The 57,671-nt window shown below is 29.1% G+C and carries 54 protein-coding genes and 1 tRNA gene (2 of these 55 only partly in view); 45 read left to right on the plus strand and 10 right to left on the minus strand.

The window, feature by feature from the left end; all coding sequences use genetic code 11:
* The 3 genes in view from prfB to CLCT_RS01310 are tightly spaced (at most 19 nt apart) and all read left to right on the plus strand, a layout consistent with a single transcriptional unit that may run on beyond the window.
* Positions 1-765, plus strand: partial view of a peptide chain release factor 2 gene (prfB, locus tag CLCT_RS01300; RefSeq protein WP_149062010.1) — the 3' portion only. It extends 336 nt beyond the left edge of the window; 765 of the gene's 1,101 nt are visible here — the last part of the coding sequence; its start codon lies off the left edge, out of view; it ends in the stop codon at positions 763-765.
* 19 nt (positions 766-784) lie between these two features.
* Positions 785-1,621, plus strand: a complete 837-nt coding sequence (locus CLCT_RS01305) for a universal stress protein (protein ID WP_149062011.1) — start codon at positions 785-787, stop codon at positions 1,619-1,621.
* Positions 1,621-2,310 (plus strand): ion channel, encoded by a 690-nt coding sequence (locus CLCT_RS01310; protein WP_211352618.1) that lies wholly within the window; start codon positions 1,621-1,623, stop codon positions 2,308-2,310. Before CLCT_RS01305 ends, CLCT_RS01310 begins: the two co-directional genes overlap by 1 nt.
* A gap of 12 nt (positions 2,311-2,322) precedes the next feature.
* Here CLCT_RS01310 and CLCT_RS01315 read toward each other — a convergent pair whose 3' ends face one another.
* Together CLCT_RS01315 and CLCT_RS01320 are read right to left on the minus strand one after the other, a co-directional pair.
* Positions 2,323-2,925, minus strand: coding sequence for a BspA family leucine-rich repeat surface protein (locus CLCT_RS01315; RefSeq protein WP_149062012.1), 603 nt, complete (start codon positions 2,923-2,925; stop codon positions 2,323-2,325).
* Between the two features lie 129 nt (positions 2,926-3,054).
* Positions 3,055-4,092, minus strand: coding sequence for a YeiH family protein (locus tag CLCT_RS01320; protein ID WP_149062013.1), 1,038 nt, complete (start codon positions 4,090-4,092; stop codon positions 3,055-3,057).
* A gap of 105 nt (positions 4,093-4,197) precedes the next feature.
* On the opposite strand from CLCT_RS01320, the gene CLCT_RS01325 reads away from it, so the two are divergent.
* Entirely contained in the window at positions 4,198-5,061 is an 864-nt protein-coding gene (locus CLCT_RS01325) for a LysR family transcriptional regulator (RefSeq protein WP_149062014.1), read from the plus strand.
* Here the strand turns inward: CLCT_RS01325 and murD are convergent.
* Together murD and mraY are read right to left on the minus strand one after the other, a co-directional pair.
* Positions 5,053-6,252, minus strand: a complete 1,200-nt coding sequence (gene murD / locus CLCT_RS01330; protein ID WP_149062015.1) for a UDP-N-acetylmuramoyl-L-alanine--D-glutamate ligase — start codon at positions 6,250-6,252, stop codon at positions 5,053-5,055. The two genes, CLCT_RS01325 and murD, sit on opposite strands and share 9 nt — an antisense overlap.
* Positions 6,252-7,310, minus strand: coding sequence for a phospho-N-acetylmuramoyl-pentapeptide-transferase (gene mraY / locus CLCT_RS01335; RefSeq protein WP_149062016.1), 1,059 nt, complete (start codon positions 7,308-7,310; stop codon positions 6,252-6,254). The genes murD and mraY overlap by 1 nt, the downstream gene beginning before the upstream one ends.
* Positions 7,311-7,388: 78 nt before the next feature.
* On the opposite strand from mraY, the gene gpmI reads away from it, so the two are divergent.
* Complete coding sequence (gene gpmI / locus CLCT_RS01340) at positions 7,389-8,867, plus strand: 2,3-bisphosphoglycerate-independent phosphoglycerate mutase (protein WP_149062017.1); 1,479 nt, start codon at positions 7,389-7,391, stop codon at positions 8,865-8,867.
* Between the two features lie 14 nt (positions 8,868-8,881).
* Positions 8,882-9,625, plus strand: a complete 744-nt coding sequence (gene fabG, locus CLCT_RS01345; protein WP_149062018.1) for a 3-oxoacyl-ACP reductase FabG — start codon at positions 8,882-8,884, stop codon at positions 9,623-9,625.
* A 12-nt stretch (positions 9,626-9,637) separates the two neighbouring features.
* On the opposite strand, the gene acpS is transcribed toward fabG, so the two are convergent.
* From acpS to CLCT_RS01360, 3 genes are all read right to left on the minus strand, one after another.
* Positions 9,638-9,994: a holo-ACP synthase gene (gene acpS / locus CLCT_RS01350; protein ID WP_149062019.1), complete on the minus strand. Its 357-nt coding sequence runs from the start codon at positions 9,992-9,994 to the stop codon at positions 9,638-9,640.
* A complete protein-coding gene (gene fliL, locus CLCT_RS01355; protein WP_149062020.1) occupies positions 9,994-10,539 on the minus strand; it encodes a flagellar basal body-associated protein FliL in 546 nt (181 codons plus the stop codon). The genes acpS and fliL overlap by 1 nt, the downstream gene beginning before the upstream one ends.
* Before the next feature lie 64 nt (positions 10,540-10,603).
* Positions 10,604-11,242, minus strand: a complete 639-nt coding sequence (locus tag CLCT_RS01360) for a helix-turn-helix transcriptional regulator (protein ID WP_149062021.1) — start codon at positions 11,240-11,242, stop codon at positions 10,604-10,606.
* 243 nt (positions 11,243-11,485) lie between these two features.
* On the opposite strand from CLCT_RS01360, the gene CLCT_RS01365 reads away from it, so the two are divergent.
* Genes CLCT_RS01365 through CLCT_RS01380 form a run of 4 tightly spaced genes read left to right on the plus strand, consistent with a single transcriptional unit; the run spans position 11,486 to position 16,228 of the window.
* Entirely contained in the window at positions 11,486-12,910 is a 1,425-nt protein-coding gene (locus CLCT_RS01365) for a catalase (RefSeq protein WP_149062022.1), read from the plus strand.
* Between the two features lie 52 nt (positions 12,911-12,962).
* A complete protein-coding gene (locus CLCT_RS01370; RefSeq protein ID WP_039667995.1) occupies positions 12,963-13,433 on the plus strand; it encodes an ankyrin repeat domain-containing protein in 471 nt (156 codons plus the stop codon).
* A gap of 60 nt (positions 13,434-13,493) precedes the next feature.
* Positions 13,494-14,897, plus strand: a complete 1,404-nt coding sequence (gene argH, locus CLCT_RS01375; protein WP_149062023.1) for an argininosuccinate lyase — start codon at positions 13,494-13,496, stop codon at positions 14,895-14,897.
* Positions 14,897-16,228 (plus strand): anaerobic C4-dicarboxylate transporter family protein, encoded by a 1,332-nt coding sequence (locus tag CLCT_RS01380; RefSeq protein ID WP_039667997.1) that lies wholly within the window; start codon positions 14,897-14,899, stop codon positions 16,226-16,228. The genes argH and CLCT_RS01380 overlap by 1 nt, the downstream gene beginning before the upstream one ends.
* 8 nt (positions 16,229-16,236) lie before the next feature.
* On the opposite strand, the gene CLCT_RS01385 is transcribed toward CLCT_RS01380, so the two are convergent.
* Positions 16,237-16,905, minus strand: a complete 669-nt coding sequence (locus CLCT_RS01385) for a YheO-like PAS sensor domain-containing protein (RefSeq protein WP_012661023.1) — start codon at positions 16,903-16,905, stop codon at positions 16,237-16,239.
* Positions 16,906-17,072: 167 nt separating this feature from the next.
* Between CLCT_RS01385 and CLCT_RS01390 the strand changes: the two genes are divergently transcribed.
* From CLCT_RS01390 to feoB, 7 genes are all read left to right on the plus strand, one after another.
* Positions 17,073-17,435 carry a Rid family detoxifying hydrolase gene (locus CLCT_RS01390; RefSeq protein WP_012661024.1) on the plus strand — a complete coding sequence of 121 codons (363 nt, stop codon included), beginning with the start codon at positions 17,073-17,075 and terminating at the stop codon, positions 17,433-17,435.
* A 3-nt stretch (positions 17,436-17,438) separates the two neighbouring features.
* Positions 17,439-18,878, plus strand: a complete 1,440-nt coding sequence (gene dcuC, locus CLCT_RS01395; RefSeq protein ID WP_039667998.1) for a C4-dicarboxylate transporter DcuC — start codon at positions 17,439-17,441, stop codon at positions 18,876-18,878.
* 13 nt (positions 18,879-18,891) lie between these two features.
* A complete protein-coding gene (gene metC, locus CLCT_RS01400; protein ID WP_039667999.1) occupies positions 18,892-20,061 on the plus strand; it encodes a cystathionine beta-lyase in 1,170 nt (389 codons plus the stop codon).
* A 3-nt stretch (positions 20,062-20,064) separates the two neighbouring features.
* Positions 20,065-21,429: an adenylosuccinate lyase gene (gene purB, locus CLCT_RS01405; RefSeq protein ID WP_149062024.1), complete on the plus strand. Its 1,365-nt coding sequence runs from the start codon at positions 20,065-20,067 to the stop codon at positions 21,427-21,429.
* 6 nt (positions 21,430-21,435) lie between these two features.
* Positions 21,436-22,776, plus strand: a complete 1,341-nt coding sequence (locus tag CLCT_RS01410) for an MmgE/PrpD family protein (protein ID WP_149062025.1) — start codon at positions 21,436-21,438, stop codon at positions 22,774-22,776.
* A gap of 92 nt (positions 22,777-22,868) precedes the next feature.
* Positions 22,869-23,096, plus strand: a complete 228-nt coding sequence (locus CLCT_RS01415) for a FeoA family protein (protein ID WP_039668002.1) — start codon at positions 22,869-22,871, stop codon at positions 23,094-23,096.
* Positions 23,096-25,120: a ferrous iron transport protein B gene (gene feoB / locus CLCT_RS01420; RefSeq protein WP_149062026.1), complete on the plus strand. Its 2,025-nt coding sequence runs from the start codon at positions 23,096-23,098 to the stop codon at positions 25,118-25,120. The genes CLCT_RS01415 and feoB overlap by 1 nt, the downstream gene beginning before the upstream one ends.
* A gap of 15 nt (positions 25,121-25,135) precedes the next feature.
* Here feoB and tenA read toward each other — a convergent pair whose 3' ends face one another.
* Entirely contained in the window at positions 25,136-25,801 is a 666-nt protein-coding gene (tenA, locus tag CLCT_RS01425; protein ID WP_149062027.1) for a thiaminase II, read from the minus strand.
* Positions 25,802-25,946: 145 nt separating this feature from the next.
* Here tenA and acpP point away from each other — a divergent pair, with 145 nt between their 5' ends.
* From acpP to CLCT_RS01445, 4 genes are all read left to right on the plus strand, one after another.
* The gene (gene acpP, locus CLCT_RS01430) at positions 25,947-26,180 is read left to right on the plus strand and encodes an acyl carrier protein (RefSeq protein WP_039617517.1); all 234 of its coding nucleotides are present in this window, start codon (positions 25,947-25,949) and stop codon (positions 26,178-26,180) included.
* Positions 26,181-26,206: 26 nt separating this feature from the next.
* On the plus strand, positions 26,207-27,421 hold the full coding sequence (locus tag CLCT_RS01435) for a beta-ketoacyl-ACP synthase II (protein ID WP_149062028.1): 1,215 nt from the start codon (positions 26,207-26,209) through the stop codon (positions 27,419-27,421).
* A 1-nt stretch (position 27,422) separates the two neighbouring features.
* Positions 27,423-28,358, plus strand: coding sequence for an acetyl-CoA carboxylase carboxyltransferase subunit alpha (locus CLCT_RS01440; protein ID WP_149062029.1), 936 nt, complete (start codon positions 27,423-27,425; stop codon positions 28,356-28,358).
* A gap of 68 nt (positions 28,359-28,426) precedes the next feature.
* A tRNA-Phe gene (locus CLCT_RS01445) sits at positions 28,427-28,502 on the plus strand.
* A gap of 3 nt (positions 28,503-28,505) precedes the next feature.
* On the opposite strand, the gene CLCT_RS01450 is transcribed toward CLCT_RS01445, so the two are convergent.
* A complete protein-coding gene (locus CLCT_RS01450; protein ID WP_149062030.1) occupies positions 28,506-29,303 on the minus strand; it encodes a ferritin-like domain-containing protein in 798 nt (265 codons plus the stop codon).
* An 80-nt stretch (positions 29,304-29,383) separates the two neighbouring features.
* Between CLCT_RS01450 and kpsM the strand changes: the two genes are divergently transcribed.
* The 24 genes from kpsM to CLCT_RS01570 form a co-directional block, all read left to right on the plus strand.
* Positions 29,384-30,160 (plus strand): capsule polysaccharide transporter KpsM, encoded by a 777-nt coding sequence (kpsM, locus tag CLCT_RS01455; RefSeq protein ID WP_149062031.1) that lies wholly within the window; start codon positions 29,384-29,386, stop codon positions 30,158-30,160.
* On the plus strand, positions 30,157-30,828 hold the full coding sequence (locus CLCT_RS01460; protein WP_149062032.1) for an ABC transporter ATP-binding protein: 672 nt from the start codon (positions 30,157-30,159) through the stop codon (positions 30,826-30,828). The genes kpsM and CLCT_RS01460 overlap by 4 nt, the downstream gene beginning before the upstream one ends.
* A complete protein-coding gene (locus CLCT_RS01465) occupies positions 30,818-31,933 on the plus strand; it encodes a KpsE/RkpR family capsule polysaccharide export protein (protein WP_149062033.1) in 1,116 nt (371 codons plus the stop codon). The genes CLCT_RS01460 and CLCT_RS01465 overlap by 11 nt, the downstream gene beginning before the upstream one ends.
* Positions 31,933-33,576, plus strand: a complete 1,644-nt coding sequence (locus CLCT_RS01470; RefSeq protein ID WP_149062034.1) for a polysaccharide biosynthesis/export family protein — start codon at positions 31,933-31,935, stop codon at positions 33,574-33,576. The genes CLCT_RS01465 and CLCT_RS01470 overlap by 1 nt, the downstream gene beginning before the upstream one ends.
* Positions 33,577-33,584: 8 nt before the next feature.
* Entirely contained in the window at positions 33,585-34,541 is a 957-nt protein-coding gene (locus CLCT_RS01475) for a KpsF/GutQ family sugar-phosphate isomerase (RefSeq protein ID WP_394349068.1), read from the plus strand.
* A gap of 45 nt (positions 34,542-34,586) precedes the next feature.
* The gene (wecB, locus tag CLCT_RS01480; RefSeq protein WP_149062035.1) at positions 34,587-35,732 is read left to right on the plus strand and encodes a non-hydrolyzing UDP-N-acetylglucosamine 2-epimerase; all 1,146 of its coding nucleotides are present in this window, start codon (positions 34,587-34,589) and stop codon (positions 35,730-35,732) included.
* On the plus strand, positions 35,728-36,975 hold the full coding sequence (gene wecC, locus CLCT_RS01485; RefSeq protein ID WP_149062770.1) for a UDP-N-acetyl-D-mannosamine dehydrogenase: 1,248 nt from the start codon (positions 35,728-35,730) through the stop codon (positions 36,973-36,975). Before wecB ends, wecC begins: the two co-directional genes overlap by 5 nt.
* Entirely contained in the window at positions 36,975-37,616 is a 642-nt protein-coding gene (locus CLCT_RS01490) for a class I SAM-dependent methyltransferase (protein WP_170230429.1), read from the plus strand. Before wecC ends, CLCT_RS01490 begins: the two co-directional genes overlap by 1 nt.
* 5 nt (positions 37,617-37,621) lie before the next feature.
* Complete coding sequence (locus CLCT_RS01495; protein WP_149062037.1) at positions 37,622-40,732, plus strand: hypothetical protein; 3,111 nt, start codon at positions 37,622-37,624, stop codon at positions 40,730-40,732.
* An 8-nt stretch (positions 40,733-40,740) separates the two neighbouring features.
* Positions 40,741-42,741, plus strand: a complete 2,001-nt coding sequence (locus CLCT_RS01500) for a heparinase II/III domain-containing protein (protein WP_149062038.1) — start codon at positions 40,741-40,743, stop codon at positions 42,739-42,741.
* 4 nt (positions 42,742-42,745) lie between these two features.
* The gene (locus CLCT_RS01505; RefSeq protein ID WP_149062039.1) at positions 42,746-44,512 is read left to right on the plus strand and encodes a discoidin domain-containing protein; all 1,767 of its coding nucleotides are present in this window, start codon (positions 42,746-42,748) and stop codon (positions 44,510-44,512) included.
* 453 nt (positions 44,513-44,965) lie between these two features.
* On the plus strand, positions 44,966-45,850 hold the full coding sequence (locus tag CLCT_RS07905) for a DUF8374 domain-containing protein (RefSeq protein WP_500861384.1): 885 nt from the start codon (positions 44,966-44,968) through the stop codon (positions 45,848-45,850).
* Positions 45,847-46,440: a PI-PLC domain-containing protein gene (locus tag CLCT_RS01515; protein WP_149062040.1), complete on the plus strand. Its 594-nt coding sequence runs from the start codon at positions 45,847-45,849 to the stop codon at positions 46,438-46,440. The genes CLCT_RS07905 and CLCT_RS01515 overlap by 4 nt, the downstream gene beginning before the upstream one ends.
* Entirely contained in the window at positions 46,433-47,731 is a 1,299-nt protein-coding gene (locus tag CLCT_RS01520; RefSeq protein ID WP_149062041.1) for an HAD-IA family hydrolase, read from the plus strand. Before CLCT_RS01515 ends, CLCT_RS01520 begins: the two co-directional genes overlap by 8 nt.
* Positions 47,721-48,446: a class II aldolase/adducin family protein gene (locus tag CLCT_RS01525; protein WP_149062042.1), complete on the plus strand. Its 726-nt coding sequence runs from the start codon at positions 47,721-47,723 to the stop codon at positions 48,444-48,446. Before CLCT_RS01520 ends, CLCT_RS01525 begins: the two co-directional genes overlap by 11 nt.
* A gap of 1 nt (position 48,447) precedes the next feature.
* A complete protein-coding gene (locus tag CLCT_RS01530; RefSeq protein ID WP_149062043.1) occupies positions 48,448-49,956 on the plus strand; it encodes a sugar phosphate nucleotidyltransferase in 1,509 nt (502 codons plus the stop codon).
* Positions 49,940-50,482: a dTDP-4-dehydrorhamnose 3,5-epimerase family protein gene (locus tag CLCT_RS01535; RefSeq protein WP_149062044.1), complete on the plus strand. Its 543-nt coding sequence runs from the start codon at positions 49,940-49,942 to the stop codon at positions 50,480-50,482. Before CLCT_RS01530 ends, CLCT_RS01535 begins: the two co-directional genes overlap by 17 nt.
* Positions 50,483-51,517, plus strand: a complete 1,035-nt coding sequence (locus tag CLCT_RS01540) for an NAD-dependent epimerase/dehydratase family protein (protein WP_149062045.1) — start codon at positions 50,483-50,485, stop codon at positions 51,515-51,517.
* A 40-nt stretch (positions 51,518-51,557) separates the two neighbouring features.
* Complete coding sequence (locus CLCT_RS01545; protein ID WP_149062046.1) at positions 51,558-52,808, plus strand: protoporphyrinogen/coproporphyrinogen oxidase; 1,251 nt, start codon at positions 51,558-51,560, stop codon at positions 52,806-52,808.
* Positions 52,801-54,168 (plus strand): mannose-1-phosphate guanylyltransferase/mannose-6-phosphate isomerase, encoded by a 1,368-nt coding sequence (locus CLCT_RS01550; RefSeq protein WP_149062047.1) that lies wholly within the window; start codon positions 52,801-52,803, stop codon positions 54,166-54,168. Before CLCT_RS01545 ends, CLCT_RS01550 begins: the two co-directional genes overlap by 8 nt.
* A complete protein-coding gene (gmd, locus tag CLCT_RS01555; protein ID WP_149062048.1) occupies positions 54,169-55,308 on the plus strand; it encodes a GDP-mannose 4,6-dehydratase in 1,140 nt (379 codons plus the stop codon).
* Between the two features lie 79 nt (positions 55,309-55,387).
* Positions 55,388-56,713: a hypothetical protein gene (locus CLCT_RS01560; protein WP_149062049.1), complete on the plus strand. Its 1,326-nt coding sequence runs from the start codon at positions 55,388-55,390 to the stop codon at positions 56,711-56,713.
* 18 nt (positions 56,714-56,731) lie between these two features.
* Positions 56,732-57,472 (plus strand): DUF8374 domain-containing protein, encoded by a 741-nt coding sequence (locus tag CLCT_RS07735; RefSeq protein WP_249040755.1) that lies wholly within the window; start codon positions 56,732-56,734, stop codon positions 57,470-57,472.
* A protein-coding gene (locus CLCT_RS01570) for a 3-deoxy-manno-octulosonate cytidylyltransferase (RefSeq protein ID WP_149062050.1) crosses the window boundary here: on the plus strand, positions 57,469-57,671 show its start. 568 nt of this gene lie beyond the right edge of the window; the window shows 203 of its 771 coding nt (coding positions 1-203); its start codon is at positions 57,469-57,471; its stop codon lies beyond the right edge, outside the window. Before CLCT_RS07735 ends, CLCT_RS01570 begins: the two co-directional genes overlap by 4 nt.

The raw sequence follows: 57,671 nt of genomic DNA on the forward strand, positions 1-57,671 counted from the left end.
GAAATTTCTATGCTTTTAAGCGGAGAAAATGATAGTAAAAATGCTATAGTTTCCATTCACCCAGGAGCGGGTGGAACGGAGAGTAATGACTGGGCTAGTATGCTTTATAGGATGTATTTGAGATTTTGTGAAAGAGAAGGTTTTAAAGTAGAAACACTTGACTTTCAAGAAGGCGAAGAGGCAGGGCTTAAAGATGTTAGCTTTTTGGTAAAAGGCGAAAATGCTTATGGGTATTTAAAAGCTGAAAATGGCATTCATCGTTTAGTAAGAACTTCTCCATTTGATAGCGCAGGACGTCGTCATACGAGTTTTTCTAGTGTGATGGTTTCACCTGAACTTGATGATGATATAGAAATAGAAATTGAAGAAAAAGATATAAGGATTGATTATTATAGAGCAAGTGGAGCAGGTGGACAACATGTTAATAAAACTGAATCAGCAGTGCGCATAACTCATATGCCAAGTGGTATAGTAGTGCAATGTCAAAACGATAGAAGCCAACATAAAAACAAAGCTACAGCCTTTAAAATGTTAAAATCACGCCTTTATGAGCTTGAGCTTATGAAACAACAAGATGAAGCAAATTCAAGCGAAAAAAGTGAGATAGGTTGGGGTCATCAAATCCGCTCTTATGTACTTTTTCCTTATCAACAAGTTAAAGATACACGCTCAAATGAAGCTTTTTCACAGGTTGATAATATATTAGATGGAGATATTAAAAAAATCATAGAAGGTGTTTTAATAGCTCAAAAAGCACAAGATTAATGCTACAAAAGGATATTAAATGGAAAAAATTCTAGTTTGTGTGGATGTTTTAGAGCCTTGCAGGGAAAGTTTGTATTATGGGGTGTATTTAGCTAAAAAGTTAGATTTGCCTTTAATGTTTTTATATACTATAGAGCCAAATTTTACTAATGCTGAATTAGCTTGTAGTTTTGGCATAGGTGCTAGTGGGTGTGTGATTGAAGATTTAGTAGAAGAGCAAAACCAAAAAAATGAAAATCTTTGCAAAAAAGGGCAAAGAATTTTAGAAGAATTTTGCATTTATGCAAAAGAACAAGGCATAAAAGAATGCTTTAGTGTGCAAAGAGATGGAGATTTGGAAGAAGTTTTAAAAGAATACAATAATCAAATAAGATTAGCCATAGCAGGTTTAAAAGGCGGGGGTAAGAAAAACAAAATAGGCATTCATACAGAAGAATTAGTAAGAGCTTTAAATGTACCTATTTTGCTTGTAAATTCTGCTTTTAAAGAGATTAAAAGTGTGATGATGGCTTATGATGGGAGTAATTTAGCTAAAAAGGCCATAGAGCAAGCTATTAAAAGACCTATTTTTAAAGAAACAAAGCGTTATGTAGTAAATGTTTCTGAAGATGAAAAAGCTTCTTATGAGTTATTAGCTCAAGTAAGTCAAATTTTTAAAGAAGCAAATTTAAATGTGCAAACTCAGCATTTAAATGGAGAGATTACTCAGGCTTTATTTGATTTTGGTGAACAAAATGATATAGATTTATTGATTATGGGAGCTTATTCACATCACTGGTTAAAAAGTATTTTATTTGGTAGTTTGACAAATGATATTTTAACTAAGGCTAAAAAACCTTTATTGCTGATTCGCTAATGTTGCACCATAGACTTTTAAATCATTATATTAGCATTTATCACAAAAGCACCAAACAATTTCTCTTTATTTGGACTTTGCTTGCTATGGTGCCTTTGTTTTGTAGTTTTTTATTTGATGAACTTGCTATTTATGCAACAGGTAAAATTACTTCTGAAATTTTATTTTTAATTTTAAATATTATTCCTATTATGGTGGCTGTAGCATTGATGGTTTTTTTGCTTATTAGTATTTGGGCTGCTTTTAGTGGAAAGATTAATATTAAAGAAAAATTTTTTATTATTTTATATGCGTATGTTTTGATATGGTTTGCGTATGGGAATTTGTATTATTTTTCTTGTGATGTAGATAATTACAATAGAATGTTAATTGCTACTCAAAAAAATGAAAATCTAGACATTATAAATTTACAAGAAAAAGTTATAGAAGTGCAATTTCAAACCCCTATAAGAGGAATTCATAATTTTTGGTCTTTGGATGATGAGTTAAAACCTCAAATTCAAAATAGAATAAAAGGTTTGGTTGATTGTTATTATTTTAGCGGAGTTACTATGCTAACGATAGGTTTTGGAGATGTAACTCCTGTTAGTTCTTTGCTAAGATTATTTAGTATATTTCAAGGATTTTTAGGGCAGGTTATTGTTGTGATTGCTATGGGACTTTGGATTAATCAAGTAGGTAAGCAATAGCTTACCTTGCAATCAATGTTTTATAGCATATTTATTTTGTATTTCTTCATGTCCTAGTATTTTTTGAATATTACAATTTTTATCAATATCTAATTTTTTAACATCATAGTGAAAATTAGTACAATTGTGCAATAAAAATGCCATTGTTTTAGCATTGTGCACATCCCATCTTGATAAATCTTGATCAAATTGTTTACAGTTTTCAAACATATGTGCCATTGTAATGGCATTATGCACATCCCAATTTTCTACTTTATGGTTAAATTTAAGACAATTGCAAAACATATATTTAGTATCTTTTACATTTGACATATTCCAAGAAGACAAGTCTTGATTAAAAGATTCGCAATCAAAAAACATTCCTTCCATATTTTCAACATTTTTAACATTCCATTTGGAAATATCATGATTAAAGCTTTTGCAGCAATAAAACATATAAGACATATCTTTAACATTTGATACATCCCATTTTTCTATACCATTAAAGTTAGTTCTAGTAGAATAGTAGAATAAATAAGACATATCTGTAATTAAGCTTACATCAATTTTGTCTAAGGCAATAAGCTCTTCTCTAACAAGAGCAACTAATTCACATTTTGTTTTAGGCGTAAACATGTTAACTCCTTTTTTTGTTTATTTCTTTCAATGTAATTATAATATTATTTAAATATAAAGTAGTAAAAAATAAATATTAAATTAATAAAAAATTATAAAATACTATAATATGTTTCATTATGAAACATATTATAAATTTAATAGGAGAATTAAGCTAATTGATATAAAGATTAACCAAATAAAAAGCAACAATGCCATTAAAAATGGTTTAAAACCTGCATTTTTTAAAACATTTTTATGGATATTCACTCCCAAAGCTACCATGGCCATAGAAAGTAAAAGTGTGTCTATGGTTTGTATACTTGGTTTTATATAGTTAAGCGCAAAATCTGTATTTAATATTTCAAGTGAGCTAATACCACATGCAAATAAAAACCACAAAGCAAAATAAGGAATATTTGCTTTAATGGATATTTTTTCATTATTTTTACTTAGAAATTTCAATGAAAAAAGACTTAAGAAAATTAAAAAAGGCACTAGCATTAAAACACGCATCATTTTTTCTATGACAGCACCATCTCCTGCTTGCACAGCTTCACCTGCTGCAACAGCATGTGCAACTTCATGCAAGCTTGCTCCCATGAAATATCCCATTTGTTTTAAATTAAAAAAATCAAACCAGCCTAAATTCCAAGCCAAAGGATATAAAAACATCCCCAAAGTTCCAAATACAACCACAGTACAAACTGCCACGCCAACTTTGGCAGAGCCACCTTTAACAACGCTTTCACTAGCCATCACAGCAGCTGCTCCACAAATGCTTGAGCCACTACTTATAAGTATGCTTTCTTTAAGATCAAGTTTAAATAATTTTCCTAATAAAAGCCCTATAAAAAAGGTAGAAAACACCACTAAAAATGCTAATAAAATTCCATTTAATCCAACTTTTTCTAAATCATTAAAAGTAATTCTAAAGCCATAAAGTATAATCCCAAGTCTTAAAATTTCTTTTGTTGCTATGCTTAAAACTCCTGATTTTTTGAGCAAATTTGCATTTTGATGTGCTAAATTTCCTATTAAAGCTCCCAAAATCACGGCTATGATTAAAGCTGAAATTCCAAGATTTTTAAAAAAATTAAGCTCAGAGATAGCAAAAGCACAAAAAGCAAGGGTAAAAAGCAGTAAAAAAGCTTCAAATTTTCTATGTTTATATATATTTTTATGCATGAATTTTTCCTTTTTTGTTTTTTGTAATCTTAATGATTTTTTTGTGATAAGTAAAATTAATTTTATTTGATATAATGATTAAAAATATTTATCAAAAGAGTACTTATGACTTTTAAACAAATAAAATATTTTCAAGCCTTGTGTAGAAATTTAAATTTAAGAACTTGTGCTAAAGAATTAAATATAACTCAATCTGCTTTGTCTTTAGCTATATTTGAACTTGAAAAAAGTTTAAACACCAAGCTTTTTGATAGAAATACTAAATTTTTAAGCTTGAACGAAAAAGGAAAGGTTTTTTTAAAACAAATTGCTCCTTTGATTTTAGAATTTGAGCGTATTGAAAAAGCAATGCAGGATGATCAAAGCTATGAAATAAGTATGAAAGTTAGTCAAAATGTAGGTACTTATTTACTAGGATCTTTTTTGGATCAAAAGGCAGAAAATATCAAGTTAAATTTGTCTTTGGATAACAGTCAAAATATTATCAAAGATATTTTAGATAAAGAAATCGATATAGGTTTGATTGAAGGGATTTGCAAAGATAAGGATATAAAAAAGATTAAAATTTGCGATGATGAGTTGATTGTGGTGAGTAAAAATGATTTAAAAAAAGAATTTTTCATAGATGAGTTAAAGGATTTTAAATGGCTAAGTCGTGAGCAAGGTTCTGGTGCAAAAGAAGTGTTTTTAAATGCTTTACCTAAAGATGTAAAGCTTAATTTGGTTTATGAGCTAAACTCAACTGCTATGATAAAAGAGTTGGTTAAAAAAGGTAGATTTTTGGCAGTTTTACCTAAATTTAGTATTAAAGAAGAACTTGAAGCTAAAAGCTTATTTGAAGTAAGATTAAAAAATTTTAAAATCTCAAGAGAGCTTTGCTTGGTTTATCATAAAAATAAAGAGCCAAGCAAGAAATTTATAAATTTATGTGAGTTTTTAAAACTTTGTATTCAAAAAGACTTAGTTTAATTCTTGAATGCATTTTTTAAAAAGCTCCCCTCTTTCTTCGTAAGATTTAAACTGATCTAAGCTCGCACAAGCAGGGCTTAGCAGGGCTACTTCATCATTAGTTAAATTTTGATTGATTTTTTCTACCGCTTTAGGTAAAAATTCGCAAAAATGTGCTTTTAAATTAGCATTTTTAGCATATTTAAGCATTTTATTAGTGCTTTTTCCTATAGCATAAAGCTCTATATTAAGCTCTTTCATAAAAGTAAATAAAGCACTTAAATCCACTCCCTTATCATCCCCACCTATGATAAGATGAATTTTTTTATCCTTATAACGTTTAAGAGCAGCTAAACTAGCATCAAGGTTAGTCGCTTTAGTGTCATTTACCCAAAGTCTATTTTTATGATCAAATATTTCTTCAAGTTTATTTTTTTCTATCTTAAACTCATTTAAAAGTTCATAAGAGCAACGATCTAGTATGATTTTTTCTATACTTAAGGCAATAAGTGCATCAAGTAAAAATGGAGTTTTAAAATGAATTTTTTCTAAATCAATTTGCATTTTTTTAGCTAAATCTTGCTCATCTTCATAGCTTATAACATAAGCATGAGTTGGATAAACCTCATATTTTTTAGGTAAAATTACCACATCATTTTCATTCATTCTTTCAAGCACGCTAAGCTTTGCTCGCTCGTAATTTTCAAAGCTTTTATGCCAAGAAAGATGATCGGGTGTAATAGGTAAAAGTGCATAAATTTCAGGTTTAGCTACTTTGGTGTAAAAAAGTGAAAAAGATGAGCTTTCTAAAATCCATAATTTAGCATTAGCATTCATTTGTGCTAAAGGAGTTCCTATGTTTGCTCCCATTTGTGCGTTGATGTGTTTTAAAAGATGATGTGTCATTTGAGTAGTAGTGGTTTTGCCATTTGTTCCACTTATCCAAACACTTTTTGGCATGCCATCATAGAAAAAATCATACTCACTGCTTAAATTTCTTGCTTGCTGTATGAGAAGATGATCACTTGGAAAACCAGGGCTTGGAATTTCTAAGTCACTTTTTAAAGGATCAAATTCACAAGGTGGTAATAGTGTATTGTTAAATTCATCTTTACTTATACTTGTAAAATGATCATCATAAATATCACAATTTCCAAAACGCTGTGCAAAAGCTTTAGTTGTTTTTCCATATCCAAAAAGTGAAATTTTCATTATCTTAACTTTATACTAATTAATGCAATGATATTTGCAAGTAAGGCTATCATCCAAAAACGCACGATAATTTTATTTTCTACCCAGCCTATTTTTTCAAAATGATGATGAATAGGTGCCATTTTAAATACTCTTTTGTTAAAAATTTTAAAACTTCCGACTTGTAAAATCACTGAAATAGTTTCTAAAACAAATACAAAACCTATAAGCAAAAGTAAAATTTCATTTTTACTTACTATACCAAGATAACCCAAAAATGCCCCTATGCTTAAACTCCCGCTATCTCCCATAAAAACTTGCGCAGGATAGCAGTTATACCACAAAAATCCCATAAGCGCACCAACTAAAGCTGCGCTTAATACCACAAGTTCTCCTAGACCTTGAATTTTAGGTAAAAATAAATAAGAACTATAAATAGCATTTCCACTTAAATACAAAAAAGCACCAAGGCTTAAAAGAGAAAATATAGAAGGCACGGTTGCAAGTCCATCAAGTCCATCGGTTAAATTCACAGCATTAGAGCTTGATACAATGACTAAAATCCATAAAAACAACATAAACATACCACCATCAAATATAGCATGTTTGTAAAAAGGTAAATAAAATTCAGTATTTATGTTAAATAAATATAATAATCCAACACAGATAAAAGCAGCGCTAAATTGCCCTAGAAGCTTCATTTTTGGGCTTAGTCCTGCATGATTGTCTTTTTTTAAAATTTTACCCAAATCATCTACTAAGCCTATAGTGCAAAATAGTACTAAACATAATAATCCAACAATTACAAAACTATTATTTAAATCAGCGCTTAAAACACTTGCTATGATAGTAGCAAAGATAAAAACAAGTCCACCCATAGTAGGGGTGTGAGATTTAGCTTGGTGTGATTGTGGAGCGTATTCATAAATAGGTTGATTTGCTTTTTTATTTTGAGCCCATTTGATAAATTTTGGCATTAAATACAAACTCAAAAATAAAGCGATAAAAAATGCAAAACCAGCACGCACGCTAATATAAGAAAAAAACATATAATTTGTATATTCTGTAAGATAAAGCAAAATTTTAACCTTGTATTTGTTTTTTAAAAGCATAATTTTAGTAAAATCACATAAATAAATTATAAAAAAGAGTAAAAAATGAGTCAAAAATGTATTTTGATCATCACAGATGGTATAGGACATAATACAAATTCAAACTATAATGCTTTTTTTCATGCTAAAAAGCCAACTTATGATAAGCTTTTTGAAAATACCTCTAATGTTTTAATAAAAACAAGTGGTTTGGCAGTTGGTCTGCCTGAAGGTCAAATGGGTAATAGTGAAGTGGGGCATATGTGTATAGGTAGTGGACGCATAATATATCAAAATTTAGTCAAGATAAATAAAGCCATAGAAAATGATGCTTTAAAAGATAATAAGGCTTTAAAAGATTTATTGCAAAAATGCAAAAGAGTGCATATTGTAGGGCTTTATAGTGATGGTGGGGTGCATTCTATGCATACACATTTTGATGCGCTTTTAAAAATTTGTAAGCAAGAAAATAAAGAAGTTTTTGCGCATGCAATTAGCGATGGTAGAGATTGTCCCCCAAATTCAGGTTTAGAATTTATAAAATCTTTACAGGAATTTTGCGAAAAAGAAGGGGTTAATTTTGCTTCTTTATCGGGAAGATTTTATGCTATGGATAGAGATAAGCGCTATGATAGAGTTAAATCTTATTATGATGCTTTATTTGCTAAGGCACCAAAGTGTGATGATTTTGTGCAATTTATACAAAAAAATTATGATGAAAATATCGCAGATGAGTTTTTAACCCCAGTCATTAGTCAAAACTTTGATGGGATTAAGGCTGAAGATGGTGTGATTTTTATCAATTTTAGAAATGATAGAATGCGTCAATTGGTTGCTTCTTTAACGCAAGAAAGTTTTAATGAATTTCCAAAAGAAGTACTTGTAAAAAATGCTATTACTATGAGTTTGTATGATGAGAGTTTTAAACTACCTGTGATGTTTGAAAAAGAAGAATTAAATAATACCTTAGCTTCTGTGATAGCTAATGCAAATTTAAGCCAACTTCATACAGCTGAAACAGAAAAATATGCTCATGTAACCTTTTTCTTTAATGGGGGAAAAGAAGAGTTAGAGTGTAATGAAACAAGAGTTTTAATCCCAAGTCCTAAGGTAAAAACATATGATGAAAAACCTCAAATGAGCGCTAAAGAAGTTGCAGATGAGGTGATTAAGGGTATAGAAAATGGTATAGATTTTATCGTAGTTAATTTTGCAAATGGTGATATGGTAGGACATACGGGTGATTTTGAAGCTGCAATTAGTGCGGTTGAATGTGTGGATGAATGTTTGGGTAAGGTTATTGCTAAAGCAAGAGAGCATGGTTATGCTTTCATTATTACTTCAGATCATGGAAATTGTGAAGCAATGAGGGATGAAAATGAAAATATGCTCACTAATCACACAACCTTTGATGTTTTTGCCTTTGTGGAAGCTAAAGGAGTAGAAAAGCTTAAAGAAGGCATGGGACTTAGTAATATAGCACCAAGCGTGCTTAAAATTTTAAACTTACCTATTCCAAAAGAAATGGATGAGGCTTTATTTTAATTTAAAGGAGAACAATGAAATTTAGTGGAAAAAATGTTTTAATAACAGGTGCAAGTAAAGGTATAGGTGCAGCGATAGCTAAAGAATTAGCAAGCTATGGTTTGAAAGTTTGGATTAATTATAGAAGTAAACCTGAGCTTGCTGATACGTTAAAAGAAGAGATAGAAAAAAGTGGTGGCACTGCAGCTGTGATTAAATTTGATGCAAGTGTTGAAGAAGAATTTACAAGCGCTATTGCAACTATAGTAGAAAGTGATGGTGAACTTAGTTATTTAGTTAATAATGCGGGTATTACAAATGATAAATTAGCACTTAGAATGAGCATGGATGATTTTTCTTCAGTGATTAATGCTAATTTAAATTCAAGCTTTTTAGGTTGTAGAGAGGCATTAAAAACTATGAGTAAAAAGCGTTTTGGCGCGGTTGTTAATATTGCCTCTATAGTTGGAGAGATGGGAAATGCAGGCCAAACTAATTATAGTGCTAGTAAAGGTGGTATGATAGCACTAACAAAATCTTTTGCTAAAGAAGGCGCAGCAAGAAATATAAGATATAACTGCATTACCCCAGGTTTTATAAAAAGTGATATGACTGAAGTCTTAAGTGATGAAATAAAACAAAATTATATTAACAATATCCCTTTAAAGCGTTTTGCAGATGCAAGCGAGGTAGCTCAAGCTGTGGCGTTTTTATTAAGCGATCATTCTTCTTATATCACAGGGGAAATTTTAAAAGTTAACGGTGGGCTTTATATGTAAAAGCAAGGTTTTTTAACCTTGCTTGGTTTCTATAGCCACTACTGCTATAGCAAAACCCCCATCATGTGCTACGCTTACACTTGCTGATTTTATATTAAATTCTTGCATGACTTTTTGAGAAAAACTAATATGTGGAGCATTTTTATCATCTTTAGAGATGATGATGTCAAAAAAAGAACATTCTTTAGAAATTCCAACCCCCAAAGCCTTAGAAGCAGCTTCCTTAATAGCCCAAAATCCGGCTAGAGTGTTGGTATTTTTTATATAACTTTGCTCTTGCTTGGATAAAAATTTATCCAAGAAAAGCGTTTTGTGTCTTTTGTAAATTTTTTCTATGCGAGAGCATACGACTATGTCACAGCCTATCATTAAGATACTACAAAGTCAGTAAAATAAATATTTTTGATAAAACCGTCAGTTAAAACCTCATTGATTTTACCGGTTAATTCATCTTTCAATCTTTCTTTGCCCTTTGTGGTGCTTACTTCTTCAAAGGTTTTTGAGGTTAAAGTTCTAATGATAATATCCCTAATAATAGCAACCTTTTTATCAAGTTCAGGGGTTAGGGTTTCAACATTTTGTTCAAGTTGAATTGTGCATTTTACATATCTTGATCCACCATCGCTTAATAAATTTAGTGTAAAAGGTGCTAAAGGATACATCACTCCAATATTTGCATAATCACTCCCTCTGGCTGCTACTGCATTTGTTTTTTTAGGGGTTTGTGCAACTTGTGCGCTTTCTTCAGCTTGTGGAGTAGGATTTTCATCAGAACCACCGCTAAACATTAAATAAGCAATCGCTCCTACAATCACAAGTAAAAATACAAATAAAAATACAACGATAATAATTACTAAAGTATTGCCACCTTTTTTCTTTGATTCGCCTTGTTCATCCATCATATCATCAGCCATATTTTTCCTTTTATAAAATTTAAAGTGTTATTGTATCAAAAATTACAATTTTTTTAAATTATGATTATTTAATCTTTTGTAAATGTCGATAAACACTAGGCTCAGAAATACCTAAAAGTTCAGCAACCTTAGGAATAACACCTTTTACATTAAACACACCTTTTTCATATAAACTAGCTATCATTTTTTGTTTTTCTTTTGGTTTTAAGCTTTTATTTTTAAAACTTTCTATATCCATACCAGAAATATCTTCGACAATTTCTTCTAAATCAAGTTTAATATATTCTTTATTTTCTTGCTCAGGGTTTTCATAAGCATTATCATAAATATTTCCAAGATTTAAAATTTCATCAGAGATTTTTTTAAATGCTGAAGTATCATGATTAATACAAAGCAAACCTTCGAGTTTTTCATCTTTTTTAATAAAAAAAGTAGAGCCTAACATTGCTTGTGAGCTTTTAGCTGAAGTTTTATAATGTGTTATGTAATCACGCTCTAAATAGATTTTATTTTTAATCATTTCAATGGCAAAACCAGTTAGAGGTGAGTTTATAGTTCTTTTACTAATATGGTTATTAGCAATTTCTGCTATATTAGCTCCATCTTCGCTTACATCGTGCAAGACTATTTCATAATTTCTACCCAAGGCTTCTGCAAGAAATTTAACTAATTTAATATAATAAGTTCTTGTTTCCTTATCCATAAGCTCTCCTTTTTTATTAATTTTGTAGTAAAAATATTTAAAATAAGAATTCTTATTCTTATTTTTTAACAATTTTATTACAAAATAAAAATATTTATGCTTAAAAAAAGATTATTTTTTTAAAAATAAGAATTTTATAATCATTTTTTAAATAATGATAATTTTTATCGTTTAATTTTATTTTAATAAAATAGGAATATAATTTATCAAATAATAAAAATTATTATTTAAAAAGGAGACACAATGAAAAAACTAACAAATGATTTTGGAAATATCATAGCCGATAATCAAAATTCACTAAGTGCAGGCGCTAAAGGTCCGCTTTTAATGCAAGATTATATTTTGCTTGAAAAACTTGCTCATCAAAATAGAGAAAGAATTCCAGAAAGAACAGTACATGCAAAAGGAAGTGGTGCTTATGGAGAACTTAGAATTACTAAAGATATTTCTCAATACACTAAAGCAAAAGTTTTACAGCTTGGAGAAAATACACCTTTATTTATAAGATTTTCAACAGTTGCAGGTGAAGCAGGGGCAGCAGATGCAGAAAGAGATGTAAGAGGTTTTGCGATTAAATTTTATACTAAAGAAGGAAATTGGGATTTAGTAGGCAATAATACTCCAACATTTTTTATAAGAGATGCGTATAAATTTCCTGATTTTATCCATACTCAAAAAAGAGATCCAAGAACTCATTTAAGAAGTAATAATGCTGCATGGGATTTTTGGAGTCTTTGTCCTGAAAGCTTACATCAAGTTACTATTTTAATGAGCGATAGGGGAATTCCTGCAAGTTATCGTCATATGCATGGTTTTGGAAGTCATACTTATAGTTTGATTAATGATAAAAATGAAAGATTTTGGGTGAAATTTCATTTTAAAACCAAGCAAGGTATTAAAAATTTAACCAATGAAGAAGCGGCGAATTTAATAGCAAATGATAGAGAAAGCCATCAAAGAGATTTATATGAGGCTATTGAAAAAGGAGATTTTCCAAAATGGACTTTCCAAATTCAAGTTTTAAAAGAAGATGAAGTAGAAAAACTAGGTTTTAATCCTTTTGATTTAACTAAAGTTTGGCCACATAGTATTGTGCCTTTAATAGAAGTAGGTGAGTTGGTGCTTAATAAAAATGTGCAAAATTACTTTAATGAAGTAGAACAAGCTGCATTTAGTCCAAGCAATATCGTTCCTGGTATTGGTTTTAGTCCTGATAAAATGTTGCAAGCTAGAATCTTTTCTTATCCTGATGCACACAGATACCGCATAGGGACAAATTATCATTTATTGCCAGTTAATCGCGCAAAAAGCGAAGTAAATACTTATAATGTAGCAGGAGCTATGAATTTTGACACTTATAAAAATGGCGCAGCTTATTATGAGCCAAATAGTTATGATGATAGTCCAAAAGAAGATAAAAGCTATCTCGAGCCTGACTTAGCACTTGAAGGTAGTGCGCAAAGATATGCTCCACTTGATGATGATTTTTATACTCAACCAAAAGCCTTGTTTGATATAATGAACCAAGATCAAAAAGAGCAATTATTTAAAAATATAGCAGCTTCTATGAGCGGGGTTGATGAAAAAATTATTGTTAGAGCATTAAGTCATTTTGAAAAAATTTCAAGTGAATATGCAAATGGTGTTAAAAAAACTTTGAAAATGTAATTTTTACTTGCCACTTTAAAAGTGGCAAACTAAAGATTATAAAAGGAAAAATATGTTTAGTAATGAAGAAGAAAAAAGAATTCAAGAGCTTTGTACTATGGCTTTTGATTATGCAAGAAAAAATGATTTACAAAATTTAAAGATTATGATAGAAGCGGGTTTGAGTGTGAATTTAAAAAATCATAAAGGCGATAGTCTTTTAATGCTTGCAAGTTATCATAATGCTTATGAATGTGCTAAGTTTTTACTAGAAAATAATGCTAGGGTAGATGAGAAAAATGATAGAGGACAAACTCCATTAGCAGGGGTGTGTTTTAAAGGATATTTGCCTATGTGTAAGCTTTTAGTAGAACATGGAGCAAATATTGATGAAAACAACGGTCTTGGTATGACACCTTTTACTTTTGCACTAATGTTTGGGCATAGAGATATAGTAGAATTTTTAACAAAGCATTCTAAAAAAAGTTTTCTTAAAAAAATAGCTTTTGGTGTGTTAAAAATTTTTAAAAGAAAGAAAAGTTAAACTCTTTGAAAAAATAAAAATTATAAAATTATCCTTTTATTTGTAAACAGAAGGATAAATATGTCACAAAAAGTAGAAAAATTATGGGGTGGACGTTTTGATTTACCTACAAATAAATTAGTTGAAGAATACACCGCTTCATTATTAGTTGAGCCAAGACTTGCTCCTTTTGATATACAAGGAAGTATAATTCATTGCACTATGCTTGCAAAACAAAGCATTATAAAAGAAGATGAAGCAAAAATTATCATCAAGGGTTTAGAACAAGTTAGAGAAGAAATTCAAAATGGAACCTTTGTTTTTGATATAGCTGATGAGGATATTCATATGGCTGTGGAAAAAAGAATGACACAAATTGTAGGTCCAGTAGGCGGAAAGCTTCACACTGCAAGAAGTAGAAATGACCAAACTACGCTTGATTCAAAAATGCATATGAGAGCAGTTATTAAAGAAATTTTAAATCAAATTATTGCTTTACAAGAAGAAATTATCCATCAAGCTCAAAAAAATATCAAAGCTATTATGCCAGGCTATACACATTTACAAACCGGTCAACCGGTACTTTTTTCACATTGGATTATGGCGTATTTTTGGATGTTAAGTAGGGATTATTCTCGTTTTGAAGATTTATATAAAAGAATGGATGAGTGTCCTTTAGGAGCAGCTGCGCTTGGTGGAACCACATTTAATATAGACAGACATTTTTGCTCCAAAGAATTAGGTTTTGTAAAACCAACAGAAAATAGTATTGATAGTGTTAGTGATAGAGATCATATGGTTGAATTTACTTCTGTGGCCGCAATGTGCTTTATGCACCTTAGTCGTTTTTGTGAAGAGCTTATACTTTTTTCAAGTCAAGATTTTAAATTTATAGAATTAAGTGATGATTTTTGTACCGGTTCAAGCATAATGCCTCAAAAGAAAAATCCTGATGTAGCTGAAAAAATGCGTGGTAAAACAGGTAGAATGTATGGTAATGTTATGGCGATGCTAACTATTATGAAAGGTATTCCACTAGCTTATAATACTGACATGAGTGAAGATAAGGCTCAAGTTTATGATTCTATGGATACTTTAATGGCAAGTTTGAAAATCATAACTCCTATGATAGAAAAAATGCAAGTAAATGCTAATAATACAAAAGCAGCTGCTGCAAAAGGCTTTTCAAATGCCACAGATATGGCTGATTATTTAGTAAGAAAAAATATACCATTTAGAGAAGCTCATAGCATAGTTGGTGGTGCTGTGAATTATTGTATTAAACATGGAAAAATGCTTGAAGAACTTAGTATGGAGGAATTTCATCAATTTAATGAAAATATCCAAGAAGATATTTATGAAGCAATTGCTTTAGAAACTTGTATAGACGCAAGAGTATCTTATGGTGGCACAGGAACTAAAGTAGTATTAGAGCAAATTAAACACGCAAAAGAGCTTTTGGATCGATATAAGGCACAAGATTAATGGATGTTATTTTTATATTAGAATTTTTCATTATTTTTTCTATGATAGCCATAGGTGGTAGATATGGCGGTATAGGACTTGGGGTTGCAGGTGGGCTTGGTATGTGTATTTTAGTTTTGGTCTTTGGTATGCAACCAGCTTCACTTCCTGTGAGTGTTGTGTTTATTATACTTGCTGTGATTACTTGTGTGAGTGTTTTGCAAAGTGCAGGCGGACTTGATTTGCTAGTAAAAATAGCAGAAAAAATTCTAAAGAAAAAACCTCAAGCTATTGTTTTTATGGGACCTTTGATTAGCTCTGCTTTTACGATTTTTTGCGGTACTACTTATGTAGCTTTTTCTATTTATCCAGTGATTGCTGAAGTGGCAGCTGATGCTAAAATTCGTCCCGAAAGAGCGCTTTCAGTTTCAGTTGTAGCAGCAGGTATTGGTGTTATAGCTTCACCTATGAGTGCAGCTACTGCTGCTATGGTGGCTGTTTTAGCTTTTAGCGGTACAACGATAGTACAAATTTTAATAGTAAGTTTGCCAGCCTTTTTTATAGGTGTGTTTCTTGCTTGTTTGAGTGTTTTAAAAAGAGGAAAAGAGCTTGAGCAAGATGAGGAATTTCAAAAAAGAGTAAGAGCGGGAGAATATCATTTTTTAAGTGAAGATTTACAAAATAAAGATAGTGAGCATGATCCTATGGCTAAAAGATCTTTATATATTTTTGCTTTAGGGATTTTAACTATTATTTTCTTTGGTACTTTTACAAATTTATTACCTCATTATGAGTTTGCAAATGGTAAAATAGAAAGACTTTCCACTCCAAATTTAATCCAAATGATCATGCTTGCAACAGCTTGTTTGATTATGCTTTTTGCTAAAGTTCCTGCCAATAAGCTTGGTGAAGCTTCGGTATTTAGATCAGGACTTATAGGAGTTGTAGGGGTTTTTGGTATAGCTTGGATGACAGGAACATTTTTTGAAACTTATAAGCCTTTATTTAGTGATTCTTTATCGCATATTGTAGAGGATTATCCGTATTTATTTGGGGTGGCTTTATTTGCCTTTTCTATGGTGATTTTTTCTCCTTCAGCAACAGTAGCTGCTTTGATGCCTTTGGGTGTGAGTTTGGGAATTCCTCCTCAAATTCTTATTGTGCTTTATCCTTGTGTGAGCGGAGATTTTATAGTGCCAGGAGCTAATCAAATAGCATGTGTGGCTTTTGATAGAACAGGTACAACAAAAATAGGTAAATTTGTGATCAATCACTCTTATTTAAGACCAGGTTTTGTTTTGATTGTTAGTGCAACTATTGCAGGTTATTTTATCTCTAAGCTTGTATTTTAGCTTAAAGATTATTTTTTAAGTTTTTGTAAATATCTATAGACGCTAGGTTCTGATATATTAAGTGATTTAGCAACTATAGGTATGCTTCCTTTAATGTTAAAAATTCCTTTCGAATGAAGCTTTTTAATAATCTCATCTTTTTGCTCAGTGCTTAAACTATATCCCGAATTTAAATATTTTAAGTCTATGTTTTCAGCTAAAATATCTTCTATAGAATGGCTAAGTGTTTCTATATTACTCACATTGTGTAAATTTACATTGTTTTGATTATGAATATCTAATAAATCACTAAAATCATTGATTTTTTCAAGTTCTATGATTTTACTAATAGCATTTCTAAGCTCTGTGGTATCGTGATTTATACATAAAATTCCCACAATTTTATTTTGATTTTTAATGAAAAAAGTTGATCCAGTAACAATCTTAGACTTTCCAACCTTTGCTTTATAATCACATAAAAAATCTTTATTTAAATACTCTTTTTCTTGTACAAGTTCACTTGCAAAAGAAGTTAATGGAGAATTAATTGTTCTTCCACTAATGTGGTTATTTGCAATGGCTGCAATATATGAACCTTCAGGCGCAATCACATGAAAAACTATTTCATATTGATCGCCAAGTACCTGTCCTAAAAACTGAGTAAGTTTGATAAATAATTCTTTTTGTTGCTCATCCATGATCTAGACCTTTTTGTTGTTTTTTGTTATTTTACAAAATATTTTCATCAAAGTTGTTAATAATTATAACAATAAAAAAAATTATTATTATGATAAAAAAATATTGACAATTTATTATTATGATGATAATATTATATTATGATTTCATTTAAACACAAGGAGTATACATGGCAAATTATCCAAAAGCTATAGGACCATATTCAGCTTATAGAGAAGCTAATGGTTTGTTATTTATTTCAGGGCAACTTCCTATTAATCCAGAAAGTGGAAATATAGAAAGTGAAGATGTAAAAGAACAAACAAGACAATCATTGTTAAATATTAAGGCTATATTAGAAGAAAATAATCTTTATTTTAATAATGTAGTTAAAACGACTTGCTTTTTAGCAAATATTGATGATTTTGTGGCTTTCAACGAGGTTTATTCTGAATTTTTCGCAGCTCCATATCCTGCAAGAAGTGCTTTTGCGGTAAAAGATCTTCCTAAGGGTGCTAAAGTGGAGATAGAGGTTATTGCTCATAAAGGATAGAGCATGTTGGGTTTATTTTTTGCAGGATGTTCTGTATTTTTACTTGTATTTATGCTCTATAAAAAAATCAACGCCCATATGGCGTTGCTTTTAAGTGGTTTATTCTTGCTAGCTTTGGCAGGAATTTTTGGACTTTCTCCTATCATTAGTGAAAAGCAATCTTTACATTTAGGTCTTTTTGATATTTTCCAAGTAGTAAATACCAAAATGTCAAGTACTCTAGCAGGACTTGGACTTACTTTAATGTGTATAGCAGGGTTCTCTGCTTATATGGATCATGTGGGCGCAAGCTATGCTTTATTTAAAGTATTTGAAAGACCTTTAAAGGCGGTAAAATCACCTTATATTTTATTGCTAGTTTCATATTTTGTAATCCAGTTTTTAGTGCTTTTTATACCTTCACATGCAGGTTTAGCACTTTTACTTATGGTTACAATGTATCCTATTTTAGTACGCTCAGGTGTTTCTAAGCTTTCTGCGCTTTCGATTATTGCTATTTGTCAATACATTGACCATGGTCCAGGTAGTGGTAATGTGATTTTAGCTGCAAAAACAGCCGAAATTGATCCTGCGGTATATTTTGTGCATTATCAGCTTCCTACAACTGTACCTATTATCATAGCAGTAGGTATTGCTATTTATTTTTGCTCAAAATATTTTGATAAAAAAGAAAATTTCACATTTAATCGTGATGATGTTGAAAAAGAATTAGCAGAACATGATGGTAAAAGTGAAGAGCTTAAAAAGCCACCTAGAATTTATGCGATTTTACCTATTATACCTTTAGTGTTAATTTTGGGTTTTAGTAGTGTTTTAGATAGCATTATGGTGCTAATGGGATTTACTACTATGGAAGAAGTTAAAGCAGCTTCATCTACTGCTATTAAAATGAATGTACCAGTTGCTATGATGATTTCAACCTTTATTGCAATTATTTTTGAAATCATTCGTTATAGAAGTTTGATTGATACTTTAAATTCTATCATGGTATTTTTTAAAGGTATGGGGCATTTGTTTGTAATCACAGTTTCTTTGATTGTTTGTGGTCAAGTTTTTGCAAGCGGACTTTTATCAGTTGGCTTTGTGGATACTTTAATAGGCTTTGCAAAAGATGCAGGTTTTGGAGTACTTGCTATTATTATAGCAGTTTCTATTTTGCTTGCTGTATGTGCATTTTTAATGGGTTCAGGAAATGCAGCATTTTTCTCTTTTGCACCACTTATCCCAAATATAGCAAAATCTTTTGGTGTTGATACCATAGCTATGATAGCACCTATTCAAATCATGACAGGTTTTGGTAGATGTGTTTCGCCTATTGCGCCTGCTATTTTGGCAATTTCAGCTATGGCTAAAGTAAATCCATTACAAGTTGTAAAAAGAACAGCTATTCCTATGCTTGTAGCTGCTATTGTTAATGTGATTATGACTTATATTTATCTATAAAAAGGAGTACAAAATGAACAACAAAACTAAATTAATCCACCTAGGAAGAGGTGATCAAAATGCTGAAGTAAGATCAGTTAATCCAACTTTAATGCGTGCATCAACCATACTTTTTAAAGATCATGCAACTTGGCAAAAATACCGCGAGCTAAGAAAAACAGATCGTGTTTTAAGTTATGGTGCTAGAGGAACAGCAACTAATTTTGAACTTGAAAAACTAATTTGTGCGCTTGAAGGTGGCCATAGAGCGCAACTTTTCCCAACAGGACTTGCAGCACTAGCTATGGTGCTTTTAAATTATGCTAGCAAAGATGCTCATTTTTTAATTACTGATGCTATTTATGGACCTGTTAGAACGATTTGTGATTTGTTTTTAACTAAAATGGGTGTAGAAATTGACTTTTTAAAAGCTGATGCTTCTGATGTAGAAGAAAAAATCAAACCAAACACAAAATTAATCCTTTGTGAAAGCCCAGGTTCTATACTTTATGAAATCATAGATTTACCAAAACTTTGTGAAATTGCGCACAAACATAACATACCAGTAGCGATTGATAATACTTATTCAAGTGGGTATTTTTTAAATCCACTTGAGCTTGGTGTGGATATTTCAGTGATTGCAGCGACTAAGTACTTAAGTGGGCATTCAGATGTTACTATGGGTATAGTAGTGATTAATGAAAAAGAATGGAAAAATTTTGATAAATTGCCAGAAGCTTTAGGATTTACTACAAGCCCTGATGATGCTTATTTAGTGCTTCGTGGTATGAGAACTTTAGATGTAAGAATGAAAGCTCATGAAAAAAGTGCGGATGAGATAGTAGAGTTTTTACAAAGTAGAAAAGAAGTTAAAACAATCTTTTATCCAAAATTAAAAACTCATCCAAACCATGAAGTTTTTATGCGCGATCATAAAGGTGCTAACGGTATGGTAACGATTGAATTTGCAGATGGTATTTCTAAAGAACAAGCCATTAAATTTGTAGATAATTTAGAGTATTTTTCAATCGGTGCAAGCTGGGGTGGATATGAGAGTTTAGCTACTGTTACTACTCCTCCAAGAACCGCGACAGATTGGAGTGCTAGAGGCCCTTTTGTGAGATTTCATATAGGTCTTGAGGATAGTAAGGATTTGATTGCTGATTTAAAACAAGCATTTGAAAAAATAAATTTTAAAGGATAAAACATGGGTGTGAGTGTATTTGATATGAGGTTGCTTCAAGATTCTTGGAGTACCTCTGCAATGAGAGCTATTTTTAGCGAAGAAAATAGAATTCAAAAATGGCTTGATGTAGAAGCTGCCCTAGCAAAAGCTCAAGCAAAACTTGGCATTATCCCTAATGAAGCAGCTGTAGAAATAGCTAAAAAAGCGCATTATAAATTTATGGATATGGATTTTATTTTTGCTGAGTTTAAAAAGACCAAACACCCTTTAGTACCTACTGTACGTGGTTTGGAAAAAGCTTGCGAAAATGGTCTTGGTGAATATGTACATTTTGGTGTAACAACGCAAGATATCATTGATACAGGTATAGTTTTACAATTTAAAGAAGCTATGGCTTTAATCAAGCAAGATTTAAAAGATATAGCTAAAAATTTAGCAAAAATCGCAAAAGAACATAAAAACACTGCAATGATGGGAAGAACTTTAGCTTTACAAGCTTTACCTATAACTTTTGGACATAAAGTTGCAATTTGGCTTAGTGAGCTTAATCGCCACTATGAAAGAATTATTGAACTTGAAAAAAGATTATATGTAGGATTAATCGTAGGTGCAGTGGGAACTAAAGCAAGCTTAAGTGATAAGGCTAATGAAGTAGAAAAACTTACTTTAGAAAGTTTAGGTTTAGAAGTTCCTGATATCTCATGGCAACCAGCAAGAGATCGTTTTATTGAGCTTGGTTATGTTTTAGGCAATATCAATGCAACCTTTAACAAAATAGCACATCAACTTTTAATCTTAGCTCATAATGAAATCGATGAAATTGCTGAGCCTTTTGGAAAAGGTCAAGTGGGAAGCTCTACTATGCCTCATAAAAGAAATCCTGCAGTAAGTGAAAATGCAGTGACTGTAAGTAATGCTTTAAGAGCTAATATTGCAATTTTAAGCGATATAGAAAGACATGAGCATGAAAGAGATGGTCAAGTATGGAAAATGGAATGGAAGCTTTTACCAGAAGCATTTTTAATGCTTTCAGTAGTATTAGCAAATATGAAATTCGTCTTTGATGATTTAGAAGTTAAAAAAGACAAAATGTTAAAAAATCTTGATACGCTTAATGGTTTTGTATTAGCAGAACGCGTGATGTTTGCTTTGAGTGATCATTATGGTAAACAACATGCACATGAAATTGTTTATGAAAATGCTATGAGAGGTATAGAAAATCATAAAACTTTCAAAGAAGTTTTACTTGAAGATGAGCGCGTGAGTAAGGTTTTAAGTGAAAAGGATATTGATGTTTTAATGGATGCTACAACTTATGTAGGTTATGCACCAAAATTAGTTGACGAGTTCTTAGAAAAAATCGCTAATGCACAAATTCTAAAGTAGGAAAAAATGTATTTAAGTGAAAAACTAGCCGAATTTATCGCAAATTTAGACTATGAAACTATTCCTAGTGAAGTAAAACAAAGAGCAAAAGAGCTTATGCTTGATGCACTAGGAACAGCCCTAGCTGCTAAAAATGAAGCTTGTGTTTTAAATGCGACTAAGGCCTTTGAAGCTTTAAGTGTAAATCCTAGTGAAAAAAATTGGAGTGGGGATAAAAAGCTTGATATAATTTATGCTGCGATGGTAAATGCTATTGCAGCACATGCCCTTGATTTTGATGATACTCATACTGAAGCTATTTTGCACGCTAGTGCTATTTTAACTCCGCTTTGTTTAACTTATGGATTTAGTGTAAGTAAAGATGGAAAAAAAGTTTTAAAAGCCTTTATTGTTGGTTGGGAAATTGCTGCTAGAGTGGGTATAGCAAGCAAAGGAAGTTTCCATAAACGTGGCTTTCATACTACAGCTATAGCGGGAATTTTTGGTAGTGTAGCTGCAAATTGTGTTTTACTTGATTTAAACAGAGAGCAAATCATCAATGCGTTAGGTTTAGCAGGAAGTTTTGCAAGTGGGGTAAATGAGTTTTTATCTAATGGATCTAATTCCAAAGTTTTACATATAGCTAATGCTTTGAAAAATGGAATTTTAGTAGCAAATTTCGCAAAAGCTAATATGAGTGGTCCTTTGAGTATATTTGAAGGAAGGGATAATATTTTTAGAACTTTTGGCTTAGAAGATGAGTGTGATAAAAATGAACTTTGTAAGGGTTTGAATGAAATTTGGCAAGTAATGCAAGTTTCGTTAAAACCTTATCCAAGTTGTCATTTTGCACATGGACTTATTGATTGTGCTATGAGTTTAAGGAGCGATGGCTTAAAAGCACAAGATATTAAAAGTATACATTGTTTTGTAGATGAGGTGCCAATTTCATTTATCTGTGATCCAATAGAAGCAAAATACACTCCACAAAGTGCTTATGCGGCCAAGTTTTCCATGCCTTTTTTAATGGCTTTAGCATTTTTTGATGGTAAAATTACTTTAAAATCTTATGAAGATTTAAATAGAGCTGAACTAATAGAATTTGCTAAAAAAATTAGCTATGAGAAGAGAAAATCTAGCGGTTTTCCTAAATACTTTCCAGGGCATTTAGAAGCTGTTTTAAATGATGGAAGAATAATTAAAAAAGATGTACTGATTAATAAAGGAAATTTTGATAATCCTTTAAGTTTTGATGAATTAAAAGATAAATTTCTTTCTAATGCTAGCATAGCACTTTCTTTAGAAAAGGCTGATGAATTAGTCAAAAAGCTTCAAAATTTAGAAAATCTAAATGATTTTGATTTCTAGCAATCTCATTTTTTGAGATTGCTTATTATTTTAAAAAATAAATAATTTAATTTTTTATATAATGTTTTATCTTAGTTTTTGTAAGGAAAAACATGACTTTAGATGCATTAAAAGATAATGAAGAAGCTATTATAGTAGGCTTTGAAGCAGATAAACAACTCCAATCAAGACTTTTTAGTTTTGGTTTTGCAAAAAACAAAAAAGTTAAAAAAATTCGCTCTTCTATTGCAAATTCTACTATTATGGTAGAACTTGATACAACTTGCGTGATTTTACGCTCAAGTGAAGCAAAAATAATACAAATTTCAAAAGAGTTTTAATGAAAAAAATCATCATTGCTTTAGTAGGTCAGCCAAATGTTGGTAAAAGTTTATTAATTAACGCACTTTGCAAAGCTAATATGAAAGTTGGAAATTTTAGCGGTGTTACAGTTGAAAAAGCTGAGGCTAGATTAGTTTATAAAAATTATGAGTTTAAATTTATAGATTTACCAGGAACTTATGCATTAGATGGTTATAGCGAAGAAGAAAAAATTACAAAAGATTTTTTAAGAAAAGGCGAATTTGATCTTGTAGTAAATGTACTTGATTCTACAAATTTAGAGCGTAATTTGATTTTGAGTGCATCTTTAATAGATGCTAAAATCAAAATGATTATGGCTTTAAATATGCAAGATGAAGCTAAAAATGAAGGTTTTAGTATAGATTTTAAAATTTTATCCCAACTTCTAAATACACCTTGTCTTGGCGTGTGTGCTAAAACCAAAGAAAATCTAAATGTACTTTTGGATTTAATTATTTCAACCCATGAAGCTAAATTTGAAGCTAAAGAGCGTGTTTATAGTGATATTATAGAAGAAGAACTTGCAAAAATAAGTGGTTTTTTAAATCAAAATGAAATTACTTATTTAGATTTTTCTACAAAAGATTTAGCACTTGCTTTACTTAAAAATGAAGCTAGTATAGTCATTTCACACGCTTTGAGAAAAATACTTGATGAAGCTTTGGAAAAAATTTATATGGCATATCATAGTAAAGATATAGAAAGTATTTTTAAAGAAGAGCTGATTGCTTTTGCAAATGGTATATGTGCTAAGGTTTTAAGCAAGGGTGTTAAGTATAAAAATCATACCAAGGAAATAGATTCTATTTTAATCAATAAATTTTTAGGAATTCCTATATTTTTGTTTTTTATGTGGGCTTTATTTCAACTAACCTTTACTTTAGGTCAAATCCCTATGGATTATATAGAAATATTTTTTGCTAATTTAGGTGATATGGTAAAAAATAATATTAGCAATGAATTTATTGCTTCAGCCTTAGCTGATGGTGTTTTAGGTGGAGTTGGTGCGGTTATAACTTTTTTACCAAATATTATGATTTTATTTTTTGGCATAGCTTTGCTTGAAACAACTGGATATATGGCTAGGGTTGCGTTTTTATTAGATGGAATTTTATATAAATTTGGCTTACATGGTAAAAGTTTTATCCCTTTAATCACGGGTTTTGGCTGTTCAGTGCCTGCATTTATGGCTACAAGAACTTTAAAAAATAAAAAAGATAGATTATTAACTCTTTTTATTATTAATTTTATGAGTTGTGGCGCAAGGCTTCCTGTATATGTGCTTTTTGTTGGAGTGTTTTTTCCTGCTGATGTGGCGGGAAATTATCTTTTTGGGATTTATCTTTTGGGTGCATTTTTGGGTTTGATTGCAGCTAAAATTTTAAGAATGAGTGCTTTTAGAGGACAAGATGAACCCTTTGTAATGGAAATGCCAAAATATAGAATGCCAAATTGGAATTTAGTATGGTTTATGGTGCTTAACAAAGCCAAAATGTATTTAAAAAAAGCAGGAACATTTATTTTGATAGCTTCTTTGCTTATTTGGTTTGCAAGTAATTTTCCTACACAAGAAAATAATACTCAAGATGCTTTAACTCAAGAACTTCAGATAGAAAATAGTTATCTTGGACAATTTGGCAAGGCAATAGAGCCTATTTTTGCTCCACTTGGCTTTGATTGGAAACTTAGTGTATCTTTGGTAAGTGGTTTAGCTGCTAAAGAAGTGATGATTTCTACTATGGGTGTGCTTTATTCTTTAGGTGATGAAGTTGACGAGACAAGTTTAAATTTACAAGAAGCTATAAAAGAAAACATCCCTTTTAGCACAGCAGTTGCTTTTATACTTTTTGTTATGATTTATAATCCTTGCTTTGCAGCAACTATAGTTTTTGCTAAAGAAGCAGGAAGTAAAAAATATGCATGGTATCTTTTTATATTTACATCTTTATGTGCGTATTTGGTTGCTTTTGTAGGGATTAATATTACTAAATTAATAATTTAATCATCTTTATGATGATTAAATTTCCATTTTTTGTTCTAAAGAGTGCTGCCAAAAGGCTGTTTCAAGTCTTACAGTGGTATAAAAAATTTCGTTTAATTTTTTAAATTTTTCTTCACTAATACTATTTGCATAAGAATTAAAAAAGTCTTTAAATTCTTTGATTTCATCTTGAAATTCTTTACCTGCATAGGTTAAAATCCATTCTTTATAAGGATGAATTTCTAAGCTTTTTTCATCAAGTCCTTTATAAATTTCTTCTCCTATGCATGCATAACCTATAGCACAAGCACTTAAGGCACACAGCATATCTAAATAATCTCCATTTTGTCCTACACTTAGTAAGTATCTTGTGTAAGCAATATTAGTTAAACTTTCATCTTTATAGTTTAGTTTTTCTACATCAATGCCTAGCTTTAAAATACTTCTGTGAAGCTCTAATTCTCCTTCTAAAGTATAGTTTTGATTTTTAATGGCAAATTGAATTTCTTTAGCATTGTTTGCATTTAAAGCAAGCAAAGCATAGCATTTTGCGTAATTGTTTAAAAAGATATAATCTTGTTTAAGATAAAACAAAAATACATCTTTTTCTAAAGTGCTATTTTGAAGTTTTTTTACAAATTCATGATGGATGTATTGATTCCAAATTTTTTTATTTTCTTTTATAAGTTTATCTAAAAGCATAATTTTCCTTTGTTAAAAATTAAGCTTTTATTTAAACACAGATAATTAAATTTTTCGTAATAATCTTTAATTTTTAACTTTTTAAACAAGAAATTTATTTTTTTATTGTAAAATGTGGTTTAATTTTTTAAACTAGGAGATAAAAATGGCAATTTTTGATGATGTAAAAAAAGTAGTTGTTGAGCAACTTAGTGTTGATGAAGATGCGGTTAAAATGGAATCTAAAATCATTGAAGATTTAGGTGCAGATTCTTTAGATGTTGTTGAATTAGTTATGGCTTTAGAAGAAAAATTTGATGTAGAAATTCCAGACAGTGATGCTGAAAAACTAGTAAAAATTGAAGATGTTGTTAATTATATAGAAAATCTTCAAAAATAATTTTAATTTCTAATAAGGAGTGCGGTTTGAAACGCGTTGTAGTAACAGGTATAGGAATGATCAATGCCCTTGGTTTAGACAAAGATAGCTCATTTAAAGCAATTTGTGATGGTAAAAGTGGCGTTGATAAAATCACTCTTTTTGATACCACTGATTTTCCAGTGCAAATTGCTGCTGAAGTAAAAAATTTTGATCCTTTAAGTGTTTGTGATGCTAAAGAGGTTAAAAAAATAGATCGTTTTATACAACTTGGTATTAAAGCAGCAAGAGAAGCTATGGAAGATGCTAAATTTGATGAAACTTTAAACAAAGAAGAATTTGGTGTAGTTTCAGCAGCTGGTATAGGTGGTTTACCAAATATAGAAAAAAATTCCGTTACTTGCGCACAGCGTGGACCACGTAAAATTACTCCTTTTTTTATACCATCAGCTTTAGTTAATATGCTTGGTGGGATCATTTCAATCGAGCATGGATTGCAAGGACCAAATATCTCATGTGTAACTGCTTGTGCAGCAGGAACTCATGCTATAGGTGAAGCTTATAAAAGCATAGCCTTGGGCAATGCAGATAAAATGCTTGTAGTAGGTGCTGAAGCAGCCATTTGTGCTGTAGGTATAGGTGGCTTTGCTGCCATGAAAGCTCTTTCTACTAGAAATGATGATCCAGCTAAGGCTTCAAGACCATTTGACAAAGAAAGAGATGGTTTTGTGATGGGTGAGGGTGCTGGTGCTTTAGTGTTTGAAGAGTATGAGGCTGCTAAAAAACGTGGAGCTAAGATTTATGCTGAGTTGGTAGGTTTTGGTGAAAGTGCAGATGCGCATCATATTACTTCACCTACTTTAGAAGGGCCATTGCGTGCTATGAAAAAAGCTTTAAAAATGGCAGGAAATCTAAAAGTAGATTATATTAATGCACACGGAACTTCTACTCCGGTAAATGATAAAAATGAAACAGCAGCAATTAAAGAGCTTTTTAAAGATCAAATTCCTTTAATCAGTTCTACAAAAGGTCAAACAGGTCATTGCTTGGGTGCTGCTGGTGCTATTGAGGCTGTTATTTCTTTAATGGCGCTTGATCAAGGTATATTGCCACCAACTATCAATCAAATCGTAGCAGATGAAAATTGTGATCTTGATTATATACCAAATACTGCAAGAAAAAGTGAAGTTAATGTCGTAATGAGCAATTCTTTTGGTTTTGGTGGGACAAATGGTTGTGTGATTTTCAAAAAAGTAGATTAATATGGCTTCTTATTTAGATTTTGAAAAAAATATTCAGCAAATTGATGAAGATTTAGCAAATGCTAAAATCAAAGGTGATGATGAAGCGGTAAAAATTTTAGAAAAAAATCTTGAAAAAGAAACTCAAAAAGTTTATAAAAATTTAAGCGATTATCAACGCTTACAGCTTGCAAGACATCCTGATCGTCCTTATGCACTTGATTATATCCAAGCTATATTAAGCGATGCTTATGAAATTCATGGCGATCGTGCTTTTAGAGATGATCCTGCTATTGTGTGTTATGCAGGTTATATAGGTGGTAAAAAAGTTATTGTTATAGGTGAGCAAAAAGGTAGAGGTACTAAAGATAAACTTCATAGAAATTTTGGTATGCCTCATCCTGAAGGTTATAGAAAAGCCTTAAGAGTAGCAAAAATAGCTGAGAAATTTGACATACCGGTGTTATTTTTAGTAGATACTCCAGGTGCTTACCCGGGAGTGGGTGCTGAAGAGCGTGGTCAAAGTGAAGCTATAGCTAGAAATTTATATGAGTTAAGTGCCCTTAAAACAATCACTATAGCAGTAGTTATAGGCGAAGGTGGAAGTGGTGGTGCTTTAGCCATAGGAGTAGCTGATAAACTTGCTATGATGAAAAATTCAGTTTTTTCTGTGATTTCACCTGAGGGTTGTGCTGCTATTTTATGGAATGATCCGTCAAAAAGTGAAGCTGCAACTAAAGCAATGAAAGTAACTGCTGATGATTTAAAAACTCAGGGTTTAATTGATGATGTCATCGATGAGCCTATAAGTGGAGCTCATAGAGATAAAGAAAATGCTATTAAAAATTTAAGTGATTATGTAGTAAAAGCTATAGAAGAATTAGAACAATACGATAAGCGTGAGTTGGCAGCATTAAGAATGCAAAAGATCTTTAAATTTGGAGCTTTTTCTGAATGATTTGCATTTTTATGCAAATTTCAACTTTTTTTAAAAAAACTATTGTATAATTACAACTTCAATTCAGTGGTTGGATAGCTCAGTCGGTAGAGCAGCAGACTGAAAATCTGCGTGTCGGCAGTTCGATTCTGCCTCTAACCACCATCTTCATTTTCTATTGTAAAATTCATCTAATTCTTGAAGTTCATTTTCATTAAATCCTGCTTGGATTCTAGCTGTTTTGTTATATACTTTTCCTAAAAGATTAAATTCTTTATATTTTATACAAAGATTGATATAATTATCATTTTCTTTTTTGGCATAATTCCACCAAAAATCCCCTTTATTTACATGTTTTATTTCGTCATTTAATATAATGGTAAAAATTTCATTGAATAAACTTTTTATAGGATGATTAGTTGTGCTTAACTTTTCTAAAACAAAAGGATTAGCATCAAGTCCTTTAGCTTCAAGTCCTCTATGCACTATACCCATTCTGTGAGCAAGATTATCTTTGGTCAAAAATAAAGCTTTTTCAAGATTATCATGAGCATGGAAATCTCCATATTTAAAACCAAGTTCATTTAAAGTTTTTTCTAAAAGTAAAAAATGCTTAATTTCTTCATCTGCTACTTCAAGCCAATCTTGATAAAATTTCAATGGCAAGTTTTTAAATCTATAACTAGCATCCAAGGCTAAGTTTATAGCACTATATTCTATATGTGCAACTGAATGTAATATTTTTGCTAAAGATAAAGTGCTATTTGCCTCTTTTGGACGCCTTATTTTCATAGGATGAAGGATTTTAACTTGTGAGTTTTCGCAAATGATCGCTTCATGGAAATGATTAAAATCATACAAATTAGTTTTAAAATTTTCGTAAAATTCATTAAATAGTTCAATTTTTTCAAAAGTATTTTTATGATATAAAATTTTTTCTAATTCCTCAAAGAAATTTCTTTTCATTTTAAACCTTATTAAATATTATATAAGATAAAAAAGTATAATATAAAAATTTTGAAAATTTAAAAAGGTTTGCTAAAAATATGTTTAATGTCATACATGCTCTTTTTTTTAGAGAGTTAAAGACAAGATTTGGTATTAATAAATATTTGGGCTATTTCTGGGTAATCGGTGAGCCTATGATGGTAGTTTTGGTAATTACTTCTCTCGTGGCAGCTATTAGAGAATTTCATCATCAAATTATGCCTGAGGGCGTTTCTATCTTTTTATTTTTAGCAGTAGGAATTATACCATTTTTTATGTTTAGAAGTATTATTAATCAGCTTTTAAATGGTATAGGTGCAAATTTGGCGCTATATGCTTACAAGCCAGTAAGACCTATACATGTATTTATTGCTAGAACTATGCTTGAGTTTTGCATTTATTTTACTATTTTTATTTGTGTAATGTTTTTAGCGGGTTGGTTTTTACATATGCAAGTTATACCTAAGCATTTTTTAGAAGTGATGTTTTCACTTTTTTTGCTTGTAGTGTTTGGTTTTGCTATGGGGATGTGTTTTGCTATAGCGGGACATTTTGCGGAACCTTTAAAAATGGCATTGGGTTATTTAAATGCTATTTTATATTGGACTTCCTTGGTGGTATTTCCTGTGTGGGTAGTTCCAAAACCTATTTTAGATATTTTATATTATAATCCATTTTTGCATATTATGGAACTTTTAAAATATAATTTTTTTCAAAATTATCCATTACTTGATGATTATAATTATTACTATCCTATTGTATGTTTGAGTGTGATTTTATTTCTAGGTTTGTTTTTTTACTATTTTACTAGAGAAAAGTTGATAGCAGTACGATGATAAAATTAGTTAATTTAACCAAATCTTTTCCTTTGCGCAATGGTGGAAGGCATTATGTCTTTAAGAATTTAAGTTTTGAATTTCCTGAAAATTGCAGTATAGGTTTAATGGGACGCAATGGTGCTGGAAAATCAACCTTAATGAAGCTTTTAAGTGGTTCCTTGCTTCCTGATAGAGGTAGGATTATAACTAATAAAAAACTGTCTTGGCCTTTAGGCTTAGCAGGTGCGTTTCAACACAGACTTTCAGCAAGAGATAATGCACGCTTTGTGGCTAGAGTATATGGCTATAAAGGAAAGGCTTTGGAAGAAAAGATTAAATTTGTTGAAGATTTTGCTGAGCTTGGTAAATTTTTTGATGAGCCTATGAATACTTACTCAGCAGGTATGAGTGCTAGGATATCTTTTGGCTTAAGTATGGCGTTTGATTTTGATTATTATTTAATCGATGAAGCAGGTGCTGTAGGAGATCCTAAATTCAAAAAGAAAAGCTCTAAAGTCTATAAAGAAAAACTAAGCCAGTCAAAAGTTATCATGGTTTCACATAATGTAGCTGAAATTAAACAATGGTGTGATAAAATTATATTCATGCAAGATGGACAAGCTACTATATATGATGATGTAGATGAGGGTATAGCGGTGTATCAAGGAAAAATAAATGCAAAATGACTTATTAAAAAAGTTTAAAAATTTAAAGATACTTAATTCTTTTAAAATAGTATTGATTTTAACAGCATTTGTTATAATTTATTATATTTTTATAGCAGCAAATCGTTATGTAAGTGAAAGTGTTTTGAGCGTGAAATCAACCACAGGAGATAGTGGTGCTATTACTGGAATTGCTGCATTTTTAACTAATAATTCTTTTTCAAGTGATGATATAAATTATTTAAAATCTTATATTCATTCATTGGATATGTTAAATATCTTAGAAGAAAAAATTCAAATTCGTGAGTTATATGAAAAACAAAAACTTGATTTTTTTTATAGTATTTCTTCATCTGCTAATCAAGAGGATTTTTTAAAGTATTATCAAAACCGTGTTAAGGTTACTCAGGAAAACTCAGCCAATGGTCTTTTACGTGTAGAAGTTGAAGGTTTTGACCCGCAAAGCGCGCATTTAATAGCTTCAACTATAGTTAAAGAAAGTGAAAAATTTATCAATGAAATTTCACACAAAGCTGCAAGAGATCAAATGCAATTTGCCGAAGAAGAGCTTTTGCAGTTTAAAAAAAGATATCAAAAGGCCAAAGATGAGCTTTTAGCTTTTCAAAATAAATATGGGGTATTTGATCCACTTAAACAGGCAGAAGGCACCCTAAAACTCATAGCTGAACTTGAATCGAAAATAGCAGCCAAAGAAGCTGAACTTTTGATGATGCAAAGTTATATTAATGATAATGCACCGCAAATTGTCACTATAAAAAGTGAAATCACAGCTTTAAAAAAACAACTTCAAAAAGAAAAATCCAAAGTTTCATCCCCAAAATCCTCTCAAAAACTTAATGATCTTGCAGCTAAATTTCAAGATCTAACCATAGAGACAGGTTTTGCAGAAAGTGCTTACACAGCTGCTTTAAAAGCTTATGAGAGTGCTAGAATAGAGGCCTTAAGAAAGATAAAGCAGGTAGTTATAGTGCAAAGTCCAAGTTTACCTCAAAGTGCTAAATATCCAGAAGCTTTATATAATATACTCACAGCTTTTATGATTTTATCTTTGGTTTATGGAATTGTTAAATTTATTAAAATGATTATAGAGGAGCATAGATACTAATGAAAAAGATATTTTTATTTTTACTTTTACCTTTGTTTTTATTTTCAGCGGTAGATGTTTCTCAAATTGCAAAAACACAAGCAGATGGTATAAAGCAAATCCAAGACAAAGAATTGCTACAAAGTGATTTAAATAAAACAGCAATCATAAATACTAAAGTATTTGGTGCGCATTTATTTAGTGGTAATTTTACTAAATTTACTCAACATGTTTATAATCCTGATTATAAATTAACAGTGGGCGATAGGATTAATATAAAAATTTGGGGTGCAGTAGAATTTATACAAACTTTAACAGTAGACTCTCAAGGAAATATTTTTATACCTAAAGTAGGTGCTATTAATCTTTTAGGTGTGAAAAATAGTGCTTTAGTGCAAGTTATCACAAAAGCTATTAATAAAATCTATAAAAGCAATGTCTATGTATATGCGGATATGGATATTTATCAAAATGTATCAGTTTTTGTTACAGGAAATGTAAATCAACCCGGTCTTTATCAAGGATTAAGTTCAGATTCTATCATACAGTATTTAGATAAAGCAAGTGGAATTAATTTAGAATATGGTAGTTTTAGAGATATTCAAATTTTAAGAGATAATAAAGTCATTAAAAAAGTAGATTTATATGACTTTTTACTTAAAGGCCAACTTGATCTTTTTCCTTTTAGAATGGGTGATGTGATTTTAGTGGGTAGTGTGCAAAAGTATGTTTTTGTAGAAGGAGATGTGCAAAAGCCTTTTAGATTTGAGCTCAGTAATGATATTTTAAATTTAGAAGATATAGCAAGGGTTGCAGGAGCTAAGCCTATAGTTACTAATGCTGTGGTAAAAAGTTACAGAGATGATCATAAATTGCACGTAGATGCTTACAGCAAAAAGCAGTTTTTAGGTGTGAAATTATATAATGGTGATGAGATAGAGTTTAGACCTGATTATACTGCGCAAAATATTAGCATTAGCATAGAAGGTGAGCATAATGGTTTGCACTCGGTGGTGATAAAAAAAGGCACAACTTTAGCTGAACTTGCTAAAATGATTACAATTAATGATCAATCAAACATTAATGCCTTACAGGTTTTTAGAAAAAGTGTAGCAGCTACTCAAAAACAGCTTATTGAGGCTCAACTTAAGGAGCTTGAAACGCTAGCTCTAACAAGCTCTTCAGTAAATGCTGAGCAAGCTAGCATTAGAGCTACTCAAGCTAAGACGATTTTAGAATTTATTGCGCGTGCAAAGCAAGCTCAGCCAAAAGGACAAATCGTTATAGATAGTGTCAAAGCGTATAATTCTATAGTATTAGAAGAAGGTGATGTGGTAAATGTACCTAGTAAAAATAATCTTGTTTTGGTTCAAGGTGAAGTTTCTATACCAGGTGCATTTGTGTATATGGATAAAGAAAAACTAAGATATTATATCAACTTAGCAGGTGGTTTTAGCGATAGGGCTGATATATCAAGAGTTTTAGTAATCAATGCTAATGGTAAAGCAACTAAATACAGTGGTAGAAGTTCAGCAGATATCAAAGCAGGAGATTCTATTTTAGTTTTACCAAAAGTAGATAGTCAGAATTTACAAATTTTTAGTATGTTAACACAAATTTTATATCAAATAGCTATTGCAACTAATGTAGTGTTAAATATATAGGAATTTAGATGAGCCAGATAGATGCGATTAAAATAGCCAAAGAAGTTTTTGAGATAGAATCAAAAACGATTTTAGATTTATGTGATAATTTAGATGAAGGTTTTAATAAAGCCATTGAGCTGATTTTGTCTATCAAAGGCAGATGTGTAGTAAGCGGAATGGGTAAGTCAGGCCATATAGGAGCTAAGATAGCTGCAACTTTGGCTAGCACAGGTACCCCGAGCTTTTTTATGCATCCAGGCGAAGCATTGCATGGAGATCTTGGTATGCTCACAAGCGAGGATGTGCTTTTGGCTATTTCAAATTCAGGAGAAACTGAAGAGGTTTTAAAACTCATACCAGTGATTAAAAAAAGAAAAATTCCTTTAATTGTTATGGCAGGAAATCAAAATTCTACTTTAGCTAAACAAGCAGATATTTTTATAAACATAGCAGTAAAAAAAGAAGCTTGCCCGCTTCAGCTTGCTCCTACTTCTTCTACCACGGCGACTTTAGCCATGGGTGATGCTATAGCAGTAGCTTTGATGAGGGCAAGGAAATTTAGACCTGATGATTTTGCTTTATTTCATCCAGGAGGAAGCTTAGGTAGAAAGCTTCTAACTAGAGTAGGTGATTTGATGGTGTCAAATAATCTACCTATAGTAAGCCCTGAGAGTGAATTTAATGAGCTAGTCGATGTGATGACTAGTGGTAAATTAGGACTTTGTATAGTACTTGAGAATGAAAAACTAGTTGGGATCATCACAGATGGTGATTTAAGAAGGGCTTTAAGAGCAAATGATAAGCCAAGGTTTGACTTTAAAGCCAAGGAAATTATGAGTGAAAAACCTAAAACTATAGAAGCAAGTGCTATGGCAAGTGAAGCAGAAGAGCTTATGCTAAAACATAAAATCAAAGAAATAGTTGTCACTCAAGATGAAAAAATAGTAGGTATTATACAACTTTATGCGATAGGAAATGTGTGATATTTTGATATATTAAAAAAATATAAAAAAAAGGATTTGGTTAAAATGAGAAAGGTTCTAGTTGTTTTTGGAACAAGACCAGAGGCTATAAAAATGGCTCCATTGGTCAAAATAATGGAAAATAGAAGTGATATAGATTTTAAAATTTGTGTGACTGCGCAACACAGGCAAATGCTAGATCAAATTTTAGATGTTTTTGATATTAAGCCAGATTATGATTTAAATATCATGAGTGAAAATCAAGATTTATATGATATTACATTTAAAATTCTTTGTGGTATGAAAAATGTATTGAATAATTTCAAACCAGACGTTGTTTTAGTACATGGAGATACAACAACAGCAAGCGCTACAGCATTGGCAGCTTTTTATCAAAAAATAAAAGTAGCACACATTGAAGCAGGGTTAAGGACTTATAATCTTTACAATCCTTGGCCAGAAGAGGCAAACAGACAAATTGTCGGTGTTTTATCAGGTATTCATTTTACTCCAACAACTAAGAGTGCTGAAAATCTTATAAAAGAAGGAAAGAATGAAAAGAATATTTTTGTTACTGGTAATACAGTTGTTGATGCATTATTTTATATGGTAGAAAAAATAAAAAATGATATAGTATTTAAGGCAAAAATTTTATCTTCTATCGAAAATGAATATAAAATAAGTGATAGTAGAAAATTTATTCTAGTTACAGGACATCGTAGAGAAAATTTTGGCGAAGGTTTTTCGCAAATTTGTGAAGCATTAAAAACTATAGCAATTAATAATTCAAATATTGACATAGTTTACCCTGTTCATTTGAATCCTAATGTGCAAAAACCTGTAAAAACACTTCTATCAAATATTTCTAATGTTTACTTAATAAATCCTCTTAGGTATGAGGAGTTTGTATATCTTATGTCAAATTGTTATTTTATCATTACAGATTCTGGTGGTGTACAGGAAGAAGCTCCTAGTCTTGGAAAACCTGTATTGGTAATACGTGAAACAACGGAAAGACCAGAAGCAGTAGAAGCTGAAACAGTGAAGTTAGTGGGTACTTGTAAAAGTAGTATTGTTAAAGTAGCTCAAAAATTGATTGATGATGAAGATGAATATAATAAAATGAGTAAAGCAAGTAATCCTTATGGAGATGGTAAAGCATGTGAGAAAATTATAGAGATATTAATGAAAAAAGGAGATTGTTGTGATTAATAATTTTAATAAAGTGTGCATAATAGGCCTTGGATATATAGGTCTTCCTACAGCGGCTGTTTTTGCTAGTAGAAAAGTTAAAGTTTTGGGTGTAGACATAAATCAGCAAGCAGTAGATACTATAAATCAAGGTAAAATACATATTGTAGAACCTGAATTAGATATTTTGGTACATGCTGTTGTGAAAGATGGTTATCTTAAAGCAGCAACATTGCCAGATGAAGCAGATGCTTTTATCATCGCGGTACCAACTCCTTTTAAAGGGGAAGATCATGAGCCCAATTTGGATTACATTAAAGCAGCATCAAAATCAATAGCAAAAGTTTTAAAAAAAGGAAATTTAGTGGTTTTAGAGTCAACATCCCCAGTTGGAGCAACAGAACAAATGGCCAAATGGCTTGCAGATGAAAGACCTGATTTGACTTTTCCTCATCAGATTGGTGAGGAATCCGATATTAAAATAGCTCATTGCCCAGAAAGGGTTTTGCCTGGACAAGTTATAAGAGAACTTGTTGAAAATGATAGAATTATAGGAGGTATGACACAGCAATGCACAGAACAAGCAACAAAACTATATAAAATTTTTGTTCAAGGTGAATGCATTAAAACAAATGCTAGAACAGCAGAAATGGTAAAACTTACAGAAAATTCTTTTAGAGATGTAAATATAGCTTTTGCTAATGAATTATCTATTTTGTGTGATAAATTAGATATAAATGTATGGGAGCTTATAAAACTTGCTAACCGTCATCCTAGAGTAAATATCTTACAACCTGGTTGTGGAGTTGGTGGACATTGTATCGCGGTAGATCCGTGGTTTATAGTGCATCAAAATCCAAATGAAGCTAAAATGATAAAAACAGCTAGAGAGGTTAACGATAATAAACCAAATTTTGTTATACAAAAAATTAAAGAAAGAGTAAAAAGCATATCACAACCTAAAATTGCTTGTTTGGGTTTAGCGTTTAAACCAGATATTGATGATTTAAGAGAGTCTCCAGCTTTGGATATAGTTATTAAACTTGCAAATGAACGTGATAATCAAATATTAGCTGTAGAGCCAAACATAAAACAACTTCCATTAAAACTACAAGATAAAGTGAACATAGAATTGGTTTCTTTGGCACAAGCATTGGATAAAGCAGATATTGTTGTGATATTGGTTAAACATAGAGAGTTTGTACAAGTCCAAAATAACATTTCTTATAGGAAAAATATTTTAAATTTTTGTGGTAATTTATGATGAAAGATAATCTTATTGATTTTTGGAATCAAAGACATGAAAAATTGGGTCTGTATTCGGGAGGAGATAAAGGAATAAGTGACTATGAAAATTTTGAATTTTATATTCATAGACTATCAATGATTTTAAAATTGATTAGTAAATATTATATCGGAAAAAAATTATTAGAAGTTTTAGATGCAGGGTGTGGAAAAGGTTTTTTTTCTAATGGGATTTTTTCTTCAGGATATATTGTAAATGGAATAGATAGTAGTGCTAGTGCAATTAGTTTTTGTAAAGAAAATTATCCAGAAATTTTTTTTAAGCAAGATAATCTTGATAAATTTATTCTAGATAAGGCTTTTGATGTGATTATATGTATAGATGTGATGTTTCATATAGTAGAAGATAGTTTATGGGAAAATTCTGTAAAAAATTTAGCATATCATGCTAAAAATAATTCTATAATTATTATTTCTGATTATATAGATGCAACTGATAGCGAAAAAGCAATTGGTGAAAAAATCAAATATATTAAATACCGTAATAAAAAAAAATATAGTGAGATATTGGAACCGTTTGGATTTTTTTTGAAAAATACAGTTCCTTATGACATTTTATCAAATAAAAATAGTTTTATGGTTTTTCAAAGAAAAGGTTGATTATTATGAGAATTGTTGATATTTTAAATTATTTTAAAGATAGTGGTTTTAATAAAATAGTTAATTTAGCTATAAATGATAATATTGAAATATATTGTAAAATTTCAGATGAGTTTGTCTTGCCTTATAGTGATAATTTGCAAGATATACAAGACAAAACAATAGTGTTAATTAATATTGCCGATATAATCAGTTCTAAAGAAATATTTAATTCGAGTATAGCTGTAGTTTGTTTTTGCACTAAAGATGAAATTATTACACATACAAACTTAGCTAATTTGTTTAGTAGATACAAATTAGAAATTATTAATATTCAAGATACTAATATTAATTTAATAGCAATTTTAGCATTGAAAAATATTAATATTCAATATAATGATGAAAAGTTAATACTTAGCCAAAGATGTGAAATTTTATCTAAAGAGTTAGAAGATTATAAAGGCTCTAGATTAAAATATAAACGATTATATCAAACTTCCTACAAAGAGTTAAACGATTATAAAACAATATACAAAGAGCAAGTAAAATCTAATGAAATTTTATCTAAAGAGTTAAACGATTGTAAAACAATATACGAAGAGCAAGTAAAATCTAATGAAATTTTATCTAAAGAGTTAAACGATTGTAAAACAATATACGAAGAGCAAGTAAAATCTAATGAAATTTTATCTAAAGAGTTAGAAGATTATAAAGGTTCTAGATTAAAATATAAACGATTGTACGAAAAATGCTTGAAAGAGTTAGAAGATTATAAAGGTTCTAGATTAAAATATAAACGTATAGCTAGTTTTTACGAATTTAAATATAAACAATTAAAACAACAAAAAATAGTCAAAATAGCTTTAAGAATAAAGAAAATATTTAATTTGTTTAAAAAAAGACAATTTAGAAAGTCATTGACTTTAGAATCTAAAATAGAAGATTTATATAAAATAGTCTATACTAATAAAAAATTAAATGATTTTATTAAAAAAAATCAAGATAAACCTGTTATTTTGCTATACGGAGATATAAATCTTAATATTGTTGATGGGTCTTCAGTGTGGTTATCTTCTATTTTTAACTTAGCTATTTTAGATGCACATGTAATTATTTTTTCTAAGGTTAATATTAAAAACAATTTAGTGATTTCAAATTTTATAACTAATATTAAGAATAATTATTTAATTTTAGAGCCAAAAGATTTAAACATAAAAGAAGAGTTATCTGTACCTGAAATATCTCAAATATTAAATTACATTGATTATGTTGTACCAAATATTCAACTTTTGATAACTCGTGGTATGCAAATTACATACGAACTTACTAGAAATAATAATTTTAAATATAGATTGGTTCCATACTTAACCGATTTTTATATATTAAATAATGATGGTATACAGTTAAAAGAATTAGTAGAAGATCTTCTAAAAAATATTAATCGACATGTTAATTTTTGGTTATGGCAAACCCAAGAAATGAAAGAATTTGTAGAGCAAAAAATAGGTATTAAATTTAATAATAGTTGTTATTTTCCACCAGTTGTTTTTGATAAAAATACAAATATAAAACAAAAATATATAAAAAAATCAGATGAAATTGTTATAGGTTATGGTGGAAAAATTCAGCCAGAATGGGGAATTCTAGAATTAATTTCAAAAGTTAAAGATCTAAATAAAAATGGTAGAAAAATTAAACTGTTAATTATTTCTAGCAAAATTAGTGCAAAAAGTAGTTTCGGTAGTTATCCAGAATTTGTTGAAAAAATTAATAAGTATCTTTCATATGATTTTATCGAGTTTGTTTCAAATCTAAATCGCGAACAAACATTGGAAAGACTATCCTCTGTAGATTATCTTTACGGCTTTAGACCAAAATATTTTGAACAGAGTACTCTCGAAATTTCAACAAAAATTTTAGAATCATTAGTTTTGGAAAAACCTATAATTTGCTATCCTAATATAATCAATAAGAAGCTTTTTGGTAAGCAATATCCATATTTTATTAATGAAATTGATGAGTTAGAGAGTGTTATAGAAAATAAAAACCAAGTTGAAATTGACTACAAAGCGTTGGTTTTTCCATATTTATTTGACAATCGCAAGAATTTTTTTGAAGATAAACTTAGTGATGTAAAAAATAAAAAAATTACAATTGCAAGTCATGATTATAAATTTATAGATCATTTTTATTCTTATTTAAAGTCTATAGGTTTTATGGTGGATAAGGATCTATGGGAATGGGGGGATAATAAATATTTAGATAGAAGTAAATATTGTGTACATAATTCAGATGTGATTTTTTGCGAATGGGGTTTATCTAATGCTGTCTGGTATTCAAAAAATATCTCAGAAAACAATAAGCTAATAGTTCGCATCCATGCACAGGAAGTGAGACAAAAGGCTGTGAAATTTGGCCACCAGCTAAACATAGAAAATGTTGATAAAATTATTTTTGTATCAGAGAGGATTAGAAAGTTAGCATTAGATATTTTTGGTTGGCAAGAAAATACAACATGTGTTATTCCAAATTATGTATTAATGGATGACTTTATATGTAATGACTTGCATAAAAAAATTGGTTTAAATTTTGGTATGGTGGGTATTACACCGCAGAGCAAACGTTTAGATAGAGCTTTAGATTTGTTAGAAAATATATTAAAGATATATCCAGAGGCTAAATTATATATTAAAGGTATGAGACCTGAGCAATATGAGTGGATGCACGCTCCAGGTAGGGTTTGTGAGCTTGAATATTACTATAAACAATATGATCGAATCGAAAAAAATATTGCGTTGAAAAATGCAGTGGTATTTGATGAGTATGGTAATAATATGCCCGAATGGTATCAAAAAATAGATTTTATTCTATCTCCTAGTGATCATGAGTCATTTCATTATGCATTGGCCGATGGTGTTATATCTGGATGTATTCCTATACTGTGGAATTGGGAAGAAGCAGAAAAAATATATACAAAAGAATGGATTATTAAAGATGTTCAGAGTGCTTTAGATTATATAAAATCTGTTTTAAATTATAACAGCAGAGAGTCGTTAAGAAAAAAAAATATAGATATTGTAAAAAATAGATATAATAATGTAAAAATATATCAAGAATTGAAGGAAAAAGTTTTATAGGAAAATTTATGAAAAACTCGTTTTTAGAATCTTTTTTTCCGGAATTATATCAAGAAATTGAATTTGATGTCTTAAATGCAGAATATACAAAAGTGAAACAAGGATATTTAAAAGGTCATAGTGGTAATAAAATTTCAGATTTTTTGGTCACATCTGAAAAAGATTGGGACAAGACTTTTTTTATGAAATCATCGGAAGCGTGGCATTTTCATACATTATCTAGATCTTTGGTTTTATTACTACATAGTAAGATTGTAACAAGAGAATCTAAAGAATTAGTTTTTGAGCATGTGAAAAATTGGTACACATGGAACGAGAAGACTAATCGAAAACATGAACAAGTATGGTCAGGACACACTGTAGCTTTAAGATTAGATTTTTTATTACTTTGTTATTGTTTAATGGATAAGCAGCAAGTGCCATTTTGGCTTATTGCAAGTATAGAAAAACATATGGAATATCTATTAAATGATGAAAATTATGATGGAAACTGGAACCATGGATTAGATCAAAATATTATTTTGTTAAAGACTGAATTTGTTTTTAAAAAATGGAATATTCAGGATAAAATCATATATAGAATAATGGATAATTTTAAGCATGCTTTTGACGAAGAAGGTGTTACCAATGAACAAGCTATAATGTATCATCATTACAATATGTCTAGATTTTCACATGTTTTAAATTTATTTAATTTTATAAATGTGTGCCAAAGTTTAAATTTAGAAGAGATGATAAAAAAGGCAAGCGTCTTTTTGAAGTATTCCTTAACTCCTAGTGGAAAATATATCCCAATAGGGGATACTCCTTATATTACTCCAAATTTTAAAATAATGAATGATGATTTAAAATGGTATTATGAGCGAATCTTAGCAGATAAATCATATCCTTTGGTGCAAATTTATAAGAGAGGATATGTTTTTGGAAGAAGTTCTTGGGAAAATAATGCATCTCAGTATTCTATTAGATTTGGTCCAGCTAGAATTATTCATGGCCATAATGATCATATGAGTTTAACTTATTTTTTTAACAATAAAATGGTTTTAATAGATGGTGGTTTTGGAGGATATCAGAAAACTCCTTATAGAACCTTTTTACAAAGTCCTTTATCGCATAATGTTGTTTTCATAGAGAAAGCTAGAAAATTTTTGTGGAGCAGTGAAACCTATTTAATGATAAATTTATCTCATAAAGATAAAAGTTATTATGTATTTCAAGATGAACCTTATGAAAATGTAAGTCGTTTTAGAGCAATTTATATTGATATTAAAAAAGATATTTTTTTTGTCGTTGATAAAATAATTTCTATCAAGAGTGAAATATTTATTCAAAATTGGAATTTTTCTAGTGATTGTATTTTTAGTATTGAAAAGGATTATATAAAAATAGTAGATGGAAATAACACTTACAAAATGTATTATCATATCACATTGGGTGATGAAATAGAAATTTCTGAGTTAAAATTTTATAAAGATAAAAATGGACTAAATATTCTCGGTGGAATTGCTGGAGAAAATAATGAAAAATATATTCCTATAAAAAATCTTAGAACACGTAAAACCGGAAAAAATGTATTTTTTTCTAATATATTTTCTTTGACAAGAAATGCTTTTATGATAGATGAAAATGATTTTAGTTTAATGTGCTATGAACAACAGTATATATGCGTAATTAAGTCTACATTGGATTTGCTTTGCTCTACTGTTGTTAAAAAGTTAAGTACTGTTTTAGAGAATAAAGAGCATTATAAAATCAAACATGACATTCCTTTGATAACGAAATCTCAATATTTATTGGTAAAAATAAATCCTATTGATAAAAATAATGAATTTTGTTCATATTACTATATCACTTCTATTGAAGGAGTTAAATTGCGTTTTGATAGGTATTATTTAGTCGAAAATAATAGTGATGAAAAAATAATATTTATGCTTCCTGCTTTGTCTTCAGGAAGTATTGAGATAGAATTGATTGAAATGAATAAAAATACTTTAGAGGGAGTAAATTAAAGTTATGTTTTGGAAAGAAGATGATTTGATAGATATTGCCATAGGAAAAATAGCAACACAAAGTTCTGTATGTAAAATGTCTAGAGAAAATGATGCTTGTAGGGCAGTTAATCCTTGTGTATATAATCAAAAAATACCTTATAGTAGTTGTACTGCTTGTGAATTTAATCCATGGTGGATGATAGATTTAGAATCAGAATATAAAATAGAGACTATTCTTGTTTATAATAGTTCAATAGATCCAGAAGCAATAAAAACATTAGAGGTTTATGTTTCTAATGATAAGGAGCATTGGCAATATATTGAAAAAGATTTATTTGTATGGAATAATTTAAATTCTATAGAGATTAGTTTATCTCAAAGAATATCTGCAAGATACGTAAAATTTTCACTTCAAGGGAAAAATTCTTTAAAGTTAAAAAAAGTTCAAATTTTTATAAGAAAGTATAAAGGTATTATAATTCCTACCCGACAAGATGGTTTTGGTGCTAGAATGATAGCTGTTTTAAATGCTATGTATTTAGCTGAAAAAACAGGATTTAAATTTGGATTGTGGTGGTTACCTAGAAGTAAAAAAGATAAATATGATGTTTTTGTTGAAAAAGAAGAGGATATTTTTAATTTTAATTTTCTGAAAAAATACTCTTATACAAATAGGAAGATAGATTTTATAGAGCCAATTAATGTTATAGATATAAAAAATATTTCCGAAGGTTGTTTTGGAGAAATGCTGGGATATTGGAAGGCAGATATAATAAATCATGAGTGTATTGGTGTCCATGATTATTTTGAAAGATGTAAAAAATTATGGAGAGAAATTTGTTTTACGGAAAAATATAGAAAAATTATTCAGTATTTTAAAACAAATGATTTTGATAAATATGTGGGAATTCATATTCGCAATGGAGATAATATCATGAGATATGATTATAGAAAAGTAATATTTCATGATATGTTATTTGATAGATTTTTTCCCTTGGAGTTGGTTGAAAAGCTAGTTTTTGAATTATATCAAAGTGGCAAAAAGATAGTTTTAATTGGTCCAGATGAAGAGGTTATTGCCAAATTAAAAAATTCTATTAATAGTTTATATGGTAATGATTTTATAGTTTTATCTAGTGATTTCCAGGGTATTAAAATAGAAGGTGAAATGGAAAAAATATTTTTTGATTTGTGTTTATTATCAAATTTGAAATCTGTATTTTGTTCTAAATCATCATTATATATGAAACTAGCTTGTTTAATAGGAGATTGTAAAATTAAAAGATTTACTGATTTGTTTTCAATAGAAGAGCAGCTAGACATAATTTTTAATTCAAAAATGCAGATTAATAATCTACATAGAGCAGCTTCTTTTGCATATATGTACTTTACAATTAAAGATAATTATAATTTTTCTTATGAAATAAAAAATGACATTTTAAATAAGGCCTTTGAAAACGATCCAGAAAATTATATATATATTATAGAACAGACAAAACTTGCATTAATTTATGGTAATATGGATATTGCTGAGCAAAAAATATCTTTTTATATGAAACAAGATTATAACATTGTAATGGAGACTATATTTAGTAAATTACCTTGTGAGACACAATCTGGATACAATAGGCAACCATTAGCTCAAATAATTTTTTTTAATTTATTACAAGATTTAAATATTGAAAATATAACATATTCTTTAGGTCATATTTTATTTAAATTTTATGAGTACTTTAATAATTTTGAAAAAATGAAAGAGTATGATAAATTTAAGATTTACAAGGATTAGCCAATGAAAATTGCAATTCATTTTTATGGCCATCTTAGAACTTATAAAAAAACCTATGAATATTTTGTAAAAAATATTTTACATCCGAATTATACTTTTGCCAGCAATATTGATATTTTTTTTCATACTTGGGATGAATTGAATACAACTGATGGTATGGGTCCTTCTAGAAGATTATTTAATGCAAAATTAAATCATGTTAGTGTTACAAAAGAAGATATAAAAGAACTATTGTCTTTGTATAAGCCTAAAAGATACATTATAGAAAAAAAAGATGTTTTTTATGGGAGAGATGCTTCTATAAAAAGAGTTTATAAATTAAGAAAAGAATATGAAAAAGAAAAATGTTTTACATATGATTATTATATTTTTTTAAGATTTGATTTGTTGTTTGCCACACCTTTTTTGTTAGAAGAATTTATTAGTGTGTATTCAGGTGGAGAGATGTTAAAAATGACATCAGGATTACCAGAAAATTTTGTATTTATTGGATCAAATATATTTAGAAGATGCAAAGTTGCTGATTTTAGGTTTTTTCAAGAGACAGATCTTTTTTGGATTTCAAATTATGGAGATGATTGGGATATATGGGTTGATAATAATTTTAACTTTGATGTTCGTTTTCCAGTTGTGCCTATAGCTATTGATTATAAATTAAATACGGATTTTTATATTTGGAGGGATATTTATGATTTAAAAAAAGATATAGATCCTTTAATTGAAGTTAGAAAATCTATATTAAAACATAATGAAATTGAAAAAAACAATCTTCTCCAAGAAAACCAGAAATTAAATCAAGAAAAAAACAATTTAAAAATAATTTTAAACTCATATGATATTCAGGAGAAAAAACTAAGAATATTAAATCTAGAACAAGATATTGTTTATAAAAAATTAAAAATAAAATTAAAAGAACAAAAAATTAATAAACCAAAACCAATTATTAAGCGAATGCAAATTATATATTCTCAATCTGCAATATTCCGTATTCAAAATCAACTTTCATATAAACTAGGTCAAGCTATGATAGTTAATTCAAAATCTATACTAGGTTACATAAGAATGCTTTTTGTATTATCTTATATAAAAGATAAACACAAACAAGAACAAAAAATCTACCAAGAAAAAATAAAAAAAGATCCTTCTTTAAAGCTACCTCCATTAGAAGATTATCTTGATTATCAAGAAGCCTTAAAGGAAAAGGAGTGTTTTACTTATAAATTAGGTCAAGCTCTTATACAAGCTAATAAAACTTGGTATAAGGGTGGGTATATCAGGTTGTTACTTGAAATTAGGAAGTTGAAAAGGGAATTTTTATATAAACAAGGTATAAAATGATATTTCTACATCGTCAAAATAATCTAGAGTGGTATAATAAAAATTATGGTATAGAAATTGATTTAAGATATAATGGAAAATTAATATTAAATCATGATCTATTGAAGAAAAATATCTTATATTCTTATTTTGAGGAAAAAATTCAATTTATGAAAAATATTCCTATTATTTGTAATGTAAAAGAATCAGGATTAGAAGAAAAAATTATAGAATTACTTGGTAATAATTTTGAGTATTATTTTTTAGATTCTCAAATTCCAGATATTTTAAGATTATCAAAAGATGGACATCAGGGTAAATTTATCATCAGAATTTCAGATGTTGAGTCTTATAATGAAAAACTTATGGAGATTAGTAAGCCTAAATATGTATGGGTGGATTATTCACAATTTTCTAGTTTTGATATTAAGGATTATCAAGAATTTATTTATAATATCAAGCCAAAATTAGAGCAAGTTGAACCTATATTGGTTTCTCCTGAGTTATATGATTTATCATATACGAAACTTATAAAACCTATTCAAAGTATTCTACCAAAAGGATTTTCTGTGTGTACTAAAAAACCTGAGCTATGGAGCTTTTATGTTTAATTTAAGAAAAATAGCTGAAAAATATAAACTTATTATGGTTGATATTGATAATACCTTGTTTAATTACACATTTGCACATAAAAATGCTTTAGAAGCTGTAATGAAACAATATAATCTTACACTAGAAGATTATGATCTAGCAAAAAAGATGATTGCAAAGAGGGGATTATCTGCAAATCATCATAAAAAAGAATTGTATTTTAAAATTATTTGTGAAAATAAAAATATTCATTTTTCAAAAGCTAGTGAAATGTTTGAGTTGTATGTTTCTATTTTTACAAGAAATTTAAAAGTAGATAAAACAATGTTTGAATTTTTATGTTTTATTAAAACTCTTAATAAAAAAGTAATAGCTATAACAAACTTTTATTTTATTGAGCAAATCCATAAACTAAATTGTGCGAATTTGACAAATATGATTGATTATTTGGTATGCTCTGAAGAATTTGAGCTTGAGAAACCAAATAAAGTGCTTGTTAATAGAGCTTTAGAGCTTTATGGGAAATTTATTGATGAAGAAGAAATTGTAATGATTGGAGATTCTATCGCCGATGATTTTCTAGGAGGAGGATATAGGATAAATTATTATCCATATAATTGTTCAAAGCTACTGATTTCAATTTCTGGAAAAAGTGGAAGTGGAAAGACTACTTTGAGTAATGCTATTGATGAAATATACAAAAGTTTTATTATTAGTACTGATGGTTATCATAAATATGAAAGGCATTCTAAGATGTGGGAGAGGGTGACACACTATAACCCAGAAGCAAATAATCTTATTCAGTTAGCTATGGATATAAAACATATTTATCAAGATATAGGAAATAAACTATATATACCATTATATGATCATAAAAATGGAGTGATTATTAAATCTGATGAGATTAAGATTAAAGATTTAGATATTGTGATTATAGAGGGTTTACACACTTTATATCAAGAGGTTATAGGAGATTTTGTAAAAATTAAAATATATATTGATTCAGATGAAGCAGATAAACAGAAGATAAATAGAGATAGTAAAGAAAGAAATTATAGTCATTCTAAGATTATAGATACTATACAAAAACGAGAGGAAGATTATAAAAAATATCTTGAAAAACAAAAAGACAATGCAAATTTTCTAATTATAGTTAGAGATGGTATTTTTAAAATATGCTTAAGGGATATATTGTTAAATAATTACTTGCAAAAAGAATATACTGGTAGATATGAAGATTTGATCCAAACCGTAAAAGATATTTTTGATCTGATTTTGAAAAATAGATGGGTAATGGAAAATGATGTATAATAATAAAAAGCTTGATGGGTGTATTAAAGACTACCAAGAATTGCGTAAAATTTTTGGTAATATTTTAGATGCCCCATCAAAAGGTGGAAATATTTCTATAAAGAATGATGAATATTTTATTATTAAGGCTTCAGGTGAGGATTTAAAAAAAGAGCATAAAATTTCTATTTTTAAAAATAATGTCAATTCTTTTTCTTATTACAAAGATTATTCTGTAGATATTGTGAAACCATCTATGGAGATCAAAATGCATATGGTATTTAAAAATAAATATGTAGCACACTATCATCCTGTTTATATTTTACCTTATTTATGTGCCAAAGAATATAAATTTGAAAATTATGAAACTATTGATTTTGCCTTACCCGGAAATGATTTATATGAAGCATTAAGTAAAAGTTATTCTTATCAAGAAAAGGGTGTTACGTTGTTGCGAAATCATGGTGTTGTTATTTACGCAGAGCAAATTCAAGATATAATAGAATTATATAATCAATTAAAAAGTGAATTTTTTGAACAAAATGATTTTGTTTATACTCCAGATGATGCAGTTGATAAGACTAATGAGGAGCTATGGTTGTTTAGAAATGTAATGGAAAATATTGCTAGTAAAAAACAAATTAATCTAAACCCATTAAAAGTGAGTGAAATTAATAAACTGTTAAATTTACCTGATGAGCAATACAGAAAAAAAATTATGGAAAGTGAGAATTAGAATGAATATTATTATACCTGCAACTGGAGTAGGCAAGAGATTTAAAGAAGCCGGATATAAAGAATTAAAACCTTTTATTAAAGTTATGAAAAACAAAGTTATCTTGGACTATGTAGTTGAATGCTTTGAAGTTCAAAATGATATTTTTTATTTTATTGTCCAAGAGCGTGAGAAAAGTAAATTTGAAGATTTTGCTTTATCTAGAAAAATTAATGCGAAAATTATTGTCTACAAAGGGGAAAAATTAGGACCTGCTGGAAGCTTATATGGTGTGGTGTCGCAGTTGCAAGATATACTTGATGAGGAAGTTATTATTAGCTATTGTGATTTTGGACAAGAATGGAATTATAAGGATTTTCTACAATTTGCACAAAAAAACCTAGATGTTCAGGCTATAATTCCTTGTTATACTGGTTATCATCCTCATTTATTACCTTTAGAGAATGTATATGCAGCATGTAAGGTGTATGAAGATACTTATAAAGTATATGAAGTTATAGAAAAATATAATTCTAAGAATAAATTTGAAGAATATTATTCTTCCGGTATTTATTATTTCAGAACTTTAAAGTTGGCTATTGAAGCAATAAAAAAACAAATAGAAGCCAAAGATATGGTTTCCGGGGAATATTATGTGTCTGTAACTAATAATTATATAGAAAATGTTTTATGTTATCCTTTTATAGAGAAATTTTATCAATTTGGCACTCCAAAAGACTTTGAATATGTAAAAGAAAAACTTAACTCACAAGATGTTAATAACGAAAAAACAAAAATACAAAATACTATTATATTATCTGCTGGTAGAGGAGAGAGATTTTTAAATCTTAATTTTAACCAACCAAAACCATTTTTACCTCTTGGTAAAACAAGTATTATAGAAAATATAATTGATACTTTAAAAAATGTTGATACGAATATTATTTGCGTTGGTGCACAAGATCATGAAAAATATTGGGAAAATATAAAACAAGAAATAAGGTTCGTAAAACCGAATAAGATTGGTGCGGCATATTCTTATAAAGAATCTTGTGGAGATTTGTCAGGTGATGTTTTAATTCTTCCGTGTGATTTGATTGCCAAGCATGTTAATAAGGAATTTATAAGATTGCAAAAAGAATATGAAGTTATTGTATTTGTTACATATGCTTCTAAATATAATATTAATAATCCGCATTATTTTACTTGGGTAGATGGGGAAAATAACAAAATAGATAATATTTTTGTTAAAAATAGATCTAATGATGCAAATTTAGTAATGATAGGAAGTTTTTATTTTAAGGAAAATTCTTTGTTATTAGAATATATAAATAAAATATTCCAAGAAGATATAAAAACTAACGGTGAATTCTATATAGATAATGTATTTGAATTGTTAATTAAAACACATAAGATAGGCTATATAATCGTTGATAATTATTTCTCTTTTGGAACTCCAGATGAGTATTTGGAAAATAAGTATTGGTTTTGTAAAATAAATATAAAGGAAAATAATGGCGATAGAATTTGATATACAAGAATCAAAAATTTTAAAAGGAGTATATATAATAACTCCTAATAAATTTAGAGATTTACGTGGAGAAATATGGACAGCTTTTACAAGTGAAGTCATAGATAAACTTTTGCCAGATAATCTTCAATTTATACATGATAAATTTATTCACTCTAGACATAATGTCATAAGAGGTATACACGGGGATCATAAAACATATAAACTAGCTACTTGTGTTTATGGAGAAATACATCAGGTTGTGGTTGATTGTAGACAAGATTCGCCTACTTATTTAAAACATGAAAAATTTATAATAAATCAAGATAATCAAAAAATTATCTTAGTTCCAGCTGGATTTGGAAATGCACATTATGTAAGTAGTGAAAGTGCAGTGTATTATTACAAATGTGCATATAAAGGAGAATATGTGGATGCGAATGAACAATTCACTTATGCTTGGAATGATGAGAGAATAGGGGTTGATTGGCCAACAAAATCTCCAGTCCTTTCAGAAAGAGATGTATTAGCTTCAAAAGGAAATTAAATGAATAAAGATTCTAAGATTTATATAGTAGGACATCGCGGATCTGCTGGAAGTGCCATAATGGAAAAATTGCAAAAACTAGGTTATAATAATCTAATATATGCAACAAGAGAAGAGTTAAACTTACTTGATTTTAGTGTTGTAAAAAATTTTTTTGATAATAATCAACCAGAATATGTTTTTTTTGCAGCGGCAAAAATGAGTGCTTTGGGTGTAAAAGCTCCAGCTGATATTTTATACGAAAATTTAACAATTCAGAATAATATATTTTTCAATTCGTATAGTTCAAATGTAAAAAAATTAATTTTTTTTGGTAGCTCTTGGATGTATCCTCAGCATGCAGACAATCCTATCAAAGAAGAAAGTTTGCTTACAAGTGAGTTAGAATATAATGCTGAACCATATGCTTTAGCAAAGATTGCTGGAGTTAGAATGTGTGAATTTTATAATTTACAATATAATACTAATTTTATTTCAGTTGCATTGACTAATTTATATGGAAAAACAGCTGATTATAACTTAAAAACAGCTAGGGTATTGCCAGCGATGCTTAGAAAATTTCATTTAGCAAAACTTCTTAATGAAAAGAGGTATGATGAAATTTTATTAGATCTTAACTTGCAAGATCAAGATGAAGCGATAAGTTATCTTAATACCAATGGAATTCATAAAGAACATATAGAGCTTTGGGGTGCAGGTAAGACTAGGAGAGAATTTATACATTCAGAAGATTTGGCAGATGCTTGTATATATATAATGAATAATATTAATTTTAGCGATCTATCTAAAAATAATATAAAAAATACACATATTAATGTGGGCACGGGTAGTGATTTATCTATTGCAGAATTAGCTTATTTAATAAAGCAAATTACACAATACCAAGGTGAAATAAAATTTGATATAAGTAAGCCAGATAGCTCTATGAATAGATTGCTCGATTGCTCTAAAATTCAGTCTTTTGGTTGGAAGCATAAAATAGAACTTGAAGAAGGTATTAAGATGATGTATGAGCAATATTTATTGCTAAAATAAAGTATTGTATTTGCTAATAAATAGTTTTAAAGGAATAATAATGAAGATAGGAATAATTGGTGCTGGTATATCTGGTATGTCTGTTGCAAGGCTTTTAAAAGATAAATTTGAAGTTGAAGTTCTAGAAAAATATAATGTAGTAGGTGGTATTGCTAGAACGAGAGATGTTAATGGTGATGCGTATCATGTCAATGGTGGACATTGTTTTAATTCTAAATTTGGTGATGTTTTAGATTTTGTTTTTAATGTCGTATTAAGTAAAGATAAATGGAATTATTTGCCTAGAAAAGCTGAAATTTTATTTAAAGAAAATTGGATCACTTATCCTATAGAATTCTCAATTAAAGAAATAAATAATTTTGATCCAAATTTGGCTTTTAGAATAACTAATGAAATGTTTAATGCTTCTTACGAAAAAGGGAAAAATCTTGAAGAATGGTTTATAAATCATTTTGGACCAACTTTAGCAAAAGAGTATTTTATACCGTACAATACTAAAATTTGGGGTATAGCTCCGAAAAATATGGACAATGTGTGGATAGAAGATGAAAGACAAATGAAGCTTCCTGTTCCAACAAAAGAGAGTTTTTATAAATCTTTGATTGATAAAACAACAGATAAAATGTCCCATGCTAGCTTTTATTATCCTAAATCAAACAATCAAAACACTTTTATAGAGGCTATAGGAGAAGGAGTTGATATTATTATAAATTACGAGGTAAAAGATGTTAAAAAAGAAAGTAACCAATGGATTATTAATGGTGAAAAAAAATATGATCTCTTAATAAATACTAGCCCATTGGATTTGATTCCTAAAATTTTAAAAGATATTCCCAATAATATTTTGGGGTATTTTGAAAAATTAAAATTTAATAGAGTTAGTAATGTTTTATGGAAAATGAATTCCGAGTTTATTCCAACATGGGCATATATTCCAAATAAAGATTTCAAAATCCATAGAATTATAAATACAGGTAGATTTATGTATCCTTATAAAAATTGTTGTATAACTGAGATAATAGGAGAACATCCTATTGAAATTTTTGAAGAAGAAGGAAAAAAAATAGAATTTTTAGATTCAATTGTTTCACATAACATCACAGAGCATGCTTATCCTTTATTTGATTTAAATTATGTGAAATCTAAGAAAAATGCTTTAGAATATTTAAATTTTATTGGATTGATTTCTCATGGTAGATTTGGCGAATGGGAATATTATAATATGGATGTTTGTATAAAAAGATCCATAGATTTAGCAAAAAAAATAATAAATGAGTATTATCATGACTAATATCCTTCTTTGTGGTGGTAGCGGTACAAGACTTTGGCCGCTTAGTAGAACACTAATGCCAAAACAATTTTTAAAATTATTTGATGACAAATCTTTATTTGAGCTAGCTGTACAAAGAAATTCTAAAATTTGCTCCAATGTTTTGATAGTATGCAATGAAGAGCAATATTTCCTAGCCCTTGATCAAATTTCAAATACAAATAAGACTAGATTTATTTTAGAACCGCTAGCAAAAAATACTGCAGTAGCTATTACCTTAGCCTGTTTATCTTTACCCAAAGAAGAAATAGTATTCATCACACCAAGTGATCATTTAGTCAAAAATGAAAAGGCATATCAAGAAGTAATAGCTAAAGCTTTAGAAATTGCAAATGATAACTATCTTGTAACTTTTGGTATAAAACCTGATAGCCCACATATTGGATATGGTTACATTAAATCCAAAAATACTTATGATGTTGAAGCTTTTATAGAAAAACCAAATTTAAAAAAAGCAAAAGAATTTTTAGAAGATGGAAGTTATTTATGGAATTCAGGTATGTTTATGTTTAAAGTTGGTTTTTTCTTAGAGCAAATGCAAGCTTATTCAAAAAAAATATATGATTTTTGTTTAAAAGCACATAAAAATGCTTTAATACAAAATGATTTTATCAAAATCAAATCAGCAGACATGGAGAAAATTCCAGAACTAAGCATAGATTATGCCTTAATGGAAAAATCAAACAAGGTAAAAGTAATATCTAGTGACATTTCTTGGAGTGATGTAGGAAGCTTTGAAAGTTTAGCTAAAGAGTTTAGTGATGGTAAAAATTATACCAATACGAATGCTAAATTTTTAGATTCTAATAATATTTTTTGCTATGCAAGTGATAAAAAGAAATTTATAGCTACAATTGATCTTGATGATATATTTATCATAGACACTCAAGATGCACTTTTAATTAGTAAAAAATCATCATCCCAAAAAGTAAAGCAAATTCATGAAGCTATTAAAGAAAATGAAAATCTAAGCAAAAATCATCTTTGTACGCATAGACCTTGGGGAAGTTTTACTATACTTGAAGATGAAAAAGGATATAAAATCAAACGCATAGAAGTTAAACCTGGAAAACGACTTTCCTTGCAAAAGCATTTTCATAGAAATGAACATTGGATAGTTTTAAGTGGTACAGCAAGTGTAGAAATAGATGGAGTGGAAAATTTAGTAAGACCTAATGAGTCAATCTATATAAAAATGGGACAAAAACATCGTTTAAGTAATTATGGTAAAATTCCTGTTGTAATCATAGAAGCTCAAGTAGGTGAATACACAGGCGAAGATGATATAATAAGATTAGAAGACGATTATAAAAGGATATAGATGAAAAAAGTAGCGTTGGTAACTGGAGTTACTGGACAAGATGGAGCATATTTGTCTGAATTTTTACTTAATAAAGGTTATGAAGTACATGGTATAAAAAGAAGATCTTCTTTATTTAATACAGATAGGATAGATCATTTATTTGAAGGTCATCATGGCAAAAATAATAATTTTTATTTACACTATGGCGATATGACTGATTCTATGAATTTAACTAGAATAATAGCTGAAATTAAACCAGATGAGATTTATAATCTTGCTGCTATGAGTCATGTGCATGTTAGCTTTGAAACGCCTGAATATACAGCAAATGCTGATGGTATAGGAACTCTTAGAATACTTGATGCGGTAAGATTTTTAAATTTAACTCAAAAAACTAAAATCTATCAAGCTTCCACTTCGGAACTCTTTGGGAGGGTGCAAGAAACTCCACAAAGCGAAAAAACTCCATTTTATCCAAGAAGTCCTTATGCTGTAGCAAAAATGTATGCATATTGGATTACGGTAAATTATAGAGAAGCTTATAATATGTTTGCATGTAATGGAATTTTATTTAATCATGAAAGTCCTGTTAGAGGGGAAACATTTGTAACTAGAAAAATTACTCGTGCAGCTGCAAAAATAGCTTTAAATTTAGATGATATACTTTATCTTGGTAATTTAGATGCTAAAAGGGATTGGGGGCATGCAAAAGATTATGTAAAAATGATGTGGATGATACTTCAGCACGAAAAAGCTGATGATTGGGTTATAGCTACTGGAAAAACTACTACAGTAAGAGACTTTGTCAAACTTGCTTTTGAATACTGTGGGATAAAACTAAATTTTAAAGGAAATGGGATAGATGAAGAGGGTTTTATAGAAGATTTTGATCAACAAAGAGTTAAAGAGCTTTCTTTAAATTTTAACCATCTTCAAAAAGGCCAAGTAGTAGTAAAAGTAAATCCTAGATATTTTAGACCTACCGAAGTTGATTTGCTTTTAGGTGATCCTTCTAAGGCTGAAAAAGAACTAGGTTGGAATAGGGAATATGATCTTAAAAATTTAGTTAATGATATGATGAAAAGTGATTTGAAACTCATGAATAAAGATGTCTTTCTCAAAGAAGGTGGATATAAAATAATGAGGTATTATGAGTAATCCATAATATTTTTTATAACAAATTATAAAGTAACATTAATATTCTAAAAAAGTAAATAAAATTGATAAAGATGTGATAATGTATACATGCAATATAGAGTTTAATATAGAAAAATATAATATTCAAATTGGTGGAGGACTATATCAATATTTAAATTATGAGTGTTTGCTTAATTTACTAAAATTTGGTAAAAATGATATTGAAGATAATAAATTTTATATTATTACTAGTTTAGTATCTGATGAATATGTTTTTTTATTTCTAAAAGTAAATCAAAAATTTTTTATATTAGTTCAAAAATTTTCTATTGATATGGTAATTGACATTGAATCTAATAAGATAAACATCTTATCTAAAATTTCCAAAGAGCAAGTAGAAAATGCTTTAAATACATTAAAAATGAAAATTAGCTTTCTATATGATAATAATATAGATTTTTATAAAATTTTTTATATATATAATTATGAAAAACTAGAAACTTCGCGAAAAATACTTTTTCTTAATAGTTATCCTAGGCCATGGCATTATTTTCAAGACTTTTTATGTAAATTTTTTATTATAAAAAATAAAATTATGAAAGATAGGGTAATATCTATTCTTTCTTTGGTTAAAAACGAATATATAGATTTAAACTATGATGATATTGTTACATATGAATTTATAAGTGATGACGCAGCGAATCAATTTATTATAGAGAATGATTTTGTAGTATGGAGGCCTATTAGAAATTTTATCACTAAAGATGAATGTACTTTTAACATGAAGGAAAAATTTTATTTTTGGTTAAAAAACATTTCTCTAAAAAATTCTTTAGAGTTTAGAAATTCTATCATACAAGAAATTATAAAATATAAATATAAAATTTGGATTAGTGTTGCAAGACAGGGTAGAAAATGGATAGAACAAGAGCAAGGCATTATTGAATTATCAGAAAGTTTAAGAAAAATGTATGGTGATGAAGTATGTATTGTACTAGATAGTCTAACCTCTAGTTTGTATTATGGAAAAGAAGCTTATGGTTTGATAAATATGGATGAGATATTTTATATACATTCTTTGAGTAAAAATTTAAAAATTAAAAGTTTTAATATATTTGGATTTTCATCTGCGGAAAAAATCAACATAGCTCATTGTGTTGATTTTTATATCGGAAATATGAATACTGATATGCTTTATCCGTGTTATATTGCTAAAAAGCATGGGGTTTGTTATGGTAGTGTTGAGAACTATGATATTAAAAAACAAGATGAGGAAATTTTATATTTAAATTTTTTTCCAATTGAACATGTCAAAACAGTTAATCCTAGAAAAATATACTGTAGATCAGATTATTCTATAAATCCTTTTTATTTTGCAAAATATGTATCGCAACAGATATATTTTTACTTTACAAAAAATAAATAGCCAATGAAAGAAAATACGATGGTAAATAATTTATTAGAACAAATATACAATAGAAATTTGTATAAATCTTTTAAAATAGATAATCTTCTCCAAGAAAACCAGAAATTAAATCAAGAAAAAAACAATCTTCTCCAAGAAAACCAGAAATTAAATCAAGAAAAAAACAATCTTCTCCAAGAAAACCAGAAATTAAATCAAGAAAAAAACAATCTTCTCCAAGAAAACCAGAAATTAAATCAAGAAAAAAACAATTTAAAAATAATTTTAAACTCATATGATATTCAGGAGAAAAAACTAAGAATATTAAATCTAGAACAAGATATTGTTTATAAAAAATTAAAAATAAAATTAAAAGAACAAAAAATTAATAAACCAAAACCAATTATTAAGCGAATGCAAATTATATATTCTCAATCTGCAATATTCCGTATTCAAAATCAACTTTCATATAAACTAGGTCAAGCTATGATAGTTAATTCAAAATCTATACTAGGTTACATAAGAATGCTTTTTGTATTATCTTATATAAAAGATAAACACAAACAAGAACAAAAAATCTACCAAGAAAAAATAAAAAAAGATCCTTCTTTAAAGCTACCTCCATTAGAAGATTATCTTGATTATCAAGAAGCCTTAAAGGAAAAGGAGTGTTTTACTTATAAATTAGGTCAAGCTCTTATACAAGCTAATAAAACTTGGTATAAGGGTGGGTATATCAGGTTGTTACTTGAAATTAGGAAGTTGAGGAAAGATGTATGAAGATTATAGGAGTTATCCCAGCTAGATATGGATCTACAAGATTTCCAGGGAAACCATTGGTTGATATTTTTGGTAAGCCAATGATATGGTGGGTTTATCAGCAAGCTATTAGGAGTAAAAAGTTAACAGATGTTATAGTTGCAACAGATAATAAAAAAATTGTTGAGATATGTGAAAAATATAAGTTTCCATATATGAT

The sequence above is a fragment of the Campylobacter lari subsp. concheus genome, from assembly GCF_008245025.1.
Lineage (GTDB): Bacteria > Campylobacterota > Campylobacteria > Campylobacterales > Campylobacteraceae > Campylobacter_D > Campylobacter_D concheus.

What these genes read in the sequence shown, in the direction of transcription:
- CLCT_RS01385 (WP_012661023.1), bottom strand. Translation starts at nt 16,905, where the DNA reads ATGGATGAGCAACAAAAAGAATTATTTATCAAACTTACTCAGTTTTTA.
- tenA (WP_149062027.1), bottom strand. Translation starts at nt 25,801, where the DNA reads ATGCTTTTAGATAAACTTATAAAAGAAAATAAAAAAATTTGGAATCAA.
- CLCT_RS01460 (WP_149062032.1), top strand. Translation starts at nt 30,157, where the DNA reads ATGATAAAATTAGTTAATTTAACCAAATCTTTTCCTTTGCGCAATGGT.
- CLCT_RS01380 (WP_039667997.1), top strand. Translation starts at nt 14,897, where the DNA reads ATGGATGTTATTTTTATATTAGAATTTTTCATTATTTTTTCTATGATA.
- gmd (WP_149062048.1), top strand. Translation starts at nt 54,169, where the DNA reads ATGAAAAAAGTAGCGTTGGTAACTGGAGTTACTGGACAAGATGGAGCA.
- CLCT_RS01325 (WP_149062014.1), top strand. Translation starts at nt 4,198, where the DNA reads ATGACTTTTAAACAAATAAAATATTTTCAAGCCTTGTGTAGAAATTTA.
- purB (WP_149062024.1), top strand. Translation starts at nt 20,065, where the DNA reads ATGGGTGTGAGTGTATTTGATATGAGGTTGCTTCAAGATTCTTGGAGT.
- CLCT_RS01310 (WP_211352618.1), top strand. Translation starts at nt 1,621, where the DNA reads ATGTTGCACCATAGACTTTTAAATCATTATATTAGCATTTATCACAAA.
- CLCT_RS01365 (WP_149062022.1), top strand. Translation starts at nt 11,486, where the DNA reads ATGAAAAAACTAACAAATGATTTTGGAAATATCATAGCCGATAATCAA.
- CLCT_RS01470 (WP_149062034.1), top strand. Translation starts at nt 31,933, where the DNA reads ATGAAAAAGATATTTTTATTTTTACTTTTACCTTTGTTTTTATTTTCA.
- CLCT_RS01535 (WP_149062044.1), top strand. Translation starts at nt 49,940, where the DNA reads ATGGCGATAGAATTTGATATACAAGAATCAAAAATTTTAAAAGGAGTA.
- CLCT_RS01475 (WP_394349068.1), top strand. Translation starts at nt 33,585, where the DNA reads ATGAGCCAGATAGATGCGATTAAAATAGCCAAAGAAGTTTTTGAGATA.
- CLCT_RS01390 (WP_012661024.1), top strand. Translation starts at nt 17,073, where the DNA reads ATGGCAAATTATCCAAAAGCTATAGGACCATATTCAGCTTATAGAGAA.
- CLCT_RS01530 (WP_149062043.1), top strand. Translation starts at nt 48,448, where the DNA reads ATGAATATTATTATACCTGCAACTGGAGTAGGCAAGAGATTTAAAGAA.
- feoB (WP_149062026.1), top strand. Translation starts at nt 23,096, where the DNA reads ATGAAAAAAATCATCATTGCTTTAGTAGGTCAGCCAAATGTTGGTAAA.
- argH (WP_149062023.1), top strand. Translation starts at nt 13,494, where the DNA reads ATGTCACAAAAAGTAGAAAAATTATGGGGTGGACGTTTTGATTTACCT.
- CLCT_RS01315 (WP_149062012.1), bottom strand. Translation starts at nt 2,925, where the DNA reads ATGTTTACGCCTAAAACAAAATGTGAATTAGTTGCTCTTGTTAGAGAA.
- CLCT_RS01545 (WP_149062046.1), top strand. Translation starts at nt 51,558, where the DNA reads ATGAAGATAGGAATAATTGGTGCTGGTATATCTGGTATGTCTGTTGCA.
- CLCT_RS01500 (WP_149062038.1), top strand. Translation starts at nt 40,741, where the DNA reads ATGAAAAACTCGTTTTTAGAATCTTTTTTTCCGGAATTATATCAAGAA.
- CLCT_RS01370 (WP_039667995.1), top strand. Translation starts at nt 12,963, where the DNA reads ATGTTTAGTAATGAAGAAGAAAAAAGAATTCAAGAGCTTTGTACTATG.
- fliL (WP_149062020.1), bottom strand. Translation starts at nt 10,539, where the DNA reads ATGGCTGATGATATGATGGATGAACAAGGCGAATCAAAGAAAAAAGGT.
- acpP (WP_039617517.1), top strand. Translation starts at nt 25,947, where the DNA reads ATGGCAATTTTTGATGATGTAAAAAAAGTAGTTGTTGAGCAACTTAGT.
- CLCT_RS01560 (WP_149062049.1), top strand. Translation starts at nt 55,388, where the DNA reads ATGTATACATGCAATATAGAGTTTAATATAGAAAAATATAATATTCAA.
- acpS (WP_149062019.1), bottom strand. Translation starts at nt 9,994, where the DNA reads ATGATAGGCTGTGACATAGTCGTATGCTCTCGCATAGAAAAAATTTAC.
- CLCT_RS01415 (WP_039668002.1), top strand. Translation starts at nt 22,869, where the DNA reads ATGACTTTAGATGCATTAAAAGATAATGAAGAAGCTATTATAGTAGGC.
- metC (WP_039667999.1), top strand. Translation starts at nt 18,892, where the DNA reads ATGAACAACAAAACTAAATTAATCCACCTAGGAAGAGGTGATCAAAAT.
- CLCT_RS01320 (WP_149062013.1), bottom strand. Translation starts at nt 4,092, where the DNA reads ATGCATAAAAATATATATAAACATAGAAAATTTGAAGCTTTTTTACTG.
- CLCT_RS01465 (WP_149062033.1), top strand. Translation starts at nt 30,818, where the DNA reads ATGCAAAATGACTTATTAAAAAAGTTTAAAAATTTAAAGATACTTAAT.
- CLCT_RS01495 (WP_149062037.1), top strand. Translation starts at nt 37,622, where the DNA reads ATGAGAATTGTTGATATTTTAAATTATTTTAAAGATAGTGGTTTTAAT.
- CLCT_RS01305 (WP_149062011.1), top strand. Translation starts at nt 785, where the DNA reads ATGGAAAAAATTCTAGTTTGTGTGGATGTTTTAGAGCCTTGCAGGGAA.
- CLCT_RS01540 (WP_149062045.1), top strand. Translation starts at nt 50,483, where the DNA reads ATGAATAAAGATTCTAAGATTTATATAGTAGGACATCGCGGATCTGCT.
- murD (WP_149062015.1), bottom strand. Translation starts at nt 6,252, where the DNA reads ATGAAAATTTCACTTTTTGGATATGGAAAAACAACTAAAGCTTTTGCA.
- CLCT_RS01410 (WP_149062025.1), top strand. Translation starts at nt 21,436, where the DNA reads ATGTATTTAAGTGAAAAACTAGCCGAATTTATCGCAAATTTAGACTAT.
- CLCT_RS07905 (WP_500861384.1), top strand. Translation starts at nt 44,966, where the DNA reads ATGACATCAGGATTACCAGAAAATTTTGTATTTATTGGATCAAATATA.
- wecB (WP_149062035.1), top strand. Translation starts at nt 34,587, where the DNA reads ATGAGAAAGGTTCTAGTTGTTTTTGGAACAAGACCAGAGGCTATAAAA.
- CLCT_RS01515 (WP_149062040.1), top strand. Translation starts at nt 45,847, where the DNA reads ATGATATTTCTACATCGTCAAAATAATCTAGAGTGGTATAATAAAAAT.
- CLCT_RS01520 (WP_149062041.1), top strand. Translation starts at nt 46,433, where the DNA reads ATGTTTAATTTAAGAAAAATAGCTGAAAAATATAAACTTATTATGGTT.
- CLCT_RS01490 (WP_170230429.1), top strand. Translation starts at nt 36,975, where the DNA reads ATGAAAGATAATCTTATTGATTTTTGGAATCAAAGACATGAAAAATTG.
- gpmI (WP_149062017.1), top strand. Translation starts at nt 7,389, where the DNA reads ATGAGTCAAAAATGTATTTTGATCATCACAGATGGTATAGGACATAAT.
- fabG (WP_149062018.1), top strand. Translation starts at nt 8,882, where the DNA reads ATGAAATTTAGTGGAAAAAATGTTTTAATAACAGGTGCAAGTAAAGGT.
- CLCT_RS01505 (WP_149062039.1), top strand. Translation starts at nt 42,746, where the DNA reads ATGTTTTGGAAAGAAGATGATTTGATAGATATTGCCATAGGAAAAATA.
- CLCT_RS01550 (WP_149062047.1), top strand. Translation starts at nt 52,801, where the DNA reads ATGACTAATATCCTTCTTTGTGGTGGTAGCGGTACAAGACTTTGGCCG.
- CLCT_RS01525 (WP_149062042.1), top strand. Translation starts at nt 47,721, where the DNA reads ATGATGTATAATAATAAAAAGCTTGATGGGTGTATTAAAGACTACCAA.
- CLCT_RS01360 (WP_149062021.1), bottom strand. Translation starts at nt 11,242, where the DNA reads ATGGATAAGGAAACAAGAACTTATTATATTAAATTAGTTAAATTTCTT.
- CLCT_RS01440 (WP_149062029.1), top strand. Translation starts at nt 27,423, where the DNA reads ATGGCTTCTTATTTAGATTTTGAAAAAAATATTCAGCAAATTGATGAA.
- dcuC (WP_039667998.1), top strand. Translation starts at nt 17,439, where the DNA reads ATGTTGGGTTTATTTTTTGCAGGATGTTCTGTATTTTTACTTGTATTT.
- CLCT_RS07735 (WP_249040755.1), top strand. Translation starts at nt 56,732, where the DNA reads ATGGTAAATAATTTATTAGAACAAATATACAATAGAAATTTGTATAAA.
- CLCT_RS01450 (WP_149062030.1), bottom strand. Translation starts at nt 29,303, where the DNA reads ATGAAAAGAAATTTCTTTGAGGAATTAGAAAAAATTTTATATCATAAA.
- kpsM (WP_149062031.1), top strand. Translation starts at nt 29,384, where the DNA reads ATGTTTAATGTCATACATGCTCTTTTTTTTAGAGAGTTAAAGACAAGA.